The sequence below is a fragment of the Pseudomonas sp. WS 5532 genome, assembly GCF_012985445.1.
In the GTDB taxonomy this organism is placed as follows: domain Bacteria; phylum Pseudomonadota; class Gammaproteobacteria; order Pseudomonadales; family Pseudomonadaceae; genus Aquipseudomonas; species Aquipseudomonas edaphica.
Genome location: NZ_JAAQWK010000013.1, coordinates 57672 through 115342 on the forward strand (window position 1 = coordinate 57672; position 57671 = coordinate 115342).

Annotated in this window: 38 protein-coding genes and 1 pseudogene (2 of these 39 cut by a window edge); 20 read left to right on the forward strand and 19 right to left on the reverse strand. The window is 60.4% G+C overall.

What is annotated here, in order from left to right:
• Positions 1–4455, forward strand: the 3' portion of a protein-coding gene (locus tag HBO23_RS21405; RefSeq protein ID WP_170039657.1) for a DUF6543 domain-containing protein. Its footprint begins 690 nt before the window's first position; only the last 4455 of its 5145 coding nucleotides appear in the window; the start codon falls outside the window, past its left edge; the stop codon is at positions 4453–4455.
• A gap of 19 nt (positions 4456–4474) precedes the next feature.
• Here HBO23_RS21405 and HBO23_RS21410 read toward each other — a convergent pair whose 3' ends face one another.
• Positions 4475–4744 (reverse strand): PepSY domain-containing protein, encoded by a 270-nt coding sequence (locus HBO23_RS21410; protein ID WP_017138134.1) that lies wholly within the window; start codon positions 4742–4744, stop codon positions 4475–4477.
• 152 nt (positions 4745–4896) lie between these two features.
• Here HBO23_RS21410 and HBO23_RS21415 point away from each other — a divergent pair, with 152 nt between their 5' ends.
• The 7 genes from HBO23_RS21415 (at position 4897) to HBO23_RS21445 (ending at position 10855) form a co-directional block, all read left to right on the forward strand.
• Complete coding sequence (locus tag HBO23_RS21415; RefSeq protein ID WP_170039659.1) at positions 4897–5892, forward strand: FecR family protein; 996 nt, start codon at positions 4897–4899, stop codon at positions 5890–5892.
• 318 nt (positions 5893–6210) lie between these two features.
• Positions 6211–6669 (forward strand): hypothetical protein, encoded by a 459-nt coding sequence (locus tag HBO23_RS21420; protein ID WP_170039661.1) that lies wholly within the window; start codon positions 6211–6213, stop codon positions 6667–6669.
• Positions 6666–7229 (forward strand): hypothetical protein, encoded by a 564-nt coding sequence (locus tag HBO23_RS21425; RefSeq protein ID WP_017138130.1) that lies wholly within the window; start codon positions 6666–6668, stop codon positions 7227–7229. Before HBO23_RS21420 ends, HBO23_RS21425 begins: the two co-directional genes overlap by 4 nt.
• Before the next feature lie 67 nt (positions 7230–7296).
• On the forward strand, positions 7297–7980 hold the full coding sequence (locus HBO23_RS21430) for a hypothetical protein (RefSeq protein ID WP_017138129.1): 684 nt from the start codon (positions 7297–7299) through the stop codon (positions 7978–7980).
• Between the two features lie 62 nt (positions 7981–8042).
• Positions 8043–8720, forward strand: coding sequence for a C39 family peptidase (locus tag HBO23_RS21435; protein ID WP_017138128.1), 678 nt, complete (start codon positions 8043–8045; stop codon positions 8718–8720).
• 37 nt (positions 8721–8757) lie between these two features.
• Complete coding sequence (locus HBO23_RS21440) at positions 8758–9507, forward strand: hypothetical protein (protein ID WP_099549305.1); 750 nt, start codon at positions 8758–8760, stop codon at positions 9505–9507.
• Positions 9508–9556: 49 nt separating this feature from the next.
• On the forward strand, positions 9557–10855 hold the full coding sequence (locus HBO23_RS21445; RefSeq protein WP_099549304.1) for a transporter: 1299 nt from the start codon (positions 9557–9559) through the stop codon (positions 10853–10855).
• A 120-nt stretch (positions 10856–10975) separates the two neighbouring features.
• Here HBO23_RS21445 and HBO23_RS21450 read toward each other — a convergent pair whose 3' ends face one another.
• A complete protein-coding gene (locus HBO23_RS21450) occupies positions 10976–12301 on the reverse strand; it encodes a sigma-54 dependent transcriptional regulator (protein ID WP_099549303.1) in 1326 nt (441 codons plus the stop codon).
• Positions 12302–12645: 344 nt separating this feature from the next.
• Between HBO23_RS21450 and HBO23_RS21455 the strand changes: the two genes are divergently transcribed.
• Positions 12646–12906: a hypothetical protein gene (locus HBO23_RS21455; protein ID WP_170039662.1), complete on the forward strand. Its 261-nt coding sequence runs from the start codon at positions 12646–12648 to the stop codon at positions 12904–12906.
• Positions 12907–12973: 67 nt separating this feature from the next.
• On the opposite strand, the gene HBO23_RS21460 is transcribed toward HBO23_RS21455, so the two are convergent.
• Genes HBO23_RS21460 through gnd form a run of 3 tightly spaced genes read right to left on the reverse strand, consistent with a single transcriptional unit; the run spans position 12974 to position 16298 of the window.
• Positions 12974–13798 (reverse strand): HAD family hydrolase, encoded by an 825-nt coding sequence (locus tag HBO23_RS21460; RefSeq protein ID WP_170039663.1) that lies wholly within the window; start codon positions 13796–13798, stop codon positions 12974–12976.
• On the reverse strand, positions 13795–15318 hold the full coding sequence (gene zwf / locus HBO23_RS21465) for a glucose-6-phosphate dehydrogenase (protein WP_017138122.1): 1524 nt from the start codon (positions 15316–15318) through the stop codon (positions 13795–13797). The genes HBO23_RS21460 and zwf overlap by 4 nt, the downstream gene beginning before the upstream one ends.
• Positions 15315–16298: a phosphogluconate dehydrogenase (NAD(+)-dependent, decarboxylating) gene (gene gnd, locus HBO23_RS21470; RefSeq protein ID WP_170039664.1), complete on the reverse strand. Its 984-nt coding sequence runs from the start codon at positions 16296–16298 to the stop codon at positions 15315–15317. The genes zwf and gnd overlap by 4 nt, the downstream gene beginning before the upstream one ends.
• A gap of 269 nt (positions 16299–16567) precedes the next feature.
• Between gnd and HBO23_RS21475 the strand changes: the two genes are divergently transcribed.
• The 4 genes from HBO23_RS21475 (at position 16568) to HBO23_RS21490 (ending at position 21360) form a co-directional block, all read left to right on the forward strand.
• Positions 16568–16744, forward strand: coding sequence for a DUF6026 family protein (locus HBO23_RS21475; RefSeq protein WP_256349299.1), 177 nt, complete (start codon positions 16568–16570; stop codon positions 16742–16744).
• Positions 16745–16896: 152 nt separating this feature from the next.
• On the forward strand, positions 16897–18639 hold the full coding sequence (locus HBO23_RS21480) for a phosphoethanolamine transferase CptA (protein WP_170039665.1): 1743 nt from the start codon (positions 16897–16899) through the stop codon (positions 18637–18639).
• Positions 18640–18767: 128 nt separating this feature from the next.
• Positions 18768–21005, forward strand: a complete 2238-nt coding sequence (locus tag HBO23_RS21485; RefSeq protein WP_170039666.1) for a TonB-dependent siderophore receptor — start codon at positions 18768–18770, stop codon at positions 21003–21005.
• Positions 21006–21147: 142 nt separating this feature from the next.
• Positions 21148–21360, forward strand: coding sequence for a hypothetical protein (locus tag HBO23_RS21490; protein WP_017138117.1), 213 nt, complete (start codon positions 21148–21150; stop codon positions 21358–21360).
• Positions 21361–21472: 112 nt separating this feature from the next.
• Here HBO23_RS21490 and HBO23_RS21495 read toward each other — a convergent pair whose 3' ends face one another.
• The 4 genes from HBO23_RS21495 to HBO23_RS21510 all read right to left on the reverse strand — a co-directional run bounded on the left by HBO23_RS21495 (position 21473) and on the right by HBO23_RS21510 (position 24347).
• Entirely contained in the window at positions 21473–21964 is a 492-nt protein-coding gene (locus tag HBO23_RS21495) for a GNAT family N-acetyltransferase (RefSeq protein WP_017138116.1), read from the reverse strand.
• Between the two features lie 157 nt (positions 21965–22121).
• Positions 22122–23228, reverse strand: coding sequence for a cell division protein ZapE (gene zapE / locus HBO23_RS21500; RefSeq protein WP_170039667.1), 1107 nt, complete (start codon positions 23226–23228; stop codon positions 22122–22124).
• A 15-nt stretch (positions 23229–23243) separates the two neighbouring features.
• Positions 23244–23579 (reverse strand): nuclear transport factor 2 family protein, encoded by a 336-nt coding sequence (locus HBO23_RS21505; RefSeq protein ID WP_017138114.1) that lies wholly within the window; start codon positions 23577–23579, stop codon positions 23244–23246.
• Positions 23580–23630: 51 nt separating this feature from the next.
• Positions 23631–24347 (reverse strand): YafY family protein, encoded by a 717-nt coding sequence (locus HBO23_RS21510; RefSeq protein WP_170039668.1) that lies wholly within the window; start codon positions 24345–24347, stop codon positions 23631–23633.
• 92 nt (positions 24348–24439) lie between these two features.
• Between HBO23_RS21510 and HBO23_RS21515 the strand changes: the two are divergent.
• Positions 24440–24652 (forward strand): annotated as a pseudogene (locus HBO23_RS21515) (aldo/keto reductase); the annotation flags it as partial.
• A gap of 354 nt (positions 24653–25006) precedes the next feature.
• Here HBO23_RS21515 and pepN read toward each other — a convergent pair.
• The 6 genes from pepN to HBO23_RS21545 are packed head-to-tail and all read right to left on the reverse strand — an operon-like array spanning position 25007 to position 31508.
• Positions 25007–27664, reverse strand: coding sequence for an aminopeptidase N (pepN, locus tag HBO23_RS21520; RefSeq protein ID WP_170039669.1), 2658 nt, complete (start codon positions 27662–27664; stop codon positions 25007–25009).
• 14 nt (positions 27665–27678) lie between these two features.
• Positions 27679–28509: a DUF2797 domain-containing protein gene (locus HBO23_RS21525; RefSeq protein ID WP_056860307.1), complete on the reverse strand. Its 831-nt coding sequence runs from the start codon at positions 28507–28509 to the stop codon at positions 27679–27681.
• Positions 28506–28766, reverse strand: coding sequence for a DUF1315 family protein (locus tag HBO23_RS21530; protein ID WP_017138108.1), 261 nt, complete (start codon positions 28764–28766; stop codon positions 28506–28508). Before HBO23_RS21530 ends, HBO23_RS21525 begins: the two co-directional genes overlap by 4 nt.
• Positions 28767–28780: 14 nt before the next feature.
• Positions 28781–29650 carry a rhomboid family intramembrane serine protease gene (locus tag HBO23_RS21535; protein ID WP_017138107.1) on the reverse strand — a complete coding sequence of 290 codons (870 nt, stop codon included), beginning with the start codon at positions 29648–29650 and terminating at the stop codon, positions 28781–28783.
• Positions 29647–30618, reverse strand: coding sequence for a metallophosphoesterase (locus tag HBO23_RS21540; RefSeq protein WP_017138106.1), 972 nt, complete (start codon positions 30616–30618; stop codon positions 29647–29649). The genes HBO23_RS21535 and HBO23_RS21540 overlap by 4 nt, the downstream gene beginning before the upstream one ends.
• On the reverse strand, positions 30618–31508 hold the full coding sequence (locus HBO23_RS21545) for an NAD(+) kinase (protein ID WP_010210870.1): 891 nt from the start codon (positions 31506–31508) through the stop codon (positions 30618–30620). The genes HBO23_RS21540 and HBO23_RS21545 overlap by 1 nt, the downstream gene beginning before the upstream one ends.
• Positions 31509–31652: 144 nt before the next feature.
• On the opposite strand from HBO23_RS21545, the gene HBO23_RS21550 reads away from it, so the two are divergent.
• On the forward strand, positions 31653–32600 hold the full coding sequence (locus HBO23_RS21550; RefSeq protein ID WP_170039671.1) for a DUF1853 family protein: 948 nt from the start codon (positions 31653–31655) through the stop codon (positions 32598–32600).
• Here the strand turns inward: HBO23_RS21550 and HBO23_RS21555 are convergent.
• Positions 32593–34206 (reverse strand): PvdJ/PvdD/PvdP-like protein, encoded by a 1614-nt coding sequence (locus HBO23_RS21555; RefSeq protein WP_170039673.1) that lies wholly within the window; start codon positions 34204–34206, stop codon positions 32593–32595. The genes HBO23_RS21550 and HBO23_RS21555 overlap by 8 nt on opposite strands.
• A gap of 142 nt (positions 34207–34348) precedes the next feature.
• Between HBO23_RS21555 and pvdM the strand changes: the two genes are divergently transcribed.
• From pvdM to HBO23_RS21570, 3 genes are read left to right on the forward strand one after another with little or no spacing between them, the layout of a single operon-like run.
• Positions 34349–35698 carry a pyoverdine-tailoring dipeptidase-like protein PvdM gene (gene pvdM, locus HBO23_RS21560; RefSeq protein WP_170039675.1) on the forward strand — a complete coding sequence of 450 codons (1350 nt, stop codon included), beginning with the start codon at positions 34349–34351 and terminating at the stop codon, positions 35696–35698.
• Positions 35699–35716: 18 nt separating this feature from the next.
• Positions 35717–36997, forward strand: a complete 1281-nt coding sequence (locus HBO23_RS21565; RefSeq protein ID WP_170039676.1) for an aminotransferase class V-fold PLP-dependent enzyme — start codon at positions 35717–35719, stop codon at positions 36995–36997.
• Positions 36998–37030: 33 nt separating this feature from the next.
• Positions 37031–37903 (forward strand): formylglycine-generating enzyme family protein, encoded by an 873-nt coding sequence (locus HBO23_RS21570; RefSeq protein WP_170039678.1) that lies wholly within the window; start codon positions 37031–37033, stop codon positions 37901–37903.
• Positions 37904–38019: 116 nt separating this feature from the next.
• On the opposite strand, the gene HBO23_RS21575 is transcribed toward HBO23_RS21570, so the two are convergent.
• Entirely contained in the window at positions 38020–38847 is an 828-nt protein-coding gene (locus HBO23_RS21575) for a N(5)-hydroxyornithine transformylase PvdF (protein WP_170039680.1), read from the reverse strand.
• Between the two features lie 201 nt (positions 38848–39048).
• Here HBO23_RS21575 and HBO23_RS21580 point away from each other — a divergent pair, with 201 nt between their 5' ends.
• Together HBO23_RS21580 and HBO23_RS21585 are read left to right on the forward strand one after the other, a co-directional pair.
• Positions 39049–40701 carry a cyclic peptide export ABC transporter gene (locus tag HBO23_RS21580; RefSeq protein ID WP_099549287.1) on the forward strand — a complete coding sequence of 551 codons (1653 nt, stop codon included), beginning with the start codon at positions 39049–39051 and terminating at the stop codon, positions 40699–40701.
• Between the two features lie 154 nt (positions 40702–40855).
• Entirely contained in the window at positions 40856–43234 is a 2379-nt protein-coding gene (locus HBO23_RS21585) for a TonB-dependent siderophore receptor (RefSeq protein WP_017138098.1), read from the forward strand.
• 135 nt (positions 43235–43369) lie between these two features.
• Here HBO23_RS21585 and HBO23_RS21590 read toward each other — a convergent pair whose 3' ends face one another.
• Entirely contained in the window at positions 43370–53713 is a 10344-nt protein-coding gene (locus HBO23_RS21590; RefSeq protein WP_170039747.1) for a non-ribosomal peptide synthetase, read from the reverse strand.
• Between the two features lie 73 nt (positions 53714–53786).
• Positions 53787–57671, reverse strand: partial view of a non-ribosomal peptide synthetase gene (locus tag HBO23_RS21595; RefSeq protein ID WP_170039682.1) — the 3' portion only. Its footprint extends 3897 nt past the window's final position; the window shows 3885 of its 7782 coding nt (coding positions 3898–7782); its start codon lies beyond the right edge, outside the window — the gene reads right to left on this strand; it ends in the stop codon at positions 53787–53789.

Here is a 57671-nt window from a genome sequence, read left to right on the forward strand (position 1 = left end):
TTGAGCGAAGCGTTCCTGCAGTTTTATGTGAGACATGCCTGGCCCCAGGACCAGATCCGTGAATATTTCAACCCGAAACACGTCACCAGCGCCTTCACCCTGGTAGAACGCGAACAAGATCAGCAGTACTGGGAAACCCTGATCAAAGAAACATCCGGCAGCTTGTCAAAACTGCTGGACAGCCTGCTGAAGACTTATTGGAACGAGGACATCGGCAACGAAACCTCACGCCTGAAACTCTTCACCCAGGTCATGGCGGATAAATTTCGCCTGGATGTCTTGCTCAAGCGTCAGGCGCAAATTCTCAACGCCGACGAAAGCCACACCCTTCAGGCATTGTTTCTACCAGACCAAGGCGCCCGCAACGCTCACGCCAACGAACTAAGCGTGGAAAAAGTACGCCTGCATGCGCCCTACCAGCACTATGTGGAACTGGCCAGCACGCTATTGATCAGCGAGAGCCACGCCTACCTGTACACGCAGTCGCGTGGGGTACAAGTACTCAAAGACATGGAAGATCTCAAAGACACGCTATTGAGCATGCTCAAGGCCGCTGGCCACGAAGATGAACTGCTCAATTTCCTGTCGCTGGATGAGCGCGACACCTTTATTGGCCTGGATCAGATTAACATCGCCGCCCAACCCATTGCGGGTGACGTTTTTGCCGGCATGGTCGAAGACATTGCGGGCAAGCAGCTCAGTAATATGAACCACGCACTGGACCTTTACCGACGCAGTGATGGCCAGATAAATCTGGATGCGCTGCTCGATTGCGCACTGGACATACGCACGATGCTGGACAGCCGCCTCGCAACGCTGGAAACCGCAGGGCGCTGGACGGCGCACCCGGTCACCAGCGGCAACGACCGGCCATCCACCGTGCGGGCAGAGCACGCCAAGGTGCAGCTACGGCGCCTCAGTGCCACTGAAGATGCACTGGCCACAGAGCGCAAACAACAGCCGACATTACGCTCAATGGTCACCCTCGCCCTGAATGCAGAAATGCAATCACAACGCCTGGCGCTCAAGGCCGACGAGGTCTATATCAACACTTATCCCACCCGCGCCCAAGAGCGCGAGGAGCGTCCTTCGTTGACGTCGGTGAGCATGGTTGACCACTTCATTGAACGCCTGAGCGATGAAGCCTCGCGCGTTCCCAACAGTGTCACAACCGGGTTTTACAGCAAGCTCGAGCCGCATCTGGCGCAGAAGTTACCCAGCATGACCCTGAGTACTTTCAACATGATCAATGATCAAGTCTTGAAGGTGTTTGCCAACCACGAGATGCGCCAGCTTCCATTGCTGTTCCTCAGCAACATGAGCAAAAAACAGGCGCACTCGATGCTGCTTGGGTTGCGCAGTGAAGCCGAACTGAGACTGTTGGGCAAAACACTGCCGCCCAACAGCCAGGCAGTGATTGACACCGTCCTACGCACCGACAGCCTTGCACGCTTGACCCGCCACGGCCTGAACGGCTTTCTTCCGGACGCCTACACCTTGACACTGAACATTGGCACATCCGACACCGCCCATGCGCTTGCCAACCTGTTTGTGCTGACTGAACGCGGAGGCATCGACCCGCAGCGTTCGGGCCAGGCGGTGCTCTGGACGCCTCGGCGCGGGTATGAGGTATTCACCTCGGTGCAAGCCTTGCGCGAGCAGATGAGTCAGCGCCTGGAGCACCCGATCAAGCGTTTGCCCCTGTTGGAAAACCTGGCTATTTCCTTGCGTGCGCCGCATCAGGCATATGGTCTGGGGCCACTGCAACGCATTGACGACAACTTGCTGGATAATCGTCTGAAAACCTACAGCGATTTCGTCATGGACGGTATCGACCAATTGCTTGCGAGCAAATGGGCCGCTCGCGCCTTGCAAAACCACATTGAAACGGCCTTGGAACACGCCGCGCCGACCAACCTTGCACGGGCCAGGGCGGTGGCGAGTGCCATGACCCATCAACAGGCTCTGCCCGTCTGGCTGGGTTTGGCACCCCCTCAGGATCAGCTTCATCAAGCCGAGCTGCTTGAGCAGTATCACAACAGTGCGCCTGACGAAAAAGACTACCTCAATGGCATCACCGCTATCGGCAAGCATGCGCACACGGCACTTCTGGCGTTGCTCAAGGCACGCTATCCCGAACAGCCACTGAACCCCGATGATGTAATGATCCCGTTGCATCAGGCGCTCGACGTGAATGTCTGCAGCCTGACCGACTTTGCTTTGCGGCATTGGCCCGACCTGGACGCCGAAAACATCCGCCCACGCTCACGCAACGCGACTGCCTTGCCGGCCACATTGGATGCCAGTGCCGTGGTGCAAATGGTGCGCCAACTGGACCTGAACAGCGCTTACCAGAAGTTGTTGCAAAGCCACCTGGACGCTAACACGGATGAAGGCCGTAAACGCCGAGGCCTGTATTGCCGACAGTTACCCTGGCAAACCCTGCAATACGCCCATGAGCAAAGGCTGCAGGAGCGGCTGACGGCGCAGGCACTGAGCCATGTTCAGCAGGTATTCGACATGCCGGACGCACTGGCGCGGGCTGAGCTCGACGGGGCAACGGCAATGTTCAGACCCTTGGAGTTGATTGCCACCGAAGGTGCTTCCCTGGCCAAGGTGTTGGGGATGTACTTGATTGGTCCCACAACCCGCAGCGCTGGGCCGCTGGTGCTGTACGCGCCCTACAGCGAAAACCATACACTCAAGGAGTATGCGAACGAGCAAGCGCTGCTGGATGAATTGACCAAGCCTGGAGAGCTTCAGGACTGGGTGGTGCTGCACCTGGAGGCGACGCATCAGGCAACCTACCGCAATTTGCTGCAAAACAACCGTCATCGCCCCCTCGATATCCGCCTGGCCTCGACCGTCGTCACCGGCAATGCCCTTCACTACCTGTTCGACGACAACACGCAGATATTGCTCAAAATGCTCGCCTGCCAATTCGAGAAAGGCGCGAAATCGCTCTGGGACAGGGTCATCTACCTGCTGCGCGAGGGCATCCCCGCAGCCGCTCAGTTCATGGCAGGAAAACTCGCGTATCCGCTGGCGGTGTGGCGAAGCTACAAAATGTTCAAACGTTCAGCCGATGCATTGCAGTTGCATCAGTGGAAGGCCGGCCTGAAGGATTTCATCATCGGCGTGGCTCATTTGGCCGCCCTGCACAATGAGCTTGAGGGCACCGAAGCCCCGCCGCCTACCGAAACAGAAGTATCACAAGCCAACCTGTCAGACGAAACCCTGCCTGCGGCCACCCACCTGACGACCTTGGATATCACCGCACCCGCGCGTACCGGGTTGCAGCCTTTCGAAGCTCACGATGTCGCATTGAAGGACCTGGAACAGAGTGCTTCCAGCCATGTGTACATGGACAAGGCGAGCTTGAAAGACTATGTGCCACTGGCAGGCAAGGTGTACGCGGTGAAGAAAACCGCCGAGCGCTGGCGCCTGTCCAAGGATAAGCATGTGGGCGCGTATGTGGGCCGTAATTCACAAGGTAAATGGGTGCTGGACCTCAGCCTGCATAACCCACGATATGGCAAAGTCATGTCGCGCATGCACACGCGGGCCGGCGAACGGGCAGCGATCAATATCGAGGCGACGGGCATACGCGAAATTGCCGCACTCTCGAGTTGGAAAGCCCAGGTCATCACAGAAGGGTTAAACGTTGCGATCTATTACACCGTCAATTGCAAACGCAACATCGTTCAGTTTGCAAAACAGCGTGCGCCCGATAGCCGGGCAGGCCGCTTTTTCGGTGAATTGTTCGGTGTCGTCAGCCTGACACCTGACCAGTTGAGCAGAGTCGAGAAAATAGTCGACATGATATTGGATGAATTGAGCGATCCGACCCTGACCAGCGCCGACTCCAAGCGTTTTGTCAGTGGGACCAGCCGTGTCGGTGCAGCGCACCAATACGCGTTTGTCATTCCTGAAGACAGGGAGCGCAAGCTGTACCTGCTCAATCGGTTCTTTGATCCAGGTATGGACAGTTACCAGAACCGTTTGACTTCACCTTTCGACCTCTGCGCCCACGCCAGGGCGAGTACCCTGATTCACGAACTGACGCACTTGAAGCTCGAGACTGAAGACATCGCCTATCTTGACTCGATGCGGCCGTTCACCGACTTGATCAACGCGGCCAAACCGGGCGCCCAGATACTCAAAACAACCCTGGAGGACCTGCAAAGAACCGCGCTCTCCACCATGACGCCCGCGACGATGCTGTTCAAGACCTGGGATGATTACTCGGCGCAATGGGAAGACTATGGGCCTGACACTGCAACGGCTCACGTTAGACAAAAAGTCCTGAACACCACCGGCACCAAGGACCTCAAGGATGCCCGCGACGTCTTCATGAGTAACGCCGACAAACGCATTGACACGATTTTGGCCAATGCCGACTCAGTGACTTACTTGATTACGCACTTGGGTCGTGTTTTGGATCCGGGGGCTTGAGCAGCCCCCGCCAGTCGCGTCAGTCTTTCTGATCGCGCAGAACGTTGCCGGAGGCGCCATCGATACGCGCTTCATACACGATGCCATCGGACTTGCGCCCTTTGACTTCCCAGTAACCGTTGTCATCGGCTTCGGCTTTGTAGACCTCGACATAGCCGGCCTTGGTCTTGGCGGTTTCAATGGCTTTTTCGATGGTGATCCAGCCCGCGCCCGGCTTATCGGCCAGGGCGGCGCCGGCGCTGAGCAGTGCGGTGGTTGCACACAGGGCGACTAAGGTTTTCTTCAGCATATTCGTTCTCCATTGTGGGAATGACGGACTCGTGTCCTGTGTTTTCTGATGTTTCCAAACGAGAATAAGTTCCAATTGATGTGCAATCGCCATGACGGCTGTTCTCGCCATCCGCCTTGGGAGGTTAGAATGTGGGAAATCAGGACGGTTTAATGACTCAACAGCCCCTTTCAGAAGACGACTATGACGCGATCACCGATGCCGCCGCGTATTGGTGCATGCGCCTGCATGCCAGTGATTGCACGGCGGGCGAGCGTCGGGCTTTTGAACAATGGCACGACGCCCATCCGCTGCATGCCTTTGAGTATGCGGCCATGCTGGAAATCTGGGACGTGGCTGACCACCTGCCACGCAGCGAACCTGCTGCGGTTGTGCTGCCGTTCAAACCGCGCAGCCGCTTGCGCACTTACGCGGTGGCCGCCGCGATATGCCTCGCCGCCCTGCCGCTGGCCGCCTTTACCGGCTGGGAAGCGGGCTGGTTGCCCAGTTCCTATGAGCATTTCGAAGCCGACACGGGCTTGCGCAAAGTCACCCTCGGCGACGGCAGCCAGGTTGAATTGAACCTGGGCACCGAACTGGTCTACAGCCATTACAAGGATCAACGCCGCGTGACCTTGAACAAGGGCGAAGCGTTTTTCAAAGTCACCCATGACCGCCTTCACCCGTTTATCGTCAAGGCGGGCGAAGGCCAGGTTCGGGTGACCGGCACTCAGTTCAACGTCTGGAAATATGAAGACCAGGTGCGGGTGATGTTGCTTGAAGGCTCGGTGCAGATTTCCAGTGACAAGCAGCACGCCAGCGTGCCCCTTACCCCAGGCATGCAGGCCACTTACAACCTGGGCGATGCCACCCCGCAAATCGCTGCGATTAACCCCAATGATTCGACCCTGGCCTGGCGCCAGGGCAAACTGGTACTCGACAACCTGGCCCTGACGGACGCGTTGCCGCTGATCAACCGCTACCTGAACAAACCGGTGATGCTGGCAGATGCCAGTACCGGGGCGATTCGCATCGGCGGCATCTACAACATCAACGAGGTCAACAACCTCGTGCCTTCCCTGCCCAAGGTACTGCCGGTCTACCTGACCCAGAACCAGGACGGCAACACGGTCCTCAATTCCATACCGCGTAAAGCCCCCAAGGGCTGAGTCTGCCAGCCGGCAACGGCGAGTTTGCTCGCGCCCAAGTGTCCATTTTTGAAACACCTCCCTCGCTTGAATCGCCCGCCCGGTGCGCATTCATGGCTTTGTCACGTGCAGTGTTACATCGCTGAGACACCCTTGAGGCGGGGCCGGGCATGCCCCTTGACGGCGACACTGTTTCAACCCTGAAACAGCACCGCCATCACTTTGCCTCGTTTTATCTCCAACCCTCTGAATATAAACAATAAATAAAAAGCGGCACGCGTTCTGCTCTGTTCCTGATAACGCTGTTTAGGGTCAGCGTGAAGAACAAGGAACACTGCCATGGACACACACAATAAGGGCTCACTGAGCCTCCTGCTGATCAGCTGTGCACTGAGTGCCAGCGTGAGCGTTCCAGTGCTTGCGGCCGGTGATGGTGTGATCGTGGTTGAACGCCAGGTTCAACCTTATGCAATCGGTCGCTCACGCGGCCAAGACCCCTACCCCAATACCGTGAATGCCAACCCATCGGCCCAAGTCAATCGCGCCATGAACCATGAGCTGAGCGATAACGACATTGCCGGTATCAGCAGCGGTTCCAGCATTACGCGCAGCATCATGCCAAACGGTGACATTACCGGTTTGAACTCGCTCGGTGGCGCCAACAACCTCGGCGCAGCGGGAGCAGCCGCCCACGGCAGTAGCGGCAGCGGTATTGCAGGCACGGTCAACGGTGCGATATCCAGCGGGCTCGCCCCTCTGAACAACATCAGCGGCATGGTGGGGGGAGCAATGAAATGAACCACTCCTGGATGCTTCTAGCAGCGCTCGGTTGCACAGCGGCGATGGCCGACAGCAATAACAACGCAACCATTGATAACTCGGGCCAGCAGTACAACGGTGTGGTGACGATCAACCAGGCCGCGGGTGACCAGCAACAACTGAGCAACAACGTCGCTATTGCGGTGGGCCACAATGCCCGGGCGAACATCGCCGTCACGCAAAAAATCAGCGGCGCGCCCACCGACCGCTCCCTGAACGCCAATGCTGCGATCCAGGGCAACTCCTTCAGTAATGGCAACGGTGCACTGAGTGTCAACCAGTCCGCCGGGGCCCAGAACCAGATGATCAATGCCGTGCGCATCAGCGTGAGTGCTGGCCCGCAAAGCATCGACGACAGCGTCATGTCGCAACAAAACGTTGCGCTTGCAACCGACTCAGGGTTGACCCCTACCACTGGCAGCCGCCAGGTCGTTACCAGCGACCAGGCCTTCACCGGCAGCCGTGGAGTGGTTCAGGTCAACCAGAGCGCCGGGGTGGGGAACCGAGTGGCTAACACCCTGAACTTACGACTCAACTGATGGAGCTGAGTCCATAGCTAGACCGTACCAACACTTAACCAACTAATTAGAAGCAAGGAGATACACCATGAAAACTTCAATGGCTCTTAAACCACTGGCTTTTGCTCTCGCTGCGCTCATGGCTGTTGCTGCTCAAGCGGGCGGTTATCACGCGCCTACCACGGCTGCTGCGACCACACAGGACGGTCAGAGCAACCATGGCAACGTGGTACTTAATGACAAAACCAAAAACAACGCCTCGGCCAATGATTCCTACAACAACATCAGTGGCGTGGCCAACGGCAACGTGCTGAGCGGCGACAACAACCAAGGCAAAAACGACGTTGCCATCGTTTCCGGGGATGCGGATTTCGTATTCGCCGCCACCGGTACCGCTCAATCGAACACCGGTAACTTTGTGGCCAACAGCGGCACTAGAAACAACGCTTCCCTTAACGACAGCGGCAACCACGCTTCAGGCGTGATTCAGTTGAACGCCGCATCGGGCACCTCCAACCAAGGCAGCAACAGCGTTGCAATTGCCTCGGGTAATGGCGACAGCGGTGCTGCAGCCGTCACTGGCGTGCAGGATGTGTCGGGCAACCTGACCCTCAACCTGGCCAGCGGCCACGGCTGGGGCAGCACCAAACCGGTGGTCAACAACGCCAGCGTGAACAACTCGATGAACTACAGCTCTGGGGTGTCGAACTCCAACGTTCTGTCGGGCAGCAACAACCAAGGTCAGAACAACGTAGCAATCACTCGCTTCTGATCCAGATCGGGCCTTGGCAACAAGGCCCTTTTTATTTCCAGTGTCCAGCAGGTCATACGATCATGCGCCTCACAGCTGCCCTCCTCTTGTTCGCACTCACCGGCCCGACCTGGGCGGCGCAAATGGCCGTTGTCATGCCAAACGGCGCGGTGGTGTACAAGAAGGTCGAAAGCATCCGCGAGCGCAAATTCGCCAACCTGGTGGAACAAAAAACCGATTTCAGCTGCGGCGCCGCCGCGCTGGCAACCATCCTGCGCCAAGCCTATTGGATGGACGTGGATGAAGACCACGTGATCAAGGGCATGCTGGTCAATGCCGACCAGAACCTGGTGCGCACCCAAGGCTTCTCGATGCTCGACATGAAGCGCTACCTGGAAAGCATCCACATGCGCGCCAAGGGCTACCGGATTACGCCTGAGGTACTCGTCACCGTGAAAGTGCCGGTGGTGGTGTTGCTGGACATTCGTGGCTACAAGCACTTTGTCGTGCTGCAACGGGCCGACAAAGACTGGGTGTATATCGGCGACCCCGTGCTGGGCAACAAGCGCTATGCCAAGAACGATTTCGTCAAGGGCTGGAACGGCATCGTGTTCGCGGTGATCGGTGAGGGTTACGACAAGGCCAACGCCTTGCTCACACCCCGCGCGCCGCTGACGGCCAAGAACCAGTTCAACGAGTTCAGCCCGGTACGCGACAGTGAATTGATGGACTTCGGTTTTATCCAGAGCGACTTCTTCTAGAAGCGCAATAAGGAGCAGGACGCTCCAGGAGCAAACGATGAACACTCGACGCTGGCTGACAGTCATGTGCCTGGCAGCCGCAGCACCTGCCTATGCTTCTTCGGCATTTAAGCCGATCGAGCTCAAGGACGCGGAAATGGCCGAGTTGCGCGGGCGCTATGTGATGCCCGGGCGGATTATCAGCTTTGGCATTGTGATGAGCAGCACCTGGACCAATGCCGCCGGCGCGACCGTGACCGGCACCGCCGACATGCAAGTCAACGCTTCCACCGTCACCCCGCAATTCTACGTGCAAATCACCGGTAACGACGGCACCGGCGTGATCAAACAGCCTGACGGCAAGGGTACCGTCGTCGGCGGCGCCGGCCTCGGCACCGGCCAGGGTGTCACGCAAAGCGTGCGCGCAGCGGGCGATGGCAACACGGCCAACAACGGCGTGGATATCAACGTGACGAAAAACGGCCTGGCGCCCGCCAACTACGTGCAGTCGGGTCAGGCATTGATTGCCGGCCAGCCGATCACCGGAGGCACAGCCGCCGGCCAAGTGACGGTCACGGCTAAAAACGGTGGCCTGCAAATGGCGCTCCAGGCCAATAACAATCAGGGCAATGTGGTGCAGCAAATCGGTGCCGGTAATGTGCTGCAAGGCACGGTTATTCAGGGCAACAGCAACTTCGTGAACAATATGACCCAACTTAATGTGGTCATGGGCAACAACGGTTTGAACAACATCACGCAGAACCTGAACCTGGATCAACTCAAAGGCCTACGCCCCTCCGGTTATTGAACTACGCTGAGCCTCGACACTTACGCATTAGAAAGGGACGGCTTATTTCATGCATCGATCTTTATCGTTACGTGCCGTGATTTGTTTGAGTACGCTCCTACCCGCTTCGGTGCTGTACGCCGCGCCGGATACCGATATCGAAACACTGAAGCAGGAACTGCTGGAGCTCAAGCAACGTTATGAAGTGCAGCAAAAAGCACTGGCCGTATTGGAGCAACGCGTAAGGCAAGTGGAAGATCAGCCCGCAACACCTACGCCCAAACGCCTGGCCAAGTCGCCTGCCGACTTCCAGAAAGGCGGTACGACAGTGGCCGGCGTCGGCGCGGGCGCAGCGTCCGGCGGTGCAGCCGGTAACAGCTCGTACGGGCAAAGCCTGAAGGACGATTCCGCCCCGGCACAAAGTGTGAGCAACTTGTACAACGAGGCCAGCGGCTTTTTTGGCAATGGCAAGTTCAGCTTTGAAACCGGACTCACCTATGCCCGCTACGACGCGCGCCAATTGTCACTCAACGGCTTTCTGGCGTTGGACTCGATCTTCCTGGGCAATATCAACCTGGACCGGATCAAGTCGGACAGCTGGACCCTGGACCTCACCGGCCGCTACAACCTGGACAACCGTTGGCAGTTCGACCTGAACGTGCCGGTGGTGTATCGCGAAGCGACCTACCAGTCCGGTGGCGCCGGCGGCGATGCCAAGAATACGTCGGAAGCCTCAGTCAGCCGCGACCCAACCATTGGTGATGTCAACTTCGGCATCGCCTATAAATTCCTCGATGAGAGCGCCAGCCTGCCGGATGCGGTGGTGTCGCTGCGGGTCAAGGCACCGACCGGCAAGGAACCCTATGGCATCAAGCTGATCGAGCAAGCCAGCAATAACAACCTCGCCGTGCCGGAAAGCCTGCCGACCGGCAACGGGGTGTGGTCGGTCACGCCAGGTATTTCGCTGGTCAAGACGTTCGACCCCGCCGTGCTGTTCGGCTCGCTTTCCTACACCCATAACTTCGAAGACTCGTTCAGCGATATCAGCCCCAATCTCAATCAGAAGATCCCTGGCAAAGTCAGCCTGGGTGACAGCTTCCAACTCGGTGTCGGGGTGGCCTTCGCGCTCAATGAGAAGATGAGCATGTCGTTCTCGGTGTCTGACCTGGTGCAACGTAAAAGCAAGGTCAAGCAGAGCGGCCAGGACTGGCAATCGGTGGTGTCCAGCGATGCCAACGCCGGGTATTTCAACGTGGGCATGACGATTGCGGCGTCGGATAACCTGACGATCGTACCGAACCTGTCGATTGGGATGACCGATGATGCGCCGGACTTTACGTTCAGCCTGAAATTCCCGTATTACTTTTAGCAGTAGTGGGACGCGGAGCGTCCCTGGCGGCACTCCCACGCGGAGCGTGGGAACGATCAGGCAGCAAGGAAAAGCCCCGCAACGATAAGGGTCGTTGCGGGGCTTTTCGGTTTACCCGCCCTAGCGGATCTGGTGTTTGTGCAGCAACCGGTAGAACGTCGGCCGGGACACGCCCAGCACGCGGGCCGCGATACTCATGTTATCGCTGTGCCGGTTGAGCACATCGCACAACGCCTGGCGTTCAGCGCGGTGCTTGTAATCTTCCAGTGTAGCCATCGGTGGCGCAATTGCCTGCTCGCACTGCAACCCCAGGTCACCGGCTTCGATCTGACGCCCTTCTGCCAATACCAGGCCACGGCGCACGCGGTTCGCCAATTCGCGCACGTTGCCCGGCCACGGGTGTTGGCCCAGAGCAACCAGAGCATCCTCGCTGAAACTGCGCGGCCTGCGCCCGGTTTCCTGGCTGTAGAAACGTGAGAAATGGTTGGCCAGCATGGCCACATCGCCGTGCCGCTCGCGCAGCGGCGCGGTTACCACCTGCAAGACATTAAGCCGGTAATACAAGTCTTCGCGAAAGGTGCCCTTCTCAACCGCCGCTTCCAGGTCCACGTGGGTCGCCGCCAGCACCCGCACATCCACCGGGATGGGCTGGCTGCCACCGACGCGCTCGATCTGCTTTTCCTGCAGGAAACGCAGCAAGTTGGCTTGCAGTTCCATTGGCAAGTCGCCGATCTCATCGAGAAACAACGTGCCACCGTGGGCCGCTTCGATACGCCCGACCTTGCGCTGATGCGCGCCGGTGAACGCACCTTTTTCATGGCCGAACAGTTCGGACTGGATCAGGTGCTCGGGAATGGCACCGCAGTTGATCGCGACAAAGGGCTTGGCATGACGCTGGGATTGGCGATGCAGGGTCTTGGCCACCAGCTCTTTGCCGGTGCCGCTGTCGCCGCGAATCAGCACCGGCGACTCTGTAGGTGCCAGCTTGGCGAGTAATTTGCGCAGCTCACGAATGGGCCGGCTGTCGCCCAGCAGCTCGTGTTCCTGCGCGTCGATCAGTGTGTGGCCCTTGCCGCGCAAGCGGGCCATGCCGAATGCACGCCCCAGCGTTACCTGCACGCGTGCCACATCAAACGGCAAAGTGTGGAAGTCAAAAAACCATTCACAGACAAAATCACCGACATTTTGCAGGCGTAGTACATCCTGGCTGAGCACCGCGATCCATTCGGTGCCGCTGCGGCTGATCAATTCCTTGACGGCCTCCGGGCGCTCCAGGTGATAGGGCTGCAGGCGCAACAGCCCCACATCGCACGACCTGTCGCCTACGGCGCCGAGCGTGCAGCTGTCCACTTCCCACCCCGCACTGTGTAAACCAGGCAATAGCTGGTGGCAGTCGTCGCACGGGTCGACTACAAGCAAGCGTCGTTGGACAGGTGTAACAACCATGACTATTCCTTGGCGCCAAAATTGTTAAAGTTATTTATAAACAACGGTTTGTGCGGCCTGGCGCTAACACTAGCAAGTTATTGACACAGCCTTTGTATTATTTCGCTATAAGTCTGGGCACAAAGCCATCTCTGCGTCGCTGGGGCCAAAAAATCAGGCGCGACCGCCACACTCAATGCGCTTTCAAAACAGCCGCTTACATGACGCCAATCACGAAAAGTTGAAATTTCTTGATCTAAGATGTGACCCGTACCCTGCCATCGTGCATCAGTACAAGTAACTCACCGTCTGGCTCGCCCAACCGACGGTACTTAAATGACTGGGCATTTAGAGAGAAGACCCACATGAACGCCCCGCTCCGCATCAACGAAGCTCTTTTGATCGCAGACCGTGCCTTCCAGCCCTTTCAGTGCGTGGCCTGGCACGATGGCAACGGCGCCCTCAGCCTGAGCGTCATCGACCGTACCAATACCCGCATCGGCAGCAAACAGCTGTCTTCGAGTACTTATACCGATCCGACTCAACTTGAGGATTTGTTGTTGCAGGCGCGTGCCGAACTCGACAAAGATGGCCATCAGTTGTTGTCGTGGACCATGCCCAAGTAAGACGCGGCAGTAACTTCCGATCATTGCATAACAATGATCGGAAGTTGAGCATCACAACGTAAGCGGCTTATCGCGGTACGAGAATAAAGCGCTCGATCGCTTCAGCTGCGCCGTCCTCGACATTGCTGCCGGTCACAACACTGGCTTGGCGCTTGACCGTTTCTTCCGCCTGCCCCATCGCAATCGACAAACCCGCCACTGCAAACATCGCCGGGTCATTGCCGCCGTCGCCGATAGCTGCCGTTTGTTCCATGCGCACACCAAGGTGCGCGGCCAAGGTTTTCAAGGCCTCGCCCTTGTTGGCGAGCATGGCCGTGACATCCAGGTACACCGGCTGCGAGCGTGATACCTGCGCCAGGCCCTGCACCTTGGGCTGCAACTGCGCTTCCAGCTCCACCAATAACTGCGTGTTGTTGCTGGCAGCAACGATCTTGTCGACCCGGTCCAGGTACGGCTCAAAACTCTCCACCACCACCGGCCCGTAGCCCAAGCCATCGGCTTCACGCTGCATCATCGGCCCAGGCGGATCACGGCGCAGCCAATCGCCGTCAGCGAACACCCAGACTTCCACATCCGGTTCGGCCGAAAACAGCGCCAGTGTCACCAACGCCGCCTCTGCCGGCAGATGATGGGCAACCAGGATGCTGCCATCCGGGTTGATCAACGTGCCGCCATTAAAACCCGCGACCGGCACATCAATACCGAACGTTTCGATAAGGTGCAGCATGGCCTTGGGCGGCCGCCCGCTGGCCAGGCTGAAAAATACCCCGGCGTCACGCAACGCGCGGACAGTATCGGCAGTGCGCTGGCTAAGGCGATGGTCAGGATGCAACAAGGTCCCGTCTACATCACTGAGCACCAACTGGATGGGATGAATCGCTGCATCACTCATCCCAGGCTATGCCAGGTGCGACCATCGCGGGCCAGCAACTCGTCGGCGGCCGCGGGGCCGTCTTCTCCGGCCTTGTAAGCCTGAATCGCGTCATCCTGCTTCCAGGCATCCAGGAACGGCTGCACCGCACGCCAGCCATTTTCGATGTTGTCGGCGCGCTGGAACAAGGTCTGGTCGCCGGTCATGCAGTCGTAGATCAGGGTTTCATACCCGGTCGACGGCTGCATTTCGAAGAAGTCCTTGTAGTCGAAACCCAACTCGATATTGGCCATTTCCAGGGCCGGCCCGGGTTTTTTGGCCAACAGGTCGAACCACATACCTTCGTTTGGCTGGATCTGGATTTTAAGGTAGGTGGGCTTAAGCTCATCCACATCCGTGTCGCGGAACTGCGCATACGGCGCGTGCTTGAAGCAGATCACGATTTCGGTGTCACGGATGCTCATGCGCTTGCCAGTACGCAGGTAGAACGGCACGCCGACCCAACGCCAGTTGTCGATCATCACCTTGAGGGCGACAAACGTCTCAGTGCTGCTATCAGGCGCAACGTTGGCTTCTTCACGATAACCGGGCAACGACTTGCCGCCGATTTCGCCAGCGCTGTATTGGCCGCGTACCGAGTTGGCGCGCGCATCTTCCAACGACCACGGGCGGATCGCACCCACTACCTTGGCCTTTTCACCGCGCACCGCATCAGCGCCAAACGCCGCCGGCGGCTCCATGGCGACCATCGCCAGGAGCTGGAACAGGTGGTTGGGGACCATGTCGCGCAGGGTGCCGGTTTTCTCGAAGAAGTTACCCCGCGTTTCGACGCCCACGGTTTCCGCCGCAGTGATTTGCACGTGGTCGATGTAATGGTTGTTCCAGAACGCTTCGAACAGCACGTTGGAGAAACGGCTGATCAGGATGTTCTGCACCGTCTCCTTGCCCAGGTAATGGTCGATGCGATAGATCTGCTTCTCGCTCATCACCTTGAGCAGGCACGCGTTCAGCGCTTCGGCGGTGGCAAGGTCCGACCCGAAGGGTTTCTCGATCACCACACGACGGAAACCATCATCGGTTTCGTTGAGCAAGCCGGCACTGCCCAGGCGCTGCGCCACTTCACCGAAGAAGCGCGGTGCAGTCGCCAGGTAGAACACCGCGTTACCGGTGCCGCTGTCGGCGATCTTCTTGCCGATGTCGGCGTAGGTGCTGTCGTCGAGGAAATCGCCCTCGACGTAGCTGATGCCTTTGGCCAATTGCGCCCACAACGCGGGGTCCAGGGCGTTTTCGGCATTGCCCCGGACTTTGCTGGCGGCCTCGGTGCGAATGAAGTCCTCGAGCTTCTTGGCGAAGTCGGCGTCACTGATGGCGTTGTGATCAACGCCGACAATGCGCAGGCCGTCGCCCAGCAGCCCGTCACGACTCAGGTTGTACAGCGCCGGCATGAGCAGGCGCTTGACCAGGTCGCCATGGGCGCCAAACAGAAACAAGGTAGTGGGTGGAGCGGGTTCGGCCTTGGGTTTCTTGCCGTTAGCGGTCATTTTTTGGAAGTCTCCACATGGCCACCAAAGCCGAAGCGCATGGCAGACAGCATTTTGTCACCGTAGGTGCTCTGCTGACGGGAACGGAAACGGGCGAACAACGAGGTGGACAGCACCGGTACCGGCACGGCTTGCTCCATGGCGGCTTCGATGGTCCAGCGGCCTTCGCCACTGTCGGCCACGGAACCGGAGTAGCCATCGAGTTTCGGGTCGGTGGCCAATGCGTCGGCGGTCAGGTCCAGCAACCAGGACGAGACCACGCTGCCACGGCGCCAGACTTCGGCGATATCGGCAACATTGAGGTCGAAGCGCTCCTGCTCCGGCAGGCTCTCCGAGTTTTTCGTCTTGAGGATATCGAAGCCTTCAGCAAAGGCCTGCATCATCCCGTATTCGATGCCGTTGTGGATCATCTTCACGAAGTGCCCGGAACCGGCTGGGCCTGCATGGATGTAACCGTGTTCGGCACGGCTGTCGGCAGAGGCCGAACGGTCCTTGGTGCGCGGGATGCTGCCCAGGCCCGGTGCCAGGCTGGCGAAAATCGGGTCGAGGCGCTGCACGGTCTCGACGTCGCCGCCGATCATCATGCAGTAACCGCGCTCCAGGCCCCAGACGCCGCCGGAGGTGCCGACGTCAACGTAATGCAGGCCTTTTTCCGACAAGGCCTTGGCTCGGCGAATGTCATCTTTGTACATGGTGTTGCCGCCATCGATGATCACGTCACCGTCTTCGAGCAACTCACTGAGCGTATTAATGGTGTCTTCGGTGGGCGCGCCTGCCGGCAACATCACCCACACAGCGCGCGGCTTTTGCAGCCCGGCTACCAGGGCCTTCAGGTCGGCGACGCCGGTGGCGCCCTCCTCGCTCAAGCCTTTGACGAATGCTTCGTTACGGTCGTAAACAACGGTGGTATGCCCATTGAGCATCAGGCGCCGCGCAATGTTACCGCCCATGCGGCCTAGTCCGATAATCCCCAGTTGCATGTGCTGATGCTCCTAACTACTAAATAAATGTGTGACATAGTTTATAGCGCAATGAGGCTAATGAGGGTTAGTCCAGAGCGGATCGGTGTAGTTTCATGACAAAAAAACGCCATCGTTTCAGCATCACCGCTGAAAAAGTCACAGCGACCACCAAAAATAAAAAAGTTCCATTGCCCCGAAAAAGAATTCAGAATTGCTTCCGACTGTTGCCAGAACCTCGATTGACGCGTTCCGGCACCGCGATCTACCGGCTATTTGCGAGGTAAGCAATGAGCACAGCACAGATGACCCGACCGCCACAGACCCTCTACGTGAGCGTGCGTCGCGATGAATTGCGCCAATTAAAAGAAGAACGCGATCAACTGCAGCAGGAGGTTCTGCGTCTGCGCGCACACCTTCAAGCACAGGTCAATCAGGCATCCGGCACCCAGCCTGCACTTTGCTGAACCTGAGCTGAACAAAGCCTTCAGAAATAACTCACGAAGTTTTCACATCCTCCTCCCGATACTCCCGCCGAATAGGGCCACGCACACGCGGCGGCCCACTGTCGCGTGCATTCCTGCGCAGCGACTGAGCAATTATCGGGTTGGAGTACTGGATGGCGATGTTCAAACGCAGCACCAAGTCTGCGAAAGGCTTTGATTGGGCCGGTCTTGGCTGGTTGTTCCTGTTTTTCTGGTATTTCTCGGGTATTACCCAACTCCTGATCCAGCTGACCGGCACCTCCGGTTTCAGTGGTTTTCGCCAAGCCTTCTTCCTGAGCGCGTTCTGGCTCGCGCCGATGCTGCTGTTCCCAAAGCGCACGCGCTTGCTCGCGGCCTTGATCGGCGTGGTGCTGTGGGCGTGTTCGATGGCCAGCCTGGGTTATTTCTTCATTTACCAGCAGGAATTCTCGCAAAGCGTCATCTTCATCATGTTCGAGTCGAACATCTCTGAAGCCGGCGAATACGCGACCCAGTACTTCGCCTGGTGGATCGTGCTGGCATTCATCGCCCATACCGCAGTAGCCGTATTCCTGTGGACCCGCCTGCGCCCGGTTTACCTGCCGCGTGGCCAGGCGCTGCTGGCAGCCACCGCCATTGTGCTGGCCGTGATCGGTTACCCGCTGGTCAAGCAGATTGCAACCAACCCGACCATGGAACTGGCCATCGACGGTTTCGAAAGCCGTGTCGAACCGGCCGTGCCATGGCAGATGATCGTTGCCTACCGCCGCTACACCGAACAGCTCAACAGCATGCAGGGCATGCTCACCAGCGCCAGCAAGATCCCACCCTTGAAGAACCTCAAGGACACCATGGCCGACCAGCCGTCGACCCTGGTGCTGGTAATCGGCGAATCCACCAACCGTCAGCGCATGAGCCTCTATGGCTACCCGCGCAACACCACGCCGGAACTGGACAAGCTGCGCGACCAATTGGCGGTGTTCGACAACGTCATTACTCCGCGGCCCTACACCATCGAAGCACTGCAGCAGGTGCTGACGTTTGCCGACGAAGAGAACCCGGACCTGTACCTGAAGACGCCCTCGATTGTCAGCGTGATGAAACAGGCCGGCTACAAGACCTACTGGATCACCAACCAGCAGACCATGACCAAGCGCAACACCATGCTCACGACCTTTTCCGAGCAGGCTGACGAGCAGGTGTACCTCAACAACAACCGCAACCAGAACGCCCGCCAATACGACGGCGACGTGCTGGCACCGTTCGCCAAGGCCCTGGCCGACCCCGCCGAGCGCAAGTTCATCGTGGTGCACCTGCTGGGCACTCACATGAGCTACCAGTACCGCTACCCGCCAACCTTCGACAAGTTCACCGATCGCCAGGGCGTACCGGCCGGCATCAGCGATGATCAGTTGCCGACGTACAACAGCTACGACAATGCGGTGCTGTACAACGATTTCGTGGTGTCGAGCCTGATCAAGGATTACGCCAAGACCGACCCGAACGGCTTCCTGCTGTACCTCTCGGACCACGGCGAAGATGTGTTCGACTCGGCCGGCCACAGTACCCTGGGCCGTAACGAAGGCAAACCGACGGCGCCGATGTACACCATCCCGTTCATGGCCTACGCCTCGCCGAAATGGCGCGAAACCCATGACTGGAGCTTTGCCAGCGATTTGCAGCGGCCTTACAGCAGCTCGCAGTTGATCCACACCTGGGCCGACCTGGCCGGGCTGAGCTTCGATGAATGGGACCGCAGCAAGAGCCTGGTGAACGACACCTTCAAGCCACGCCCGTTGCTGATTGGTGACCCTTACATCGGCCAGAAAAAGGGTTTGATTGATTTCAGTCTGATCAAACCGAAGAAGTCAGACGCCTCCGAAGTGGTTGCTAAATAGCGTGAGCCTTGTAACAGAAAGATAACAATCATTCTCGTTTAAGCCTAAAGTTCCGCGCGCCCTTTCGTCTTTGAGCCAAGGCCTTCTCTTAATGAGAAGGCCGCAAAGACGACAAGGAGTCTGCCGCGATGTTCGCGCCCTTTACCCGTTCCATGACCCTCACCCTTGGCCTGTTCAGCGTCGCGCTGAGCCCGGACCTGCGGGCTGAAACCGACCCCGAGCCTGCCCCGCCACGCCCCTTTGAGCTGGGTGCCACCAGCATCACCGCCGAAGGCCTGGGCGCGACCACCGAACACACCGGGGCCTACACCACCGGCTCGATGAACACCGCCACCAAGCTGAACCTGTCGATCAAGGAAACCCCGCAATCGGTTTCGGTGATCACCCGTCAGCAGATGGATGACTTCAACCTCAATACCCTGACTGACGTGCTGCGCCAGACCACAGGCATAACGGTGCAACACCTGGACTCGGATCGGGTCGGTTACTCTTCTCGCGGCTACTCGATCAGCAACTACCAGGTCGACGGCATGCTCAGCACCTACGGGCGCATGAAGCCGGATGCCGACACCATCATCTACGACCGCATCGAGGTGGTGCGCGGTGCCACCGGACTGACCACCGGCGCGGGTGACCCGTCGGCCACGGTCAACATGATCCGCAAGCGCCCAACCGCAGACTGGCAAGCCAGGGCCGGCGTCAGCGGCGCCAGCCATGACAACTACTACAGCTACGTTGATGTGGGCGGCCCCCTGGCGTTTGATGGGCGACTGCGTGGACGCACGGTACTTGCCTATCGCGACAGCCAGTCCTATCGCGACAATTACGCCATGCAACGGGAGGTCGGCTACGGCATCCTCGAAGGCGACCTGACCGACGACACCGTGGTCGCCGTAGGCTTGGACTATCAGAACAAACATGTGCAAGGCACCTCTTGGGGCACCCTGCCCTACTGGAACAGCGATGGCAGCAAGGCGCGACTGTCACGCTCGGCCAACATGGCTGCCGACTGGAGTTCCTGGCCACTCAAAGACAAGACCACCTTCGCCTCTATCGACCATAAACTGTCCGCTGACTGGCGCCTCAAGGCGGCCTACACCCATCGCCAGAGTGATACTGATGGCAAGGTGTACTACGGCGGCGCCGGCTACCCCAACCCGGATGGCAGCGGCATGAACGCCTGGACCAACCAGATGGTCGGTACATCGAAAATGGACGTGGTGGACTTCAACCTTGCCGGGACCTATTCATTGTTTGGCCGTGAACATGAGCTGATGGCAGGGTATGGCGAATCCGAGCAGCGAGACTCATCGCCGTTTCAGCGCTACAGCACACCCGAAGGTTATGAAGACATTCAGGACTGGCGGCACATGGGCGGTATCCCCAAGTTCCCCGACCGCACCACCGGCCTCAAAGGCGAACACAGCAGCAAAAAACAGAAAGCCGGTTACCTGGCTACGCGCCTGAGCCTCACCGACCAACTGCACGCTGTACTCGGCGGCCGCTATGGCAGTTGGGAAATCGAAAGCGTCTCGCCGCAGTACAACGACAATAACCAACTGACTCAATCGAGCAAAACTCGCCAGACCCACAACGATATGTGGACGCCGTATGCGGGGCTGCTCTACGACATCACCCCCGAGTACACCGTGTATGCCAGCTACACCGATATCTTCAACCCTCAGGATGAGCGCGATTCCAGCAAGAAGTACCTGGAGCCGGTGGTGGGCAGCAACTACGAAGTCGGGCTCAAGGGCAGCCTGCTCAATGAGCGCCTGAACCTGGCCACCGCGTACTTTTGGAGCACCCAGGATAACGTCGCCGAACTCGATAACAGCGCACCGCCGGATCCCGTCACGCGCGAGCAGTTCTACAAGTCGGGCGGCAAAGGCAACAAGATCCAGGGCTTTGAGGTGGAAGCATCGGGCGAGGTCATGCCGGACTGGAACCTGACAGCCGGCTACACCTACACCCACTCGGTCAATGGTGATAAACAGCGCAACAACACCGACCAGCCACTCAACCTGTTGAAACTATCGACGGCCTATCGCCTGCCGGGCCAATGGCGCGGGTTGACCGTAGGTGGCGCGGTTAACTGGCAGAGCGATTTCTACAAATTTGCCCCACGCCCTACCGGTGGCCGGGACAGTGACGGCCGGCTGATCACCGAAAGCACCAAGATCACCCAGCAGGCCTACACCGTGGTCAACCTGATGTCGCGCTATCAATTCGACGAACACGTTTCGGCGTCAGTTAACGTCAACAATCTATTTGATAAAAAATATTACGAACGCGTCGGTTTTTATAATGGCGTGTATTGGGGAGACCCACGCTCCATCACACTGGCACTGGATTGGCGGCTATAAACTGCATCCCCGAAGTTAACAAAAACGTTAACTTCGGGGCCGTTCCATGTTAATTCCCACTTAATAAGACAGCCCCATAGTCGCTCCATGAATCGGATCACGGAGCGATCGAACACCACTCACTCTTAATGGGAATACTGCCATGAAACTTTCGACCTTAATGCTTGCCGGCCTGATGAGCCTGACCTCCGTAGCCGCCTTCGCAGAGGGCGGTTCAGAGCGCTCGAAGGAGTTTTACAACAACTTCGCCTTCACCCAGCAGCAAATTCACGGCACCACGGACAAAACAGCACTGGCCGACGGCAAGTCTGTAAAGCCCGAACAAAACAGCGCTGAACAACAGCCTAACAGCTGATTTAATCTTTAGTTAATCTGCATGCCCCTATGCCAATCCGCTCCTTTGGCAAAGGTTAATTTGGCGCCATTTAATGGCGCCTTTTTTATGTTGCCTATATTAAGCGCAGTGTTTAAAGCGGTTTGCTCCAGAACAGCATACGGCCGTGGGCGGGGTCAAATATCGAATCATCAAAACCAAACTTGCGATAGGCCGCTTGCGCCACGTCATTGCCTTCGAGCACTTCCAGGGTGATCTTGCAGCAACCGCGCTGGCGGGCAATTTCCTCGACCTTGAGCAGCATTTTCTGGCTAAGCCCCAGGCCACGAAACTGATTCATCACCACCACATCGTGCACGTTGATCAGCGGGCGGCAGGCAAACGTCGAAAAACCTTCAAAGCAATTGATCAGACCCGCCGGCTCCCCGCCGACAAACGCCAGTACGCTGAACGCGTGGGGGCGCTTGGCCAGTTCGGCTGGCAGTTGCTGCAACAGATCGGCCGGCAAGGTGTGACCGCCACCCATCGGGTCTTCAGCGTAATGGTTAAGCACCAGGCCAATGGCTTCGGCATGCACGGGGTTGGTGTAGCTGGCTTGCAGCACCAGGATGTCTGGGGTGTCCATTTCCTTCCTCAATCACGACAACAAGGGAATCGGTTCCCTTTGAGGAGACAATTGTAAGCGGGGAGCCCGTCGCAGATGAAGGAGATTAGCTACAAATACCTGACGGAAATGACGAAGGTTGCGCCCACCAACAAGCACCACTGGCCTGGGATTTGTCCTAGGCGCCGAACCGCTGCAGTTGCATCTCTTGCAAACGACTCAAGGTGCGCCGGAACGCAAACTCCAGATAACCCTCGGTGTAAAGACTTGCCAACGGCACCTGGGCCTCGATAAACAGTGGCACCTTGCGGTCGTAGCACTCATCCACCAGCGCGATGAAGCGCCGCACACTGTCATCGTGTACCGACAATTCAGGCAACTCACGGTCACCGGCCATTACTCGCTGAACACCATCTTCGGTGCCACGGGCAATCCGTCCCGGACGTTTTTGTGCGCTCAGGTTGGGCACTTCACCCAGCAGGATCGCCTTGTAGCGATCGCACAGCAGCATAAAGTCCATCGCTGCCAAGGGTTGCTCGCACAAATCGGCGTACCGGCACCAGAGCACCGTGTCGCTGGACTGCACCGCCACTATCGAACGGTACCCGACGCTGACCACGCCGCTGCCGGTCACCCGGCCTTCGCTTAACTGTTTGAACAGTGTGGCGAGCGCTTGTGGCTGATTGACCCAATAGCGCTGCAGCCCCACACCTGGATGCAAACGGTGATCTTCACCACCGTCCACTGCCACCACGTGCATATGTTGCTTGAGCGCCTCAATACCCGGCAAGAATCGCTCGCGGTTGAAGCCGCCTGCGTACAGCTCGTCCGGTGGTTGGTTGGAGGTGCAGACCATGACCACGCCCTCCTCGAACATCACCTGGAACAGCCGGCCGAGAATGATCGCATCACCGATGTCGCTGACGAACAGTTCGTCGAAACACAACACGCGCACGTCCTGGCTGAGTTCGCGCGCCAAAGCCTGCAAGGGGTCATGGATGCCACTGAGCTGGAAAGATCGCTGATGCACCCAGCCCATGAAGTGATGAAAATGCTGGCGCCGCGCAGGTACACGCAAGCTGTGATAGAACTGGTCCATCAGCCAGGTCTTGCCCCGGCCCACTGGCCCCCACAGGTAAACCCCGGGAATCGGCAAGCGGCCGTGGTGCAAGGCCTCAAAGCAGGTTTGCAGGGCTTGCACCGCCCGGCACTGGGCGTCGTCGGGCACGAAGCCTTGCTGGGCGATGGCGTATTGGTAGGCGGCAAGCGGCGAGTCGAAAGTCATGCGTGCCAGTATGACTTACAGCGAGATATCCAGCCGTGAAATCTTGCCCTGTTCGTTCAGGCGGAAGGTATAACGCAGCTCCAAAGGGCTACCGGGGAAATTGCCGGAGACCCTGTTGCTGACCAATACCTTGCCGGTGCGATGCTGCACGTTGATCACTTCAACACGAGGCTGATAGCGACGCCCGGTGTCTTCAACCCAGCGGGCAATGGCTGTCGGACCAACTTGATGATCGCCTTCATCGAATACGTTGGCATCATCGGCAAAGCACTGGGCAATGGCTGAGGTGTCGCCGGTATTGGTCGCGGTTATGTAGGCTGCAATGGCGGGGGCTAACGCTGGAAAAGACATGGCACAGCTCCTTTTTAGTGATTTATGGCGCCATGCTAAGCCAGCCCTGTGTCAGTTTTTGTCAGGAGTGAACGGTCCTGAGTCATTGTGTTCCATCAACTTTCGCCAGCCGCGCAGCAGGTCGCTGCGCCGGCCAGGGTAACGCTCACCGTGGGCGTCAGCTGCGGCCACCCGGTCGGTGCGAAACGTACGGTAAGCGCCACGCAACTCGCACCAGGCCACGATCACACGGACCTCATTGAGAAACCCCAATGCCAACGGCCAGATCAACCGCTGGCTCTGGGTTTGGCTGGCGTCTGCGTAATCGATATGCAGCTTGGCCTGGTTGCGAATCGCCTCACGAAACACATTCAGCGGTACGCGATTTTCCGGGTAGCCAAACCCCGGCGGCCCCGGCAGCAGCGTGGGGTTACGCAAGGCTTCCTGCGCAACCGGGTCGAGCACATCGGCAATTTTTGCCAAGGCATTAGCCGCCGCACGACTGAGCACGTCGTCGCCGCGCTGGTCCACATAGCGTAACCCCAGCACGATGGCTTCAGTTTCCTCGGCGTTGAGCATCAATGGTGGCAAAAACAGCCCGCTGCGCAACACATAACCCACCCCCGCCTCACCAAAAATCGGCGCGCCGAGTGCCGTCAGCTCAGCGATATCGCGGTACAGCGTGCGCTCGGAGACTTCCAACTGCGCAGCCAGTACGGCCGCGGTCACCGGGCGCTTCTTGCCCCGCAGGGCCTGCAACAAGGTGAGTAAACGAGTGGTACGCGACACTTGGACCCCGCCGAAAAAGGAAAAAGTGCCGCAGCTTAGCAGAGCGCCCTGTCAGAAAATGTCAGCAGCAAAAAAGACCCTTGACCGAATAAATTACAAAACTCGGCAACAACCGCAAGAACATGGTGCGGGCGGTCGAAGAAAGCCTCAAAAGCTTGAACACCGATCACATCGACCCGCTCTGGGCGCACATGAGCGACAACGTCACGCCGATGGAAGAGATACTGCGCAGCTTCGATGTCTTGGTGCGCGCCGGCAAGATCCACTATGCCGGCCTGGCGAACGAGCAAGTGGCCCGCCTGGACACTGCCGGCGCAATTCCATTGGGCGTTCCCCACGGGATTATCTCGGAGCGCTTCGCGCTCGACCACGGCGCAGACACACCGCGCCCACCGGTTATTTGAGACGAAAAAAAACGGCCTGTTCAGGCTAATGCCAGCCAGTTGAGCGCGAGAACTGACAACCAGTAACCTGTGGCGAGGGAGCTTGCTCCCGCTGGGCCGGGCTGGCGCTCCAGCGCGAAGCAGCCCCTGCTCTTTGCTTTAAAAGCATGGGACTGCTACGCCGCCCAACGGGAGCAAGCTCCCTCGCCACAATTACCGGCTATGTCTTAATTGACTGGCATTAGCCTGTTCAGGCCGTTTTTTTATGCGCGCGGTTTACGCAAGGCTCTTGCTGACCACCTCGAATACATCGCTCGACAGCTCGCCGGAGGCACGAATGCGCTCAAGTTCCGCCTTCATCAGCGCTTGACGGGCGCTGTCGTATTTCCGCCAGCGGGTCAACGGCGCCAACTGGCGCGAAGCAATCTGTGGGTTGAAGCCATTGAGCTGGATCACCAGGTCCGCCAGGAAGCGATAACCCGAGCCGTCTGCAGCATGGAAGTTGATCAGGTTCTGCCCGGCAAATGCACCCACCAGTGCGCGCACCTTGTTCGGGTTCTTGATGTTGAACGCCGAGTGCTCCATCAGCGCCTTGACCCGCTCCAACCCGCCCGGCAACGTGCTGCCCGCCTGCACGCTGAACCACTGGTCCATCACCAGCGGGTTGTCCTTGAAGTTCTCGGCAAACACCGCCAACGCCTGGGCTTTTTCCGCTTCGAACGGCGAGTTCACCAGCACCGCCAATGCCGTGAGACGCTCGGTCATGTTATCGCTGGTGTCGAACTGGTCCAGCGTTGCGGCCAACACTTCAGGCTTGCCGCTGAGCATCAGGTACGACAGCGCGATGTTCTGCAAGGCGCGCCGCGCAAAGTGCTCGGCCGCCGCCACATAAGGCGTCTGCTTGGACAGCTCGCGATTGGCCTGGTAACGCAGCCACAGCGCTTCGAACAGGTTGTCGGCCAGTTGCTTGCGGGCGTACTCACGGGCGGCGTGGATGGCCTCCACATCCGCCACTTCGCTGATTTCCGTGAGGTAGGCCTCGCTTGGCAGCGAGAGCATTTCGGCGACCATGGCCTGGTCCAGGCTTTCATCGCTGAGCACCGTGCGCAGTGCGTCGATCAAACGCTGGTCCAACTTCAAGGCCTGGCCTTGCTGATGCTGGGCGATCAGCTCCTGCAACACCTGCACCGACAATTGCTGGCCGGCATCCCAGCGGTTGAAGCCATCGCTGTCGTGCTGCATCAGGAACATCAGTTGGTCGCGGTTGTACGGGAAGCTCAGTTTCACCGGCGCCGAGAAGCCGCGCAGCAGCGAAGGCAACGGCTTTTCTGCGATGTCGACGAAGGTGAAGGTCTGCTCCGCTTGCGTCACCGAAATCACCCGCGACGTGCCGCCAGCCGCTGCTTCGCCCGCCAGGCGCAAGGCGATAGCGGCGCCCTGCCCGTCCATCAGGCCCAATTCCACCGGAATCACGAACGGCAGTTTCTCAACCTTGTCCGGCGTTTGCGGGCAGCTTTGACGGAACGTCAGGCTGTAGGTTTTGGCTGCGGCATCAAACGACTCGCTTACCGCCAGACGCGGCGTACCGGCCTGGCTGTACCAGCGCTTGAACTGGCTGAGGTCGGCGCCGTTGGCGTCTTCCATGGCCTTGATGAAGTCGTCGCAGGTCACGGCCTGGCCGTCATGGCGTTCGAAGTACAGGTCGCTGCCTTTACGGAAGCCTTCAGCGCCGAGCAAGGTGTGGATCATGCCGACCACTTCCGAGCCCTTTTCGTACACGGTCAGGGTGTAGAAGTTGGAGATCTCGATAAAGCTGTCCGGGCGTACCGCGTGGGCCATCGGGCCGGCGTCTTCAGCGAACTGATGGGTGCGCAGGTACGCCACATCCTGAATACGCTTGACCGTGGCCGAGTTCATGTCGGCGGAGAAGCCCGAGTCACGGAACACGGTGAAGCCTTCCTTGAGCGACAGCTGAAACCAGTCACGGCAGGTCACGCGGTTGCCGGACCAGTTGTGAAAGTATTCGTGAGCAACAATCGCTTCGACGCGCTGGTGAGCGGCGTCGGTGGCGGTTTCGGCGCGGGCCAGCACGGCGCTGGAGTTGAAAATATTGAGGCCCTTGTTCTCCATGGCGCCCATGTTGAAGTCATTCACGGCCACGATCATGAAGATGTCGAGGTCGTACTCGCGACCGTAGGTTTCTTCGTCCCAGCGCATGGATTTTTTCAGGCTGGTCATGGCGTGCTGGCACTTGTCGATGTTTTCCGGCTCGACATAGATGCGCAGCGCCACTTCACGATTGGTCATGGTGGTGAAGCTGTCTTCAACGCACCACAAGTCACCGGCCACCAATGCAAACAGGTAGGCAGGTTTCTTGAACGGGTCTTCCCAGGTCGCCCAATGACGGCCGTCTTCGCCGGGGCCACTGGCAATCGGATTGCCGTTGGAGAGCAGCACCGGGTAGCTGTGTTGTTCGGCGATCACCGTGGTGGTGAAGGTGCTCATCACGTCCGGGCGGTCGAGGTAGTAAGTGATCTTGCGGAAACCTTCAGCCTCGCACTGGGTGCAGAACATGCCGCTGGATTTGTACAGGCCTTCCAGGGCAGTGTTGGTTTCCGGGTGGATACGCACGCTGGTGTCGACCGTGAAGGTTTCGCGGGTCGGGTGCAGGGTCAGGTGGCTGTCGGTCAACTGGTAGTCGGCCTCGGTCAGTTCCCTGTCACCCAGGTTGACGGTCAACAGCTCCAGCTGCTGGCCATCGAGCACCAGCGGCGGCAAGCCGGTGCCGCGCTCGGGGTTGCGGCGCATCACCAGCTGCGCATGGACCAGGCTATGGTCCTCGAACAACTCGAAGGTCAGGTGCGTTTCTTCGATCAGGTAATCCGGCGCCTGATAGTCCTTCAGGTAAATCATCTTCGGTTGTTCGGTGCGCATGGATAGCATCCTTTTTACTGATGCACGGCGAGCTGGTAGGCCGTGTACTTACGAATGTTGATAACGCCGGTGTCGAAGATCAGGTACTGGCCCTTGATCCCCAGCAACGTGCCTTCGGCAATCGGGTTCTTGTCCAGGTTGAAGCTGACGATCTTGGCCGGGTATTGCTCGACCGGGTAACGAATTTCGATCGGCTCGATGTCGGTTACCGGTTGGATGGCCTGCAAGCCAAAGCGTTCCTGCAACCCCAGCAGGCCGTCGGCGCAGGTGGCGAACAGCTCATCGCGTACCTGCTTGAGATCCACCGATTGCGCATCGCCCTTGAGTAAAGCACGCCAGTTGGTTTTATCGGCCACTTGGCTGCGAAACAGGTCTTCAACGAAACCGGATTGCTGACGGGTCGCCACGCGCATGATCGGCAGCGCCTGGCTGGCGCCCTGGTCGAGCCAGCGGGTGGGCAACTGGGTGGCACGGGTGATGCCGACCTTGATGCCCGACGAGTTGGCCAGGTACACCACGTGGTCGGTCATGCAGAATTGTTCGCCCCAGCCCGGATCACGGCAGGTGCCGGCGTCGTAATGGCAACGCTCGGGGCTCATGATGCACAGGTCACACTGGGCCAGTTTGGTCATGCACGGGTAGCAGTAACCCTGGCTGAAACTGGTCTTGGTCTTGCGGCCGCAATGGCTGCAATGGATGGCACCGAGATACTCCAGGCGCACGTGGGTACCGATCAACGGGTTGACCGGCACCTCGGTGTCGCCCAGGCGAAACGCGTATTGAACGGTCGGCTCACCGAGTTGCGCCGACATTTTGCTGACTGCACCGCGACCAATTTCAATCAATGGATCGCATCCGACTTGAACAGAATGTTCGGCACCGGCGCCGACTTGGACGCGCATTCCTGCGGGCCCATGTAGCCGGTACGCTGCTCTTCGGGCAGGTTCTGGATTTCCCAGGCGATCACCGCTTGCAGCGACAGCTCGCGCTGCTCCGCAGTGAGCTTGCGGCCATCGGACCACTTGCCGATTTCCACGGCCAGCTTGAGGCTCTCGTAGATGTCCGGGGTGATGTTTTCGATCATTTCAGCAAAAGAGGACATAAGGCTCTTCCTTATCAAATAGAGGCTTTGCGGCGGTTGTACAACCCGCCCAGCAAACCCGTCAGGCAACCGATGACCAAGCCGCTCAGGTGAGCCGCGTTGGCGATTTCGCCGAAACCGATCATCGAGATCAGCCCCGACATGCAGAGCACCAGCCAAATCAGCATCATCGCCAGCACGCCACGCGGCAGACGATAAGCCGGGTTAGGCGACAACAATTGGAAGATCCAGCAATGCCCGAGCAGGCCATACAACACGCCAGACAAACCGCCAAACAGGCTCGGGCCGCCATAGGCGTATTGCGCGTAATTGGACACCAGGCTGAACAACAGGGTCAGGCCCAGCAGGTTGATACTGCCCTGGCGCAACTCGATACGACGGCCCAGCTCCCAGTACCACATGCCATTCATGGCCAGGTGCAGGATGCCGAAGTGGATCAGCATCGGCGTGACCAGCCGCCACCACTGCCCTGACGCCATAGTCTCGGCAAACGGGGTGAACTGGATGTACTCACCCATCACGCGAAACGGCAGGAAGGTCAGCCAGCTCATGGTCTGCAGGTTTTCACCCAACAAGGTCACCGCGCCAACGATCATGCTCGCCAGCAGCACCAGCGCCGTCACCGGACTGAAACGCACTTGCTGAACAAAGCTTGGCCGCGTGACGGGCGCCTGCTGGGGAATATCCAGTTGCTGGTCCGGGTCACCGGCGGGAAAGCGTTGATACAACACTTGCACGTCGGCGCTGATGTTCTCGGGCACCCACAACACTTGCTCGCCTGCTTCTTCACTGACGCGATGGGGCACTTGCATGCGTTGCAGCAGTTTGACGAAACCACTCAAGTCGACACTCAGCGGCAAGCGCAATACAGCTACCGTACTCATACAATGACCTCAGGCCGCTCAACGTCGACCCATACAAATTTACGCGGATCCAGGCGGGTTTCCTGGTCCAGTCGGTACGCCACCAGCTTGCCGTAGAGCACCGCGCTGTAGTCCAGGCAGGCCAGGTTGTCGCGGATCGGCGCCGGCTTGCCGCTGCGCCAGTAATGGCCGACGAACAACAACGGTTCGTCGACGCCATAACGCAGCAGGGAATTTTTTTCCGTAGACGAAAGCGGCGTTCGCGCCACCGGTTCCGGCAGTGCATCGGGCTGGAACACGATGTCGCCGTAGGTTTTGGGGTCGTCTTCCCAGAATTTGGTGCGGAAAAATGAGCGCGTCAGGCCATCGCCACCGGTCAGCGTCAGGCCGTCCGGCAGGCGCATGTCGGTGCCGCGCAGCAGGCGGTCGAAGGCGTTGCAGGCAAAGCTGCCCGGCACGGCGGCGGCCTGCAAAAAGTGCTGGTCGATGCAGCCATCCGGGAAGGTGGCGCGCAGCGGCTGGATAAAGCCTTCGTCCCAACACGCATGCACCACGCGAAACCGCCCGGCGTCGACAAACAGCGGCATGTCGTAGAACCAGCCGAGGAAGTCGTGCCAGTCGGCCGGGTGGTGCTCGAACTGGGTCAGAGTTTCGTGGATCAACCGCGCATGGCGTGGGTTGTGCTCGCGCACGAACTGCTTGCCACTGCCCGGCGGCGCCGGCGTGCTCCAGCCCAGCGCGTTGAACTCGTGGTTGCCCATGATGCACAGCGCCTGGCCGGCCTCGGTCATATCGTGGACGATATGCAGCGCCTCGCGGATGCGTGGCCCACGGTCGATGATATCGCCGAGGAACACCGCCATACGCGTCGGATGGCGCCAGGTTCCAGCCTGTTTATGGTAGCCCAGCCGGTCGAGCAAGTGCTCAAGGGTATGAGCGCAACCGTGCACGTCACCAATCAGGTCGTAGCTACGCGCGGGATCGAGCATCAGTCGCCTCCACCCCCCAAGCGGCTGCCCCAGCCCAGCTTGGTGCGGCACACTTCGTAGTAGTTGTGGTCCAGCGGGTGGATCAACCGCAACTTCTGTGCCTTTTTGCTCACGGTGATGGTGTCACCGGGGGCGCAGGTGAAATGGTTCTGCCCGTCGCAGGAGACTTGCGGGTAGATCTGCATGTCTTTGGACACCACGATTTTCAGCTCACTGTTGCCATCAACCACAATTGGCCGACTGGACAACATATGGGGGTACATCGGCACGATCACAATGGCATCGAGTTTGGGGTGCATGATCGGACCGCCGGCCGACAGTGCGTACGCGGTAGAACCGGTCGGCGTGGCGACGATCAGGCCGTCAGCCTTTTGGCTGCACACGAACTGGCCGTCGATATACAGCTCGAACTCGATCATGCGCGTGGATTTGCCAGGGTGCAGCACCACATCGTTGAGCGCATCGCCCTGGCCGATGGCCTCGCCGTGGCGGCGTACTTCGGCTTGCAGCAGGAAGCGGTTTTCCACCAGATAATGGCCGTCGAGCACCTTGGCCACTTCGACTTCGAGGTCATCCGGGCGGATATCCGTGAGGAACCCCAAACTGCCACGGTTGATCCCCAGCACCGGCACGTTGTGCCGCGCCAGGGCACGGGCGGCACCCAGCAGGCTGCCGTCGCCGCCGACCACAATAACCATGTCACAGACTTCGCCGAGCATCTTGCGCGACGAGGTTTGCAGGCCGTGGCCGGGCAGGATTTCGGCGATGGTGTCTTCGAGGATCACATGCAGGTGGCGTTCCAGCAGGAATTTTTTCAGCCGGCGGACGGTGTCCAGCACCTGGGTACTGCCCAGGCGACCGATAATGCCGATATTGCGAAATTGCTCCATGGGGCTCCTGCGGGATTTGGGGTCTGGCAAAAAGAACGATTATGGGCGAAAGGCCGCGTCAGGCAAAACCCTTTGTCGCCGCAGGGCCTTGATGACAATGGTTCTCAGCCACCCTTAACGGCTCTAAAAGGCTATGCTCGGACCATGACTGTGTTCCCCGACCTGCTCAACCTGCCCCGCCAATTGCGCCACCCCGAGGTGCGCGACCTGGCGTGGGTGGTGCTCGCCCCGCCGATGCTTGCGCAAACGCCCTGGCCGCAGCGCCACCCACTGGCCGGCAGCGACTGGGTACAGGCGCCGCACCGGCTCGAACAGTGGTTACGCACCCTCGACCAGGACAGCAGCGCCTTGCAGCATTGGCTAAGCCTGTCGCGCACGCGGCGCCTGGGCCCGTACTACGAGCGCCTGTGGCAATTCGCGGTGCAACATGCGCCGGGGGTGGAGTTACTGGCCGCCAACCTGCCGATCCGCCGCGCCGGGCATACGCTGGGCGAGCTGGATATGCTGGTGCGCGACCGCGATGGCGTGCACCACCTGGAACTGGCGATCAAACTGTATCTGGGGCCGCAGGACGGCAACGGCCAGGACCCCGCGCAATGGCTCGGCCCCGGCTGTCATGACCGGCTGGACCGCAAGCTCGCGCACCTGGCCCAGCATCAACTACCGATTTCGGCCCGCCCGGAAAGCCGCGAAGCCCTGGCGGCGCTGGATATTGCGCAGTTCGATGCACATTTGTGGCTGGGCGGGTATTTGCTCTATCCGTGGCCCGGCGCCGCCGAATCCCCGCTGGGCGTTGAACCACAGCACCTGCGCGGGCGCTGGCTGCATCAGCGTGATTGGCGCGACTTCGTCAGCCAGAGCCCGCCGGGGCGCTGGCAACCCCTGCCTCGGCACGCCTGGCTGGCGCCGGCGCATTACTCGGAGGATCAGGTGTGGCGTGCTGACCAGATGCAAGCCTGGCTGGCAGACCTCGACCCGATGGCACCGGCCCAATTACTGGTGCGGCTGGTTCAGCAAGGCGCAGATTGGGAAGAAGCCGAACGTTTGTTCCTTGTTGCAGACCTGTGGCCAAACGTCCCGGGCATTACTTGAGTTTCAAGTGGCGCGCATACCAGGGCCGTTTCGGCACGCGCTTGAACAAGGCCTGCAATCCGTCTTCTTCGGCGAAAGTGATGCGCAGCGCCAGCTTCATGGTCTCCGGGTCCATCTCCATCGACCGCCCCATCTGCAGCCCCGGCGTGGTGCTGCAACCGTGGGTGTCCGGCCCCAGCCATGGGTCAGCGACTTCCACCCAGCGGCCTTGGGCAAACCACTTGACCCCGTTGACCTCCAGCCGGCTGACCTCGCCTGGATTGAACCGCTCATGGGCGCGAAACCAGTCCTCGATGCGATCATCGATCCAGCCGTGAAAGTGCCAGAACACCGGGTTTACGTGCGATGAGAACGGGTCGCCCAGGAAGTCGTTCTGCGGCGCGTACCAACGCGCGGCAAAGTCCGCCGGGTCACGGGCGAACGGCACCGGCGCGCCGTTGGACGGGTCACGGGGCACCGAGGCCCAACGCATGTGCAACCAGTCGTGCAGGCCCAGCTCCATCTCCGAACCTAACTGGCCCAAGGTCAGTTTGGCCAGGTAACGCGGGTCACGGTACTGCGACTCCCACACCTGGAAGTTGCTGTGGTAGGTCTCGGCCGCCTTGATATCGCTGACCCATTGGGTGTAGTCGCTGTCATCAGGTGCTGACCAACAGGGTGGCAGCGCAAAGCCGTCGTGGTTATCGAAATAACGCAAAAACCCCAGGCGATCGCGTTCCAGCGCCGGTTGGGGTTCAGGGAATTGCGGCCAGGAAGGCAGGTCTTGCATGGAGCGCGCAGTGCCAAGCATATGCCGGTGCATGAAAAAGAAGTCGATACCCGAACCGTTGCGGTCTTTGCGTTTGCCGCGCGCGTCGCGCTCCTGGCCGCGTGGCCCGGGTTGCCAACCGATACCGCGCAGGGCATCGCGTTTTTCCTCGGACAGCTTGTGCCACTGGTCACGGGTGGCGTGCCAGAGCTGGTGGAACAGCCGGTGCTCAGGCGCGATCAGCCAGGCCAGCAAGGTCGGGTTAAGGCCGATACGCTGGCGCGCCTCGGGGAACAGTTGCTTGTGGGCGATAAAGCGGTTGTCGCACTCGGTCAGGGCCAGGGGGCGCTCAAGGTCGAGAACCTGCCCGCTCAGCGTGCTGCTGCCGGCATTGGCGAAGTCGGCCCAGACTTCGTCGAGGGTCATCTTGAACTCATAGGCCGGTGCGCCATCCGCGGCGTCGCGGTCGATCAGGCGCCAGTAGAGCACGGCGCCCTCGCCCGTCAGCAGATCACCGAGCACGCGGTAACGCGGCTCGCCCTCGGCACGCAGGTTTGCAGCGGTGTCCAGATAGCCACGCAAGCCACGGCCGCGCGGGGCGATGTCGAGCAACAGCTCCAGGCCTTGCAGCGGCAAGCCTTTAAGGCTCGCATCGCGGCCCTCCAGGCGCAGGCTCCACACACCGCGCAGGGTATTGGCCAGGTGTTGGCCGGCGGTGTCGGCCAGGTCCACCGTGGCCTCGCCCGGCGTGATCGGGAATTCTTCACGCGTCAGCTCGCGGTGGGCATAAAGGGCCGCTGGCACGGCAGCGCCGGTCAGCGCCAGGCCGGCGATGAAGCCACGTCGAGAGAGGGTCATTGTCTACCTTAGGAAACAGCTTGATCAGAGCTAGAACGTTGACGGCCGCGAGAAATTTACCGGCCCAGCGCCCGCGCCTAAATTTCCCCGGCCATGGCTCGTTCTTCCCTGATAGCAAAGGCCTCAACTGACTGAGATGGCAATGACAAAATCACGTTCGAAAAAGGCGCTGTATATCGGCCTGCCGCTGGCACTGGCCATCGGCGCCGGGGTCGGTTTCCTGGCCTGGTATCACTGGTTCAAAGGCAATGCCGGCTACCCGCTGGAGGTGATCAAGCAGGCCAACGAAATGCAGGACCGCTTGTTGTCGTTCGACAGCCATATCACCGTGCCCATGGATTTCGGCACCGCCGGCAACGAAGCCGACAAGGATGGCAGCGGCCAGTTTGACCTCGCCAAGGCGGCACGCGGGCGCTTGTCGGGCGCGGCCCTGACGATTTTCGGCTGGCCGGAAATCTGGAACGGCCCCAACGCGCCGCACAAACCCACCGACGGTTTTGTCGAGGAGGCCCGTCACGAGCAGGAGGTGCGCTACAAGATCATCTCCGGCATGGTGCGCGACTTCCCCAACCAGGTCGGCATCGCCTACACCCCGGACGATATGCGGCGCCTGCATGGCGAGGGCAAGTTTGCGATCTTTATCAGCATGCTCAACGCCTACCCGCTGGGCGACGACCTCAACCAGCTGGACCTGTGGGCGGCACGCGGCATGCGCATGTTCGGCTTCAGCTATATCGGCAACAACGCCTGGTCCGACTCGTCACGCCCGCTGCCGTTTTTCAATGACACCACCGACGCGCTTGAAGGGCTGTCAGCCATCGGCCAACAAGCCGTGCACCGCCTCAACGACCTGGGCGTGATCATCGATGTGTCGCAGATGTCGACCAAGGCGCTGGAGCAAGTCGCGCAATTGAGCCGTACCCCCATGATTGCCTCGCATTCGGCGCCGCGTGCCTCGGTGGATATCCCGCGCAACCTCAGCGACAAAGAACTGCAACTGATCAAAAACAGCGGTGGCGTGGTGCAGGTGGTGGGCTTCCCGGCCTATTTGCGCCCGCTGAGCCAACCCACCCAAGACAAGCTCAACACCTTGCGTGCGCGCTTCGATTTGCCGTCGCTGCCCAACCTGGCCGTGGCCTTGATGCCCGGCGACGCCATCATCGCCGCCTGGCCCGAGCAGAAGTTCGGCCAGTACGCCCAGGGGCTGTACGCCATTCTTGAAGAAGAACCCAAGGCCACCCTCAAGGACTGGGGCGATGCCATTGACTACACCGTGCGCAAGATCGGCATCGACCACGTCGGCATCGCCTCGGACTTCAACGACGGCGGCGGCATCCAGGGCTGGGAGAACGTCGGCGAAGTGCGCAATGTCACCGCCGAACTGATCCAGCGCGGCTACTCCGAGGCCGACATCGCCAAGCTGTGGGGAGGCAACTTCCTGCGGGTGTGGGACCAGGTACAAAAAGCCGCCAAGCCGTTGGCCAACCGCTAATTACTCAGAAGCCAGTCCATGACCGACCGCCGTACATTCCTCAAGCAGGCTGGCGTACTCGCCGCCAGCCTGCCATTGGGCAGCACATTGCTCGCGCACGCCCAGGCAGCCACCCAGTCGCCTGCCACAAACGACCCATGGACGGGTTTCAAACAGCTGTTCACCCAAGACCCGGACTACCTGCACTTTTCCAACTTCCTGGTGACCTCCCACCCACGCCCCGTGCGCGAAGCCATTGAGCGCTACCGCCAGCAGATCGACCGCAACCCCGGCCTGGCCATGGACTGGGGCCTGGAAGAAACCTGGAAACGTGAAGGCCAGGTGCGCGAATGGGCCGGTCGTTACCTGAACGCCAAGCCGGCTCAGATCGCCCTCACCGGCAGCACGTCGGAAGGCCTGGCGATGATCTACGGCGGGATCAAGCTGCGCCCCGACCAAGAGATTCTCACCACCGAACACGAACACTACGCCACCCAGAACGTGCTGGACTTTCGCGTCGCCCGCCAAGGCACCCAGGTGCGGCGCATCCGCTTGTTCGAGCGCGCCAGCCAGGTCTCCAGTGACGAAGTGCTGGGCAACATCAAGCGCGCCATTCGCCCCACTACCCGCGTGCTGGGCATGACCTGGGTGCAGTCCGGCAGTGGCGTGAAGCTGCCGATCGGCGAAATCGGCAAGCTGGTGGAGGAACTCAATCGCAACCGCGACGACAACGACCGCATCCTGTATGTGGTCGATGGCGTACATGGTTTTGGCGTGGAGAACCTCGACTTCCCGGCCATGCACTGCGACTTCTTTATCGCCGGCACGCATAAATGGATGTTCGGCCCACGCGGCACCGGGCTGGTCTGCGCCCGCGACGCCGAAAACAAATACGTCACACCCATGGTGCCGACCTTCTCCGAAGACACCAACTTTGCCACCACCATGACGCCCGGCGGCTACCACGCCTTTGAGCATCGCTGGGCGGCGGATGAAGCGTTCAAGCTGCACCTGCAACTGGGCAAGGCACAGGTTGAGGCGCGCATCCACGTACTCAACAGCGAACTCAAAACCCAGTTGCTGGCGCATCCGCAGATCGAGTTGGTGACACCGCGCAGCACCGACCTGTCGGCCGGTTTTACGTTTTTTCGGGTCAAGGACCAGGACAGCGAAGCGGTCGTCGCCCATATGCTGAAAAACCGCGTGGTGATCGATGCCGTCGACCGCGATGTCGGCCCGGTGATCCGCACTTCCCCCGGCCTGCTTAACAGCTCGGACGAAATCCAGCAGTTTATGGCCCTGCTGAGCCAACGCCTGTGATGCGCCCTTTTTTCCTTTGAACGAGATGCCCACATGAATCCATCCCGACTCAAACCCCTGACCGCCCTGGCGCTGACTGCTCTTTGCGCGGCATGGCTGCCCAACCTGGCGCAGGCCGCCACGCCGCAACCCGGCAAAGTGTTCAAGGACTGCAAGGACTGCCCGGAAATGGTGGTGCTGCCCGCCGGCACCTTCACCATGGGCACGCCGGAAGACGAAGTCGGCCGCGAGCCCGATGAAGGCCCGATGCACGACGTGACCTTCGCCAAACCGTTTGCCATGAGCCGCTTCCACGTCACTGCCGCCGAATGGGACAGCTATATCCGCCAGACCGGCGTCAAGATCGCCGACGGCGACACCCGCCCCGGCCGCGAATGCATCGCCAGCAAGCCCCGCTACCCGCAAGGGCCACGCCAGCCGGCAGTGTGCATGGACATGGACGACATCAAGCAGTACGTCGCCTGGCTATCGGAAAAAACCGGGCACAAGTACCACATGGTCAGCGAAGCCCAACGTGAATACGCCGCCCGCGCCGGCTCCACCGGGCCGTTCCCCTTCCCGTTCGACGAGGGCAAGGGCTACAGCATCGCCCAGCACGCCAACACCTACGGCCCGGCAGATGGCTACAGCTATTCCTCGCCGGTGGGCAGCTACCCGCCGAATGCATTCGGCATGTACGACATGCACGGCAATGTGTATGAGCGGGTTGCCGACTGCGAGCACCCCAACTATATCGGCGCCCCTACCGACGGCAGCGCCTGGATGGAGCCCCACTGCGAGGGCTACCAGATCCGCGGCAATGACTGGGGCGAAGCGCCGGTGTTCTCACGCTCGGGCAACCGCAACACCATCTACCCGCAAACCCGCGGGGACTGGATTGGGTTTCGGGTAGTGCGCGACCTTTAAGCAGCACACCGAGCAGAATGTGGGAACTGGCTTGCCTGCGATGCAGACACCTCGGTACATCAGGTACACCGAGTTGAGGCCATCGCAGGCAAGCCAGCTCCCACACTTGGATCGCCTTAAGCCTGCTGAGCCAACAACTCCAACCCTTCATGCAACGCCGGGAACAGGCTGTTATTGAAGTTGTTCCAGCGCAATTCGAGGATGGTGTCCTCAGGCGAAATCTCGGTTTTCAGCACGTCGTGGAACACTTCGCCCGAATCAATGCCGTTGTCCACGTAATGGAACGAAGCGCCGGTGAGGTACAGCGGTTCGCAGGCCTTGGTTGCTTTGCTCGCCCAATCCACCACCGTCTGCCCGCGCGCGCCGTACAAGGCATTCCAGGTGGCATAGGCGCCACGGCGCTCGTAAGGCGATTCAATACGGGTAATGCCTGGGTGAATGTTCATGATTCGCCGCGCGAACGGCGCGCCGGGCCGCACCAACTCATCGAGGATCACCAACAGGCCGTCCAGCACCACGATATCGGCCTTCAACTCCACCAGGGTGTCGTGCAAGCGACGTTCAAAATCCTGCTTGCCGGCGATGTGTTCGGCGCTGCCACGCGGCAGGCGACGGTAGGTGGACGGCACGCTTAGCAACAAGTCATTGACCAGCTTGCCCTGCACGCGCAGGTCCGCCGGGTACAGCCACTGGCGACCCGGCTGATAGGCAAAACCATAGTCGGCCACCAACTGCTGGTCCCGCGGGTTCTGCTCGTCATCGTCGTACACCACGCCGACCAGGTTGTAGGCCTGGCCCAACGGTGTGTCGTTCAGCGACCCCACCAGAAACTCCAGCACCGACTTCATATAGCGCTCGTGGTCCTTGTAGGCCACCGGCTGCCCGGCCTTGTCGGCGGCAGCGTTTCTCAGGGACCAGACATACACCAGATTCTTTTTCGTCATTGTTTCGCTCTCGCTGGATAGATCAGGCACGCGCCAATACGCGTGCGCCTACACAACAAGAACGAACCAGCCTGCAGGCAATTTATCGACCCAGGCCACCGCCCGGCGCGCCGCGCTAAATAGTCGCCCCGACACTTCGTTTGTCATGGGTAAGGGTCTGTGTGCCCAGCCCCCTCTTTTTTCACTTTCCGGGAAGTATTTATGACCGACCCCAAGCGCGGCGCCTTTAACGGTTTGCTCGCATTGCTCAGGCCTTTTCGCACCATCGTGACAGTCTCTGTCGCGCTGGGCATGGCCGGCGGCCTGGCCATCACGTTGCTGCTGGCGACTATCAATAACGCCCTGCACTCTACAACCGGCATGACCCAGGGCGTGGTCCTGACCTTTGCGGCGCTATGCCTGTTGGCGCTGACCAGTTCGATCGTCTCGGATATCGGCACCAACTATGTGGGCCAGCGGATCATTGCCGCCCTGCGCAAGGATCTCGGCGAGAAAGTGCTGTCGGCGCCCATCGAGCAGATCGAACGCTACCGCTCCCACCGCCTGATCCCGGTGCTCACCCATGACGTCGATACCATCAGCGATTTCTCCTTCGCGTTCACCCCGCTGGCCATCGCCAGCACGGTAACCCTGGGGTGTCTGGGTTACCTGGCCTACTTGTCTGTGCCGATGTTCCTGATGATGATCGTCGCCATTGTGATCGGCAGCAGCGTGCAGTTCATCGCCGGCCACAAAGGCATACGCGGCTTCGACGCAGCCCGCGACCTGGAAGACGAACTGCAGCGCTACTATTCGGCGATCGCCTCCGGCGCCAAGGAGTTGCGCATCCACCGGCCACGGCGCTACCGGATGAACACCCACCGTATCCAGGAAACCGCCGACCGGATCAGCGACATCCAGGTGCGCTCGGTAAACATCTACATCGTGGCCAAAACCTTTGGCTCGATGCTGTTCTTTGTGGTCATCGGCCTGGCCCTGGCCATGCAAGCCTACAGCCCCAACCCGGACCCGGCGGTGATCACCGGTTTTGTGTTGGTACTGCTGTACATGAAAGGCCCGCTCGAACACGTGATCGGTTACCTGCCGATCATCGGCAAGGCCGGCATTGCCTTTGCGCGTATCACCGAGCTGTCGGATCGCTTCTCGTCCCCCGAGCCGCATTTGTTGATGGACGGCAGCGAAGCCCCCACGCCGGTGGTCAACAGCCTTGAACTGCGTGGTGTCACCTACAGCCCGCCGCCGGTAGAGGGCAGCGAGCCGTTTCACCTGGGGCCGATCAACCTGAGCATCCAGCAGGGCGATATCGTGTTTATCGTCGGCGAGAACGGCTGCGGCAAGACCACACTGATCAAACTGTTGCTGGGCCTGTATCAACCCGACGCCGGCGAAATCCGCCTGAACGGTGAAACCGTGACCGACCCGGTGCGCGATGACTATCGCCAATTGTTCACCACGGTGTTCGCCGACTATTACCTGTTCGACGACCTGGTCCAGGGCAGCGCCACGCAATCGCTGGACAGTGCTGCCAAGTACCTGGAGCGCCTGGAAATCGCGCACAAAGTCAGCGTCAAGGACGGCGTATTCAGCACCACCGACCTCTCCACCGGACAGCGCAAGCGCCTGGCGCTGGTCAATGCCTGGCTCGAAGAACGCCCGGTGCTGGTGTTCGACGAATGGGCCGCCGACCAGGACCCGGCCTTCCGCCGCGTGTTCTATACCGAGCTGCTGCCCGACCTCAAGCGCCTGGGCAAAACCATCATCGTGATCAGCCACGACGACCGCTATTTCGACATCGCCGACCAACTGGTGCGCCTGCGTGCGGGCAAGGTCGTGCACGAGATGGAACCGGCTTGAAATTTATTTTCCGGTTTTTCCGGATAGGAACGTCTCACTAGTGGTAATGAGAATTGACCTCAATAAACACTAAAAGCTGCCCACTTAAAACATAGAAGAGAATGCATCCATGCCAGCAACGTTCGGTCTGAGTCCCTTGAGCAAGGCACTCTCCATGCGCCGCCTCTTGAATACCCCTCTGCTGCCAAGCGCGATTGCCCTGGCACTGGCACTGCCGGTGGCAGGTTATGTGCAGGCGCAGGAGGTCGAATTGAATGTGCCCGCACAGCCGCTGGGGAGCGCGCTTCAGGAGTTCGGTCGCCAGACCAACTTGCAGGTGCTCTACAGCCCTACCGATGTAGAAGGCAAGCGCAGCCACGCGATCAAAGGCAAGTTGCAACCTGGCCAGGCCATGACCACCTTGCTGTCCGGGACGGGCATCAGCTATGACCTGCAGGGCAGCTCGTTCACCATCAGCGCGGCGAAAACGTCGGCACTGGAACTGGGTGCTACCCAGGTAACCGCCAACCAGTTGGGGACCATCACCGAAGGCTCCGGCTCCTACACCCCTGGCACCATCGCCACCGCGACGCGCATGGTGTTAAGCCCACGTGAGACGCCGCAATCGATTTCCGTGGTGACCCGCCAGGCTATGGACGACTTCAGCCTCAAGTCGATCGACGACGTGATGCGCCACACACCGGGCATCACCGTTGCCACCTACGACAGCGAGCGCACCAGCTATTTCTCTCGTGGTTTCGCCATTCAGAACTTCCAGTACGACGGTATTCCGATCCTGCAGGATGCCCAGTACTCGTCGGGCCACACCTTGACCGACACCGTGATCTACGACCGCGTCGAAATTCTCAAGGGCGCCACCGGCCTGCTGACCGGCGCCGGCGGCCCGGGTGGCACCATCAATATGGTGCGTAAAAAGCCCACCTCGGAATTCAAGGGCTATGTGGACCTGGGCGCGGGCTCCTGGGACAACTACCGCTCGGAAATCGACGTCAGCGGCCCGCTGACCGAGACCGGCAACGTGCGTGGCCGTGCTGTTGCGGCGTACCAGGACAAACACACGTTCCTCGATCACTACCAACGCCAGACCAACGTCTACTACGGCATTCTCGAGTTCGACCTGGCACCGGATACGTTGCTGACCATCGGTGGCGACTACCAGGACAGTGACCCGCAGGGCTCCAGCTGGTCCGGTGCGGCCTCGCTCTTTGACTCGGCCGGCAACCACATCAGCACCCCGCGCTCCTTCAACAACGGCGCCAAGTACAGCAAGTGGAAACAGTACACCCGTACCGCCTTCGCCACCCTGGAACACACGTTCGACAACGGCTGGGTCGGCAAGGCGCAGTACAACCACCAGATCAACGGCTACAAAGCCCCGTTGTCGGCCCTGCTGTCACCCAATGCCGAAACGGGCAAGGCATCGCTGCTGACCCGTACCTACAATGGTGAAACCACCAGCGACACGGGTGATCTCTACGCCACTGGGCCGTTCAGCCTGTTCGGGCGTGAGCACGAACTGGTGGTCGGCACGTCGGTCTCGCGCTCGCACTGGCTGGGCAGCGACTACACCAACGCCACCAACTACGACAACAGCCACGACTACTTCAACTGGGACGGCGACGCCCCCAAGCCGGACCGTGGTCCTCGAACCAAAAAGAACGACGAGCTGACCCGCCAGAGCGCCAGCTACATCACCGGGCGCTTCAGCCTCGCGGATGACTTGCACCTGATCCTCGGCACTCGGGTCAACAACTACGAAGTCAGCGGCACCAGCCAGGTCAAGGACACCGGCAAGGTAGTGCCTTATGCCGGCATCACCTATGACCTCAACGACAACTTCTCGGCCTACGCCAGCTTCACCGAAATCTACCTGCCCCAGGACGATTACCGAGACCGCAACGACAAACCGCTGGAACCGGATGAAGGCAAGAACTACGAGATCGGCCTTAAGGGCGAGTTCTTCGACGGTCGCCTGAATTCGAGCCTGGCCTACTTCGAGGTTCACGAGAAAAACCGCGCCGTCGACGACACGGATTACATCCCCAACAGCCACCCAGGGCTGGATTACGCCTCCAGGGGCACCGAAGCCAAGACCAAAGGCTACGAAGCGGAAATTTCCGGCGAGCTGGCGCCAGGCTGGCAGTTGCAGGCGGGCTATACCCATAAGATCATGCGCGACAAACAGGGTGAGAAGCTCTCCACCTGGGAGCCGGAAGATCAGGTCAATATCTACACCAGCTACAAGCTGACCGGCCCACTCGACAAGCTGACCCTGGGCACCGGCGTGCGCTGGCAGGGCACTGGCTGGAAACTGCTGAACAACTATGCCAAAGGCACCGAGGAAAACTTCTCCCAGGACCCACTGTGGATCGTCGACGCGATGGCCCGTTACCAGGTGACCGAGAACGTATCGGCGACCCTCAACGTCAACAACATCTTCGACAAGAAGTACTACACCAACATCGGCTTCTACAACTCGGCTTACTACGGCGACCCGCGTAACGTCATGCTCAGCACCCGCTGGAACTTCTGATCCGGCCCATGCCCCTGGTCATCGCTGATGACCAGGGGCTTTTTGTTGCCCGCTGAATCGTGGCGTTTGGCGAATAACACCGATAAAAAAAAGCCCCTGGCCATCGGTCCAGGGGCGTTTCTTTTACACGGGGGGTTACTTCATCGCATCAGCAAAGCTCTGCACGAACGCGGCGTTATCGATGATTCGATCATGGGTAGAGTCGATCAGTACTGACTGCTCAATACACGGCCGGCCCATAACCTGCGCCATGCTTGCCTCAATTAACTGACGATGCTGCCCTGCCCGGCTCGCAGCGGCCCACCAGCAATTGATCGGTGCCTGGATCGGCTTGAAGTCGGCGTCCTTGAGACTCTGGCCAAGAGCACGGTCGAGTTCCCAGGAGATCTGCGCTTCGTCGCCCTCAAGCAAGCTGGCCTTGACCTCCACATAGGTCTCACCAAGTGCGCCTTCGGCCCACGTGCTGAACGCCTGCCATTGCTGCACCTCGTCTTCAGAGAGCGCCTGGCTTTGCAACCACGCCGCCTGAATCAACGCGCTCGACTGCGCAAACATCACCTGCAACAGCTCGACACGCCGCTGATTAACCGGCACTTCACTGTCATCGGTCATCACCGCCGTGTCCCAATAGGCCTTGAGCCAGTGCGGCGGCGATGCATCGATCCAACCGACAACCTCGACCACACGCCCCGCCTGTTCCAACGCATACGCGACCTCCATGGCCAGGTTGCCACCCAGGGACCAACCGGCCAGGCGATAAGGGCCTTCGGGTACGGCATCGAGCAGTTGCGCGGTGTAGTCATCGACCATTGATTGCCAGTTGGGCACGTCACTGCCCTCCTCGACCAACGCCCGACTGATCACCCCCAGCACCGGCCGTTGTTCACGCAGTGCCAGGCCAATGGCCTTGTAGCAATGCACCGAACCAAAGCTTGGGTGGAACAGGAACAGTGGCGTGCCTTGGGTCTGGCTGTTGAGTTTGACGATCAGCGAGTGGCGGGTTTCGCCACCCAGGCAGGCCACCTGCCCCGCAATGGTCGGGTTAAGCATCAGTTGGCTGACCGACAGCGCTGTGCCGGTCGCCTTGCGGATGCGCTCCTTGAGCCTCAACACCAACAGCGAATGGCCACCCAGCTCAAAGAAATTGTCATTTAACCCGACGCGTTCAACCTCCAGAACCTCGGCCCAAATCGTCGCGAGGCGCTGCTCCAGCTGCGTCTGCGGCGCCTGATAGACGCGTTCTTGCGCGTGCGCATCAGGCTTGGGCAACGCCTTGCGGTCCAGCTTGCCATTCGGGCTCAGGGGCATTTGCGCCAGCAGCACCCATTGCGCCGGCACCATATAGTCCGGCAAGTGCGCCAACAGGTGTGCGCCCAGGGATTCACGCCAGGTTTCGCTCGGCGCCAGCAACACCAGATAGCCCACCAGATGCTTGCCATCAACCACCTGGACCGAGGCTTCCTGCACCTGTGGATGTTCAAGAACGCGCGCTTCAATCTCACCCAATTCAATGCGCAGGCCACGCAATTTGACCTGATGATCCAGGCGCCCAAGGTATTCGATAACCCCGTCGGCACGCTGACGCACGCGGTCGCCGGTACGATACAGGCGCGCTCCGGGCTCGAACGGTGAAGCAACAAACCGTTCGGCGGTGAGCCCAGGGCGTCGATGATAACCGCGTGCCAAGCCGATACCGCCCAGGTACAACTCACCTGCCACACCCACAGCGGTCGCTTGCAGTTGTGCGTCCAGCACATAGGTGCACAGGTTGGCGATCGGCTGGCCAATGGGCACCGTGTCACGCCCTTCGTCGATGCAGGTCCAGTGGGTCACGTCGATGGCGGCTTCGGTCGGGCCATACAGGTTGTACAACGCGGCTTGCGGCAACTTGCGCAATACCTGCTGTTGCGCATCCACCGGCAGCGCTTCGCCGCTGCACACAATGCGTTGCAAGGAGTGGCAGGAAGCAACGGCCAGGTCTTGCAGGAAAGCCTGCAGCATCGACGGCACAAAGTGCAGCGTGGTGACCTCTTCGGTATTGATCAGCTCTACCAGCCTGGCCGGGTCGCGGTGATCACCCGGCGCAGCCACTACCAGGCGCGCGCCCGTCATCAGCGGCCAGAAGAACTCCCACACCGACACGTCAAAGCTGAACGGGGTCTTTTGCAGCACCGTGTCACGGGCGTTCAACCCGTAGGCTTCCTGCATCCAGCTCAGGCGGTTGGTCAGCGCACAATGGCGGTTGCCCGCACCTTTGGGCTGGCCGGTGGAGCCGGAGGTGTAGATCACATAGGCGAGGTTTTCGCCCTCCAGCACAATACCTGGGTTCGCTTCGCTGTAGCCGTCAAAACCGGATTCACCCAGCACCAGGGTTTCCAGACCTTCCGGGATCGGCAACTGTTCGAGCAGATGCGCCTGGGTCAGCAGCAACTTCACGCCGCTGTCTTCCAGCATGTAGGCGAGTCGCTCGCGGGGGTATTCGGGGTCGAGCGGCACATACGCGCCACCAGCCTTGAGTACTGCCAACAGGCCGACGACCATGTCTATCGAACGCTCCACGGCCAGCCCCACCAACCTATCGGGGCCGACACCGGCGTCCATCAGGCGATGGGCCAGGCGGTTGGCCCGCCGATTAAGTTGGGTGTACGTCAAGCGCTGCCCGGTAAACACCAGCGCCTCGGCATCCGGCGTGAGTTCGACCTGCGCTTCAATCAACTGATGCACTGGCTGCTGCGGGTAGTCACGCGCGGTGGCGTTCCAGTCTTGCAGCGCGCTACGTTCCTCGGCGTCGCCCAACAGCGGCAACTGGCTGACGCGCTGCTGCGGGTCGTCGAGCATGCCTTGCAACAGATTTTGCCAGTGCCCCAGCATGCGCGTGAGCATGGCCGGTTCGAACAGGTCGGTCGCATAGGTCAGGGTGGCCCAGATACCCTGCGCGGTGGCCTGGGTGTCCAGGCTCAGGTCGAACTGCGCGGTCTGGCTACCCCAATCCAGGCCCTCTACCCGCAAATCGGGCAACTGACGGCCGCGGATAGCCAACCCCGCCTCGCTCTGATGGTTGAACAACACCTGGAACAACGGGTTATGGCTCAGGCTGCGCTCCGGTTGCAAGGCTTCGACCAGTTGCTCGAAGGGCAGGTCCTGATGGCTCTGCGCATCCAGGCTGCGGTGTTTGGCCTGCTGCAGCAGTTGGGTGACGGTGATCTGCTCGTCAAGGTCGGCCTTGAGCACCTGCGTGTTGACAAAGAAGCCGACCAACCGCTCGACCTCAACCCGGTTGCGGTTGGCGATCGGCACCCCGACACGGATGTCGTGCTGGCCACTGTAGCGGTACAACAAACCCTGAAAAGACGCCAGCAACAGCATGAACAGCGTCACGCCCTCGCGCTGCGCCAATGCGTTGAGCCCCTCGGCCAGTTGCGTCGGCAACTCAAGCTCCAGGCTGGCACCGCGATAGCTTTGCTGCGCCGGGCGCGCGTGCGCGGTCGGAAGTTCCAACACCGGTTGCTCACCGCCCAGCAGTTCGCACCAGTAAGCCAACTGACGCTCGCGCTCACCTGCCGCCATCCACTCGCGTTGCCAGTGTGCGTAATCGGCATACTGCAACGCCGGCGCCGGTAACTGCGCGACCTCGCCCTGGCGGTAGGCGCTATACAACTGCACCAGTTCGTCGACCATCACCTGCATCGACCAGCCATCGGAAACGATATGGTGCTGCACCAGCACCAGCACGTGCTCATCTTCGGCCAGGCGCAACAAGGTGACGCGCAGCAGCGGCCCTTGCTGCAGGTCGAAAGGCTTGGCAATTTCGGCTTCTACCTGCTGCTGCAGTGTCTGCTCAGTGGCATCGCCTCGCATGATTGACAACGGTTCGGCAGGCAAAACCACCTGCACCGTGCGCTCATCCTGCTGATTGATGCGAGTGCGCAAGCTTTCATGTCGCGCCACCAAGCGATCAAAGCTGCACTGCAAGGCATGCAGATCAAGGCGGCCGCTCAGGCGCAGAATGCTCGGGATGTGGTAAGCGGCGCTTTGCGGGTCCAGCTGCCAAAGAAACCACTGTCGCTCCTGGGCAAAGGACAGCACTAACGGCTGATCCCGCCCTATCGCCCGCATTGGCGGCGCCAAGTCCTCTTCAGCAGCGTCCAGTGCCAGCACAAAACCCTGCAGTTGCGGCTGCTCAAACAAGGTGCGCAGTGGCACGTCACGCTCAAGCAACTGGCGCACACGGGAAATCACCTGCATGGCCAGCAACGAGTGCCCACCCAACTCGAAGAAGTGGGCCGTCAGGCCAATGCGCACAGCGCCCAGCACTTGGGCCCAAATCGCCGCGACCTGCTGTTGCAATGGCGTAACCGGCTCAACCCACACACCTTGCGACTGCGCCGCGTCCGGCTGGGGCAAGCCCTTACGGTCGAGCTTGCCGTTGGGCGTCAACGGCATCTGGTCCAGGAACATGAAGTGCGCAGGCACCATATAGTCAGGCAGACGGGTTTTCAGGGCACGACGCAAGGCTTCGCGGAATGCGACCGGGTCGGCCACGGGTTCAGCGGGCACGACGTACGCCACCAACTGCTTGCCGCTCGGACTTTCCTGGGCCACGACGACCGTTTCACCCACCGCATCCTGCTCACGCAGGCGCGCCTCGATTTCACCCAACTCAATACGGAAACCACGAATTTTCACCTGATGGTCGACACGCCCTAGGTAATCCACCACGCCGTCCGCACGGCCACGGGTCAGGTCGCCGCTGCGGTAAACGCGGCTGCCGGGCTTGCCGAACGGGTCCGGCACAAAGCGTTCGGCGGTAAGCGCCGGGCGCTCCAGATAACCACGGGCCACGCCTTCGCCGCCGAGGTACAGCTCACCAGCCACGCCGATGGGTTGCAGGTTGAGTTGTGAGTCCAGCACGTAGCCGCTGCGGTTGCCCAACAGTGTGCCGATCGGCGCATAGACCGCGCCGCACGGATCGCCGCGACGGGCTTTCCACAGCAGCGGCGTGACCACGGTTTCGGTCGGGCCGTAGCCGTTGAACAAGTAGGTCGGTTTCAGTGCGCGCCACGCCAGGTCGTAACTGGCCTGCGCCACCGCATCGCCGCCGAAGCAGTACACGCGCACATTGGGCGGGTTGCCATCGCGCTCGGCATGCTCGGCCAACTGTTGCAGGTACACCGGCGGGAACACGGCCATGGTCACGTGGTGACGGTGCATTTGCGCGTAGGTGTATTCCGGCAGCCACAGGCTGTCGTCGCGGATCAGTACGCTGGCGCCGTTGATCAGCGGGTGCATCCAGCCTTCATGGGAACCATCGAAGGCGAAGGACATGAAATGCAGTTCGCAATCGGCCGGGCCGGTTTCATAACGCTCCCCGGTGGCGATGATGTGCGCCACCAACGGCCCGTGGGAAACCGCCACGCCTTTGGGCATGCCGGTGGAGCCGGAGGTGTAGATCACGTAGGCGAGGTTGTCGCCATCCAGATTTACCTGCGGCGCGGTATCGCTGTAGCCGGTCCAGTCTTCGGTGCGGTCAATGGCCAGGGTTTCGAGCCCTTCCGCTACCGGCAATTGCGCCAAGGCACTGCTGTGGCTCAGCAGCAATTTCGCGCGGCTGTCTTGCATCATGTACAGCAAACGATCACGCGGGTATTCGATGTCCAGCGGCACATACACGCCGCCAGCCTTCATCACTGCGAGGAAGGCCACCATGATTTCCGCGCTGCGCGGCATGGCAATCGCCACCCGCACTTCCGGGCCGACGCCACGGGCGATCAGCGCATGGGCCAGGCGGTTGGCCTGGCGGTCCAGCTCGCCATAAGTCAGGGTTTGCGTATCAAACTTGACCGCCACCGCATCCGGGTTCTCCCGTGCGCGATCGGCAAACAGCTCGTGCACCAGACGTTTGGCGCAGAAGCCGGAATCGGTGCGGTTCCACAGTTGCAGGATGTGCTGCTGCTCGTCGCTGTCCAACAAGTGCAACTGGCCGATATTCTGTTGTTGATCGGCCACCATCGCCTGCAACAGGTTCTGCCAGTGGCGGGCCATCCGCTCAATGGTGACGGCTTCAAACAGGTCGGTGGCATAGCCCAGCGAGGCCCACAGCCCTTCTGTACTTTCATGCACATCCATGTCGAGATCAAAATGCGCGGTACGGCGCTCCCACTCCAGGCCTTCGATGCGCAAATCCGTCAGTGCTTGCGCCCCCAGGTGACCCTCACTCTGATAGTTGAACATCACCTGGAACAGCGGGTTCAGGCTCAGGCTACGCTCGGGTTGCAGGGCTTCGACCAATTGCTCGAACGGCAGGTCCTGATGGGCCTGGGCCTCCAGCGCACGCTGCTTGACCTGGGCCAACAACTCGGCAACCGTCATGTGCCCGTCGATATCGGCCTTGAGTACCTGAGTGTTGACGAAAAAGCCGATCAGACGCTCGGTTTCCACACGGTTGCGATTGGCGATCGGCACGCCTACGCGAATGTCTTGCTGGCCGCTGTAGCGGTGCAGCAACGTCTGGAACGAGGCCAGCAGTAACATGAACATCGTCACGCCCTGCGCCTGGGCCAGGGTTTTAAGACCTCGCGCCAGCTCGGCAGGTAACGGCACATCCAGGCGCGCGCCACGATGGCTTTGCTGCGCCGGGCGCTGATGGTCGAATGGCAACTCCAGCACGGGCTGCTCGCCACCGAGCAAGTCACGCCAGTAATCCAGCTGGCGGGACTTTTCACCCGCCTCCATCCACGTACGCTGCCACACGGCAAAGTCGGCGTACTGGATCGGCATCACCGGCAACTGCACAGCCTGGCCCTGGCTGAACGCGGCATAAAGCTGCACCAGTTCGTCGATCATGACTTGCATCGACCAACCGTCAGAAACGATGTGATGCTGCACCAGCACCAACACATGATCGTCCTGTGCCACACGCATTAAGGTCACGCGCAGCAACGGCCCGCGTTGCAGATTGAACGGGCGGGCGATTTCGGCTTCGACTTGCGCTTGCAGATCAGCTTCTTGCACGTCAACGCACTGGACAGGTAACGCCACCTGCGCACGGATAACTTGCCGCGCCCCCTCCGCGTGCTGTTCGACGCAGGTGCGCAGGCTTTCATGGCGAGCGACCAACTCATCGAAACTGCGCCGCAACGCCGCCGTGTCCAGCCGCCCCCTGAGGCGCAAGGCACTGGGAATATGGTAGGCGGCGCTGTCCGGGGCCAGTTGCCAAAGGAACCACTGGCGCTCCTGGGCATAGGACAGTGGCAACGGCTGGTCACGACCGACCGCCACCAGTGCCGGAGCCTGCTCACCCAGGCCACCTTCCAGCGCGTGCAAAGCGCCAGCAAATCCTTCCAGGCGTGGCTGCTCGAACACCAGCTTGAGCGGTACTTCGCGCCCCAGCGAACGACGCAAGCGTGATACCACCTGCATGGCCAACAGCGAATGCCCGCCCATCTCAAAGAAGTGGTCGGTCAACCCTACCCGCTCGGCACCCAGGATTTGCGCCCATACGGCAGCGACCTGCTGCTCCAGCTCAGTCACCGGTGCCACCCATGCCTGCTGCGATTGGTTGGCGTCGGGTTTGGGCAGCGCGTGACGATCCAGCTTGCCGTTGGGGTTCAGCGGCATGCGGTCAAGGAAGATGATGTGGGTCGGCACCATATAATCCGGCAGTTGTTCGCGCAGCGTCAGCTTGAGGGTTGCGGCGTCTTGCTGCTCGGCAACCAGATAGGCGACCAATTGATTGTCGACGGCCAGCACCAGTGTTTCGCGCACGCAGGGCTGAGCCAACAACAGCGCCTCGATTTCACCCAGCTCGATACGAAAACCGCGGATCTTGACTTGATGATCGACCCGCCCGACATACTCGATGACGCCATCGGCGCGATAGCGTGCCAGGTCACCGGTACGATACAGGCGCTCGCCGATTTCGCCGAACGGGTCCGGCACAAAGCGCTCAGCCGTGAGCAGCGCGCGGTTCAAATAGGCGCGCGCCAAACCGCAGCGGCTGCCGATGTACAACTCGCCCACCGCCCCCAACGGCGTCAGGTTCAAGTCACGGTCCAGCACGTAAAGGGCGCGCCCTGGCAAGGAACGGCCAATCGGGCTGGCGGTGGCACCGACGATTTCAGCAGCCGCTGAGCAGTCCAGCACACTCGACACCACGGTCGCTTCTGTGGGGCCATAGGTATTGAGCAAGCGTACATGGCCAAGACCGGCTTTCACCCACTGCGCCGGGCCGTCCAGTGGCATGGCTTCGCCACCGATGTGCACCTGGCGAAGCGCGCCATAGGATCGAGGCCCCGCCGCCAGGCAATCGAGCAGGAACAGGTTCCAGTAAGCGGTGGGCAAGTCGGCCAGGGTGATGCCTTGGGCGATGATTTCGTCGTACAGCCGAGCGCTGTCCCACAGCTGCGGCCCGCGCAGGACCACCGTCGCGCCGTGGGTCAGCGCCGGGTAGAGCTGCTCGACGAAACCGTCGAAATTCAAGGTAGCGAATTGCAGTACGCGATCATCCTGGGTCAGGCGCGAATAGTCGGCGGCTATCCGAGAAAACTCGGTCAGCGCCGCATGATCGATGGCCACGCCTTTGGGCTTGCCGGTGGAACCGGAGGTGTAGATCACGTAAGCCAGGTTGTGTTTGTCGACCTTGACCAGCGGGTTGCTCTCGCCGTAGTGGGCCAGCCCCGAATCCGCCACATCCAGCGTCGCCATGCCTTCGGACAGCGGCATCGGCACATGGGATTGCGTCAGCACCACACGCACGCCGCTGTCCTCAAGCATGTGCAGCAGGCGTTCACGCGGGTATTGCGGGTCCAGCGGCACATAGGCGCCGCCCGCCTTAAGCACGGCCAACAAGCCAACCACCATCTCGAACGAGCGCTCGACCGCCACACCCACCCGTACTTCCGGGCCGACACCGCGCTCAATCAGTGCATGCGCCAGGCGATTGGCCTGGCGATTCAACTCGGCATAGCTGATGGTGTGTTCGTCCAGGCACAGCGCAACTGTCTCCGGGCGCCGCTGCACCTGGGCCTCGAACAACCCGTGAACGCCTGCCGCCGCCTCGAACACGGGGCCACCCTGGTTCCAGGCGTACAGCAAATCACGCTGTTCTGCATCGATCAGCATGGCCAACTGCGCCACACGGGTGTCCGCACGCCCGACAATCGCGCGCAGCAAACGCTGCCAATGCTCGGCCATGCGCTGCACAGTGGGCGCTTCAAACAGGTCCGTGGCGTAGGTCAGCGAAGCCCGGATACCTTGCGGGGATTCTTGAGTATCCAGGCTAAGGTCAAACGGTGCGCTCTGGCTGCCCCACTCCAGCGCCTCAAGTGCCAGGCCCGGCAATTGCAGCTCGCCCCGCGACTTATGGGCTTCGGTCTGGTGGTTGAACATCACCTGGAACAACGGGTTATGGCTCAGGCTGCGCTCCGGTTGCAGCGCCTCGACAAGCTGCTCGAATGGCAGATCCTGATGGCTCTGGGCTTCGAGTGCGCGCTGCTTGACCTGGGCCAGCAACTGACTAAAGGGCATCTGCCCGTCGATATCAGCCTTGAACACCTGGGTATTGACGAAGAAGCCGATAAGGCGCTCGGTTTCTGCGCGATTACGGTTGGCGATCGGCACACCGACGCGGATATCCGACTGCCCGCTGTAGCGATACAACAGCGTCTGGAAGGACGCCAGCAACAGCATGAACAACGTCACACCTTCGCGTTGAGCCAGCGCCTTGAGGCTGCTGACCAACACCGCGTCCAGGTCCATGTCCAGACGCGCGCCGCGATAGCTTTGCACCGGCGGGCGCGGATGATCCAGGGGCAACTCCAACACCGGTTGCTCACCGCCCAACCGCTCAACCCAATAACCCAACTGGCGCTCTTTTTCGCCGGCTTCCATCCAACTGCGCTGCCACAAGGCATAGTCGGGGTATTGAACCGGCAACTCAGGCAAACGCACATCCTGGCCCTGGCTGTAGCCCACGTACAACTGCACCAGCTCATCGACCATGACCTGCATCGACCAGCCGTCGGAGACAATGTGGTGCAGCACCAGCACCAGTACATGCTCATCCGGTGCCAGCTGCAGTAACTTCACCCGCAACAGCGGGCCTCGTTGCAGATCGAAGGGTTCGGCGACTTCGGCTTGCACTTGAGCTTCGAGTTGCGTGCGCTCACCCACACCCTCAGCGATCTCAAGGTGCAGCTCAGGCTTCACCACCTGTAATACCTGATCGACGTCTTGATGCAGGCAGGTGCGCAAACTTTCGTGACGGGCAATCAAGGCGTCAAAGCTGCGCTGCAAGGCCGATCGATCAAGTCGACCTTTCAACCGCAACGCACGTGGCAAATGGTAGGCAGGGCTCTGCGGCTCCAACTGCCACAAAAACCACTGCCGCTCCTGGGCATAAGAGAGTCGCAGCGGCTCGCCTTCCTGACGCTTGAAAACCGGGGCGATCTCAAACAGGTTGATGCCTTGCTGCTTGAGCATTACCGCCAACGCTTTCTTTTGTTGCGCAGAAAGTGAACCTACCGACTCGATTAATGCTTGCACGCCGCGCCCCTCAGGAAATCAATTTATCCAAATCTTCTGCTGATAGACGTTTGAGGGCCTCCAAGGATTTAGCCAATGCGTCCTGCACCGGTGAATTATTTGTTTGCCGGGTGGCGACATAGGCACTGAAATCCGCCAGGGTCGGGGTGGTGAAGATCGATTTGACGTCGAATTCGGCGTGCAACTGCTCGCGCAGGCGCACCACCACTTGGGTGGCCAACAGGGAATGCCCGCCCAATTCGAAGAAGTTGTCGTTCAGGCCCACCCGTTGCACGTCGAGCACTTCGGCCCAGATCGCGGCGATCTGTTGTTCCAGGTCGCTGCGCGGCGCCGCGTATTCGCGCGCCTGCAGGTTGGCGTCCACCTTCGGCAGCGCCTTGCGGTCGAGCTTGCCGTTGGGGCTCAGAGGCATCTGTTCCAGCAGCATCCATAGCGCGGGCACCATGTAGTCCGGCAGGTGTTGGGCCAAGTGCGCGCTCACTACGTCGCGCCAGTCGTCGGCGGCGTGTTGCAGCACCAGGTAGCCCACCAGGTATTTGCCGTCGACGGCCAGCACCGCGGCTTCACGCACCCATTCGTGCTCCAGCAGGCGCGCTTCGATTTCGCCCAACTCAATACGCAGGCCACGCAACTTGACTTGATGGTCGATACGCCCGGCGTACTCGATCACGCCGTCGTCGCGATAACGCGCCAGGTCGCCGGTGCGGTATAGGCGCTCACCGTTGACAAAGGGGTTGGCAATGAAGCGCTCGGCGGTCAATGCCGGGCGGCGATGGTAACCCCGGGCCAGGCCGACACCACCCAGGTACAGCTCGCCCAACACGCCCACCGGCGCCGGCTCAAAGTTGCCGTCGAGGATGTAGCAGCCCAGGTTGGCAATCGGGCGACCAATCGGCACCGCATCGCGACCTTCATCAATGCAGGTCCAGTGGGTTACATCGATGGCGGCTTCGGTCGGGCCGTACAGGTTATACAGCCGCGCTTGCGGCAGTTTGGCGAAGACGTGCTGCTGCGCATCCACCGGCAGCGCCTCGCCGCTGCAGACGATGCGGTGCAAGGTGTGGCACGTCGCAACGGTGGGGTCTTGCATAAAGGCCTGCAACATCGAGGGTACAAAGTGCAGGGTAGTGACCTGTTCGGCATTGATCAGGCTGACCAGCCTGGCCGGATCACGGTGATCGCCGGGCGCAGCAACGACCAGGCGTGCGCCGGTCATCAGTGGCCAGAAGAACTCCCACACCGACACATCAAAGCTGAACGGGGTCTTTTGCAGCACGCTGTCGCTGACATCCAGGCCGTAGGCTTCCTGCATCCATTGCAGGCGGTTGGTCAGGGCCGCATGACGATTGCCGGCGCCTTTGGGCTGGCCGGTGGAACCGGAGGTGTAGATCACGTAGGCGAGGTTTTCGCCGTCCAGAGCAATATCCGGATTCGCGTCGCTGTAGCTGTCGACACCCGACTCACCCAGCACCAGAGTTTCCAATCCTTGCGGGATCGGCAACTGTTCCAGCAAATGCGCTTGAGTCAGCAGCAGCTTCACGCCGCTGTCTGCAAGCATGTAGGCCAGCCGCTCACGCGGATATTCCGGGTCCAGCGGCACATACGCGCCACCGGCCTTTAGCACTGCCAGCAGGCCGATCACCATCTCGATGGAACGCTCCACCGCCAGCCCCACCAGTGTGTCCGGCCCCACGCCCGCCTCGATCAGACGATGGGCCAGGCGATTGGCGTGGCGGTTCAGCTCAGCGTAATTCAAGCGTTGCTCGCCAAACACCAGTGCCGGTGCCTCTGGCGTGAGCGCAACCTGCGCTTCAATCAGTTGATGCACCGTTTGCTGCAACGGGTAATCGCGGGATGTGGCGTTCCAGTCCTCAATCACCTGTTGGCGCTCAGTGGCGTCGAGCATCGCCAGCTCACCCAGGCGTTGCTGCCCGCCCTCAAGCATCGCTTGCAGCAGGTTGACCAGATGCCGGCCGTAACCTTGCACCGTATTTTCGTGGAAATGCGCGCGGGCAAAGCTGAACTGCACCGACAGCGTTTCGCCCAGATCCACCAGCACCGTCAGCGGGAAGTTGGTTTGTTCATGGGCATGGGGCTCGCCAAACCGAATGCCGCTGCCGCCGCTTTGCGCCAGGGCTTTGGACACCGGGTAGTTTTCGAACACCAGGATATTGTCGAACAAGGCTTCACCGCCCTGCCCGGCCCAGCGCTGAATGTCATACAGGCCAGTGTGTTCATGCTCACGCAAGGCCAGGTTTTGCGCCTGCACGGCTTGCAACCAGTCGGCCACTGACACCTGCCCCTCGACCGCGCAGATCACCGGCAAGGTGTTGATGAACAGACCGATCTGCTGCTCAACGCCCGCAAGCTCCGCCGGGCGACCGGCCACGGTAGCACCGAAGGCCACTACCGCCTGGCCGCTGTGACGCTGCAACAGAATCAGCCACGCCGCCTGGATCAAAGTATTGAGCGTGACTTTGTGGCTTCGGGCGAACGACTCAAGTTGAGTCGTGAGTGTGCGATCAAGCGCCAGTTGATACTCGCCGTGCCCTTGCACCGCCATCGGTTGACTGCTGCCCAGCCGTGTCGGGGTTTGCAATGCACTCAATTGCTCACGCCAGAAGGCTTCGGTCGCAGCGGCATCACGCTGTTGCAGCCAACCGATGTAATCGCGATAGCGCCCGGCCGCTTCCGGCACTGCCACAGCGGCATAGCGTTGCAGCACTTCGCCGAACAGCCGCGAATTGCTCCAGCCGTCCATCAGGATGTGATGGCTGGTGTAGATCAACTCGTAGCACTGCTCATCGGTGCGCACCAGTACCAGCCGCACCAGTGGCGCCTTGGCCAGGTCAAAACCCTGGCGGCGCTGGGCCTGTTGCAGGTTGTGCAGTTCCAGTTCGCGCTCCGGCATGGCGCGCCAGTCCAGAACCTGAATCGGCAGCCGCGCTTCGCGGTATACCACCTGGCATGGCCATTCCAGCTGGCCTTCCCAGAAGAACCCGCTGCGCAGCACATCATGGGCCTGCACCGTGGCATCCCAGGCGTGCTGGAAGCGCGCCACATCCAGGCCTTGCGCCGTCACGCGAATCTGGTTGATGTAGTCGCCCGCCGTCTGCTCATAGAGGGTGTGAAAGAGCATGCCTTGCTGCATGGGCGACAAGGTGTAGATGTCTTCTACGGCATCGAACGCCAGCGGCAACGACTCCAGCTGCGATTGGTTCAAGCGCGATAACGGGAAATCCGAGGCGGTCACACCGCCATTGCCGGGCGTGCAGCAATGTTCTATCAGCGCGTTGAGTTCGCGGGTGTAAGCCGCGCTCAGCGTTTCGATCACCGCGGGGTCGAACATCAGCGGGCTGAACGTCCAGCCCAGTTGCAGTTCGCCGCCATAGACTTGGCCGTTGAGCGTCAGCCAGTTACCCAGCGGCGCATCCGGGCTTTGTTCGGCACCGGCACTTTCTGCGGCGGGCGCGAACAGGGTGTCCGGTTGGTCGAAACTGCCGTCAACCTGGCCCAGGTAGTTGAAGGTGATGCGCGGCGCTGGCAAAGCACTGAACGCCTCACGTGTGGCGTCATCGCCCAGGTAACGCAAAGCGCCAAAACCCAAGCCTTTATGCGGCACGCTGCGCAATTGCTCCTTGATCTGTTTGATCGAAACCGCCAGGGACACGTCGGGGGTCAGGCGCACCGGAAACAGGCTGGTGAACCAGCCCAGGGTGCGCGTCAGGTCAATGTCGTCAAACAGGTCTTCACGGCCATGGCCCTCCAGCTGGATCAGGCTCGAGGCGTGACCCGTCCACTGGCAGATCACCCGAGCCAGGGCCGTGAGCAGCAGGTCGTTGATCTGAGTGCGGTAGGCCGTCGGCGCCTGTTGCAGCAATTGCCGGGTGCGTTC

Coding starts and splice junctions, on each gene's coding strand:
- HBO23_RS21410 (WP_017138134.1), bottom strand. CDS start 4,744: ATGCTGAAGAAAACCTTAGTCGCCCTGTGTGCAACCACCGCACTGCTC.
- HBO23_RS21415 (WP_170039659.1), top strand. CDS start 4,897: ATGACTCAACAGCCCCTTTCAGAAGACGACTATGACGCGATCACCGAT.
- HBO23_RS21420 (WP_170039661.1), top strand. CDS start 6,211: ATGGACACACACAATAAGGGCTCACTGAGCCTCCTGCTGATCAGCTGT.
- HBO23_RS21425 (WP_017138130.1), top strand. CDS start 6,666: ATGAACCACTCCTGGATGCTTCTAGCAGCGCTCGGTTGCACAGCGGCG.
- HBO23_RS21430 (WP_017138129.1), top strand. CDS start 7,297: ATGAAAACTTCAATGGCTCTTAAACCACTGGCTTTTGCTCTCGCTGCG.
- HBO23_RS21435 (WP_017138128.1), top strand. CDS start 8,043: ATGCGCCTCACAGCTGCCCTCCTCTTGTTCGCACTCACCGGCCCGACC.
- HBO23_RS21440 (WP_099549305.1), top strand. CDS start 8,758: ATGAACACTCGACGCTGGCTGACAGTCATGTGCCTGGCAGCCGCAGCA.
- HBO23_RS21445 (WP_099549304.1), top strand. CDS start 9,557: ATGCATCGATCTTTATCGTTACGTGCCGTGATTTGTTTGAGTACGCTC.
- HBO23_RS21450 (WP_099549303.1), bottom strand. CDS start 12,301: ATGGTTGTTACACCTGTCCAACGACGCTTGCTTGTAGTCGACCCGTGC.
- HBO23_RS21455 (WP_170039662.1), top strand. CDS start 12,646: ATGAACGCCCCGCTCCGCATCAACGAAGCTCTTTTGATCGCAGACCGT.
- HBO23_RS21460 (WP_170039663.1), bottom strand. CDS start 13,798: ATGAGTGATGCAGCGATTCATCCCATCCAGTTGGTGCTCAGTGATGTA.
- zwf (WP_017138122.1), bottom strand. CDS start 15,318: ATGACCGCTAACGGCAAGAAACCCAAGGCCGAACCCGCTCCACCCACT.
- gnd (WP_170039664.1), bottom strand. CDS start 16,298: ATGCAACTGGGGATTATCGGACTAGGCCGCATGGGCGGTAACATTGCG.
- HBO23_RS21475 (WP_256349299.1), top strand. CDS start 16,568: ATGAGCACAGCACAGATGACCCGACCGCCACAGACCCTCTACGTGAGC.
- HBO23_RS21480 (WP_170039665.1), top strand. CDS start 16,897: ATGGCGATGTTCAAACGCAGCACCAAGTCTGCGAAAGGCTTTGATTGG.
- HBO23_RS21485 (WP_170039666.1), top strand. CDS start 18,768: ATGTTCGCGCCCTTTACCCGTTCCATGACCCTCACCCTTGGCCTGTTC.
- HBO23_RS21490 (WP_017138117.1), top strand. CDS start 21,148: ATGAAACTTTCGACCTTAATGCTTGCCGGCCTGATGAGCCTGACCTCC.
- HBO23_RS21495 (WP_017138116.1), bottom strand. CDS start 21,964: ATGGACACCCCAGACATCCTGGTGCTGCAAGCCAGCTACACCAACCCC.
- zapE (WP_170039667.1), bottom strand. CDS start 23,228: ATGACTTTCGACTCGCCGCTTGCCGCCTACCAATACGCCATCGCCCAG.
- HBO23_RS21505 (WP_017138114.1), bottom strand. CDS start 23,579: ATGTCTTTTCCAGCGTTAGCCCCCGCCATTGCAGCCTACATAACCGCG.
- pepN (WP_170039669.1), bottom strand. CDS start 27,664: ATGCGCACCGAACAACCGAAGATGATTTACCTGAAGGACTATCAGGCG.
- HBO23_RS21530 (WP_017138108.1), bottom strand. CDS start 28,766: ATGTCCTCTTTTGCTGAAATGATCGAAAACATCACCCCGGACATCTAC.
- HBO23_RS21535 (WP_017138107.1), bottom strand. CDS start 29,650: ATGAGTACGGTAGCTGTATTGCGCTTGCCGCTGAGTGTCGACTTGAGT.
- HBO23_RS21540 (WP_017138106.1), bottom strand. CDS start 30,618: ATGCTCGATCCCGCGCGTAGCTACGACCTGATTGGTGACGTGCACGGT.
- HBO23_RS21545 (WP_010210870.1), bottom strand. CDS start 31,508: ATGGAGCAATTTCGCAATATCGGCATTATCGGTCGCCTGGGCAGTACC.
- HBO23_RS21550 (WP_170039671.1), top strand. CDS start 31,653: ATGACTGTGTTCCCCGACCTGCTCAACCTGCCCCGCCAATTGCGCCAC.
- HBO23_RS21555 (WP_170039673.1), bottom strand. CDS start 34,206: ATGACCCTCTCTCGACGTGGCTTCATCGCCGGCCTGGCGCTGACCGGC.
- pvdM (WP_170039675.1), top strand. CDS start 34,349: ATGACAAAATCACGTTCGAAAAAGGCGCTGTATATCGGCCTGCCGCTG.
- HBO23_RS21565 (WP_170039676.1), top strand. CDS start 35,717: ATGACCGACCGCCGTACATTCCTCAAGCAGGCTGGCGTACTCGCCGCC.
- HBO23_RS21570 (WP_170039678.1), top strand. CDS start 37,031: ATGAATCCATCCCGACTCAAACCCCTGACCGCCCTGGCGCTGACTGCT.
- HBO23_RS21575 (WP_170039680.1), bottom strand. CDS start 38,847: ATGACGAAAAAGAATCTGGTGTATGTCTGGTCCCTGAGAAACGCTGCC.
- HBO23_RS21580 (WP_099549287.1), top strand. CDS start 39,049: ATGACCGACCCCAAGCGCGGCGCCTTTAACGGTTTGCTCGCATTGCTC.
- HBO23_RS21585 (WP_017138098.1), top strand. CDS start 40,856: ATGCGCCGCCTCTTGAATACCCCTCTGCTGCCAAGCGCGATTGCCCTG.
- HBO23_RS21590 (WP_170039747.1), bottom strand. CDS start 53,713: ATGCTCAAGCAGCAAGGCATCAACCTGTTTGAGATCGCCCCGGTTTTC.